At 63.5% G+C, this 50,989-nt stretch carries 42 protein-coding genes, 6 tRNA genes and 1 pseudogene (1 of these 49 cut by a window edge); 24 read left to right on the forward strand and 25 right to left on the reverse strand.

What is annotated here, in order from left to right; genetic code table 11:
- The 3 genes from N430_RS19170 to N430_RS19180 form a co-directional block, all read left to right on the forward strand.
- Positions 1-4,550 carry the 3' portion of an RHS repeat-associated core domain-containing protein gene (locus N430_RS19170; protein WP_116583654.1) on the forward strand. It extends 628 nt beyond the left edge of the window, so the window shows 4,550 of its 5,178 coding nt (coding positions 629-5,178); its start codon lies off the left edge, out of view; the stop codon is at positions 4,548-4,550.
- A gap of 342 nt (positions 4,551-4,892) precedes the next feature.
- On the forward strand, positions 4,893-7,289 hold the full coding sequence (locus tag N430_RS19175) for a fimbria/pilus outer membrane usher protein (RefSeq protein WP_256592153.1): 2,397 nt from the start codon (positions 4,893-4,895) through the stop codon (positions 7,287-7,289).
- 30 nt (positions 7,290-7,319) lie between these two features.
- Positions 7,320-8,396 (forward strand): fimbrial protein, encoded by a 1,077-nt coding sequence (locus tag N430_RS19180; RefSeq protein ID WP_110638302.1) that lies wholly within the window; start codon positions 7,320-7,322, stop codon positions 8,394-8,396.
- Positions 8,397-8,526: 130 nt separating this feature from the next.
- On the opposite strand, the gene N430_RS19185 is transcribed toward N430_RS19180, so the two are convergent.
- The 5 genes from N430_RS19185 to N430_RS19205 all read right to left on the reverse strand — a co-directional run bounded on the left by N430_RS19185 (position 8,527) and on the right by N430_RS19205 (position 9,091).
- Positions 8,527-8,602 (reverse strand) — tRNA-Gly (locus tag N430_RS19185).
- 86 nt (positions 8,603-8,688) lie between these two features.
- A tRNA-Gly gene (locus tag N430_RS19190) sits at positions 8,689-8,764 on the reverse strand.
- 3 nt (positions 8,765-8,767) lie between these two features.
- Positions 8,768-8,843: transfer RNA gene (locus N430_RS19195), tRNA-Glu, on the reverse strand.
- 92 nt (positions 8,844-8,935) lie between these two features.
- Positions 8,936-9,011 (reverse strand) — tRNA-Gly (locus N430_RS19200).
- A gap of 4 nt (positions 9,012-9,015) precedes the next feature.
- Positions 9,016-9,091: transfer RNA gene (locus N430_RS19205), tRNA-Glu, on the reverse strand.
- A gap of 342 nt (positions 9,092-9,433) precedes the next feature.
- Between N430_RS19205 and N430_RS19210 the strand changes: the two genes are divergently transcribed.
- On the forward strand, positions 9,434-10,201 hold the full coding sequence (locus N430_RS19210; RefSeq protein ID WP_110638301.1) for a hypothetical protein: 768 nt from the start codon (positions 9,434-9,436) through the stop codon (positions 10,199-10,201).
- A 127-nt stretch (positions 10,202-10,328) separates the two neighbouring features.
- On the opposite strand, the gene N430_RS19215 is transcribed toward N430_RS19210, so the two are convergent.
- Both N430_RS19215 and N430_RS19220 read right to left on the reverse strand, forming a co-directional pair.
- Positions 10,329-10,811 (reverse strand): GAF domain-containing protein, encoded by a 483-nt coding sequence (locus N430_RS19215; RefSeq protein WP_110638300.1) that lies wholly within the window; start codon positions 10,809-10,811, stop codon positions 10,329-10,331.
- Positions 10,812-10,813: 2 nt separating this feature from the next.
- Positions 10,814-11,701, reverse strand: coding sequence for an ATP-binding protein (locus tag N430_RS19220; RefSeq protein WP_110638299.1), 888 nt, complete (start codon positions 11,699-11,701; stop codon positions 10,814-10,816).
- A gap of 179 nt (positions 11,702-11,880) precedes the next feature.
- Here N430_RS19220 and N430_RS19225 point away from each other — a divergent pair, with 179 nt between their 5' ends.
- Positions 11,881-14,235: a response regulator gene (locus tag N430_RS19225; RefSeq protein ID WP_110638298.1), complete on the forward strand. Its 2,355-nt coding sequence runs from the start codon at positions 11,881-11,883 to the stop codon at positions 14,233-14,235.
- On the opposite strand, the gene N430_RS19230 is transcribed toward N430_RS19225, so the two are convergent.
- Positions 14,225-14,713, reverse strand: coding sequence for a glutathione peroxidase (locus N430_RS19230; protein WP_110638297.1), 489 nt, complete (start codon positions 14,711-14,713; stop codon positions 14,225-14,227). The genes N430_RS19225 and N430_RS19230 overlap by 11 nt on opposite strands.
- A gap of 2 nt (positions 14,714-14,715) precedes the next feature.
- Complete coding sequence (gene msrB / locus N430_RS19235; protein WP_110638296.1) at positions 14,716-15,117, reverse strand: peptide-methionine (R)-S-oxide reductase MsrB; 402 nt, start codon at positions 15,115-15,117, stop codon at positions 14,716-14,718.
- 165 nt (positions 15,118-15,282) lie between these two features.
- On the opposite strand from msrB, the gene N430_RS19240 reads away from it, so the two are divergent.
- Both N430_RS19240 and htpX read left to right on the forward strand, forming a co-directional pair.
- Positions 15,283-16,494 (forward strand): pyridoxal phosphate-dependent aminotransferase, encoded by a 1,212-nt coding sequence (locus N430_RS19240; protein WP_085675507.1) that lies wholly within the window; start codon positions 15,283-15,285, stop codon positions 16,492-16,494.
- 296 nt (positions 16,495-16,790) lie between these two features.
- Positions 16,791-17,678 carry a protease HtpX gene (gene htpX / locus N430_RS19245; protein WP_003259721.1) on the forward strand — a complete coding sequence of 296 codons (888 nt, stop codon included), beginning with the start codon at positions 16,791-16,793 and terminating at the stop codon, positions 17,676-17,678.
- Between the two features lie 46 nt (positions 17,679-17,724).
- Here htpX and N430_RS19250 read toward each other — a convergent pair whose 3' ends face one another.
- Entirely contained in the window at positions 17,725-18,375 is a 651-nt protein-coding gene (locus tag N430_RS19250; RefSeq protein ID WP_110638295.1) for a thiopurine S-methyltransferase, read from the reverse strand.
- A gap of 103 nt (positions 18,376-18,478) precedes the next feature.
- On the opposite strand from N430_RS19250, the gene N430_RS19255 reads away from it, so the two are divergent.
- On the forward strand, positions 18,479-19,231 hold the full coding sequence (locus N430_RS19255) for a class III extradiol ring-cleavage dioxygenase (RefSeq protein WP_110638294.1): 753 nt from the start codon (positions 18,479-18,481) through the stop codon (positions 19,229-19,231).
- A 190-nt stretch (positions 19,232-19,421) separates the two neighbouring features.
- On the opposite strand, the pseudogene N430_RS19260 reads toward N430_RS19255, so the two are convergent.
- Together N430_RS19260 and N430_RS19265 are read right to left on the reverse strand one after the other, a co-directional pair.
- Positions 19,422-21,147 (reverse strand): annotated as a pseudogene (locus tag N430_RS19260) (DEAD/DEAH box helicase).
- A gap of 398 nt (positions 21,148-21,545) precedes the next feature.
- Positions 21,546-22,301 (reverse strand): spermidine synthase, encoded by a 756-nt coding sequence (locus tag N430_RS19265; RefSeq protein WP_110638292.1) that lies wholly within the window; start codon positions 22,299-22,301, stop codon positions 21,546-21,548.
- A gap of 117 nt (positions 22,302-22,418) precedes the next feature.
- Here N430_RS19265 and N430_RS19270 point away from each other — a divergent pair, with 117 nt between their 5' ends.
- Positions 22,419-23,765, forward strand: coding sequence for a class II 3-deoxy-7-phosphoheptulonate synthase (locus N430_RS19270; RefSeq protein WP_079227016.1), 1,347 nt, complete (start codon positions 22,419-22,421; stop codon positions 23,763-23,765).
- On the opposite strand, the gene N430_RS19275 is transcribed toward N430_RS19270, so the two are convergent.
- The gene (locus N430_RS19275; protein WP_110638291.1) at positions 23,746-24,966 is read right to left on the reverse strand and encodes a winged helix-turn-helix domain-containing protein; all 1,221 of its coding nucleotides are present in this window, start codon (positions 24,964-24,966) and stop codon (positions 23,746-23,748) included. The two genes, N430_RS19270 and N430_RS19275, sit on opposite strands and share 20 nt — an antisense overlap.
- A gap of 117 nt (positions 24,967-25,083) precedes the next feature.
- Complete coding sequence (locus tag N430_RS19280) at positions 25,084-25,302, reverse strand: DUF1127 domain-containing protein (protein WP_027919490.1); 219 nt, start codon at positions 25,300-25,302, stop codon at positions 25,084-25,086.
- A gap of 96 nt (positions 25,303-25,398) precedes the next feature.
- Here N430_RS19280 and N430_RS19285 point away from each other — a divergent pair, with 96 nt between their 5' ends.
- Positions 25,399-26,250 carry a LysR substrate-binding domain-containing protein gene (locus tag N430_RS19285; RefSeq protein ID WP_110638381.1) on the forward strand — a complete coding sequence of 284 codons (852 nt, stop codon included), beginning with the start codon at positions 25,399-25,401 and terminating at the stop codon, positions 26,248-26,250.
- Positions 26,251-26,278: 28 nt separating this feature from the next.
- Here N430_RS19285 and N430_RS19290 read toward each other — a convergent pair whose 3' ends face one another.
- Positions 26,279-27,028: a sulfite exporter TauE/SafE family protein gene (locus N430_RS19290; RefSeq protein WP_110638290.1), complete on the reverse strand. Its 750-nt coding sequence runs from the start codon at positions 27,026-27,028 to the stop codon at positions 26,279-26,281.
- Between the two features lie 113 nt (positions 27,029-27,141).
- Here N430_RS19290 and N430_RS19295 point away from each other — a divergent pair, with 113 nt between their 5' ends.
- The 3 genes from N430_RS19295 to N430_RS19305 all read left to right on the forward strand — a co-directional run bounded on the left by N430_RS19295 (position 27,142) and on the right by N430_RS19305 (position 29,179).
- Positions 27,142-28,098, forward strand: coding sequence for a LysR family transcriptional regulator (locus N430_RS19295; protein WP_110638289.1), 957 nt, complete (start codon positions 27,142-27,144; stop codon positions 28,096-28,098).
- Positions 28,099-28,153: 55 nt separating this feature from the next.
- Positions 28,154-28,609 carry a MarR family winged helix-turn-helix transcriptional regulator gene (locus N430_RS19300; protein ID WP_060508817.1) on the forward strand — a complete coding sequence of 152 codons (456 nt, stop codon included), beginning with the start codon at positions 28,154-28,156 and terminating at the stop codon, positions 28,607-28,609.
- A 141-nt stretch (positions 28,610-28,750) separates the two neighbouring features.
- Positions 28,751-29,179 (forward strand): organic hydroperoxide resistance protein, encoded by a 429-nt coding sequence (locus tag N430_RS19305; protein ID WP_110638288.1) that lies wholly within the window; start codon positions 28,751-28,753, stop codon positions 29,177-29,179.
- Positions 29,180-29,395: 216 nt separating this feature from the next.
- On the opposite strand, the gene efp is transcribed toward N430_RS19305, so the two are convergent.
- A complete protein-coding gene (efp, locus tag N430_RS19310; RefSeq protein ID WP_027919495.1) occupies positions 29,396-29,965 on the reverse strand; it encodes an elongation factor P in 570 nt (189 codons plus the stop codon).
- A 48-nt stretch (positions 29,966-30,013) separates the two neighbouring features.
- Positions 30,014-31,147 carry an elongation factor P maturation arginine rhamnosyltransferase EarP gene (gene earP / locus N430_RS19315; RefSeq protein ID WP_110638287.1) on the reverse strand — a complete coding sequence of 378 codons (1,134 nt, stop codon included), beginning with the start codon at positions 31,145-31,147 and terminating at the stop codon, positions 30,014-30,016.
- A gap of 130 nt (positions 31,148-31,277) precedes the next feature.
- On the opposite strand from earP, the gene N430_RS19320 reads away from it, so the two are divergent.
- Positions 31,278-31,676: a hypothetical protein gene (locus N430_RS19320; protein ID WP_110638286.1), complete on the forward strand. Its 399-nt coding sequence runs from the start codon at positions 31,278-31,280 to the stop codon at positions 31,674-31,676.
- 2 nt (positions 31,677-31,678) lie between these two features.
- Positions 31,679-32,149: a GreA/GreB family elongation factor gene (locus N430_RS19325; protein ID WP_110638285.1), complete on the forward strand. Its 471-nt coding sequence runs from the start codon at positions 31,679-31,681 to the stop codon at positions 32,147-32,149.
- Positions 32,150-32,264: 115 nt separating this feature from the next.
- On the opposite strand, the gene N430_RS19330 is transcribed toward N430_RS19325, so the two are convergent.
- Entirely contained in the window at positions 32,265-33,203 is a 939-nt protein-coding gene (locus N430_RS19330) for a LysR family transcriptional regulator (protein ID WP_110638284.1), read from the reverse strand.
- A 117-nt stretch (positions 33,204-33,320) separates the two neighbouring features.
- On the opposite strand from N430_RS19330, the gene N430_RS19335 reads away from it, so the two are divergent.
- Complete coding sequence (locus N430_RS19335) at positions 33,321-34,070, forward strand: 3-oxoacyl-ACP reductase family protein (RefSeq protein ID WP_110638283.1); 750 nt, start codon at positions 33,321-33,323, stop codon at positions 34,068-34,070.
- A gap of 356 nt (positions 34,071-34,426) precedes the next feature.
- Entirely contained in the window at positions 34,427-35,611 is a 1,185-nt protein-coding gene (locus N430_RS19350) for an MFS transporter (protein WP_110638281.1), read from the forward strand.
- Positions 35,612-35,633: 22 nt separating this feature from the next.
- Here N430_RS19350 and N430_RS19355 read toward each other — a convergent pair whose 3' ends face one another.
- From N430_RS19355 to N430_RS19375, 5 genes are read right to left on the reverse strand one after another with little or no spacing between them, the layout of a single operon-like run.
- Positions 35,634-36,983: a TolC family outer membrane protein gene (locus N430_RS19355; protein WP_371922783.1), complete on the reverse strand. Its 1,350-nt coding sequence runs from the start codon at positions 36,981-36,983 to the stop codon at positions 35,634-35,636.
- Between the two features lie 10 nt (positions 36,984-36,993).
- Positions 36,994-38,286, reverse strand: coding sequence for an HlyD family type I secretion periplasmic adaptor subunit (locus N430_RS19360; RefSeq protein ID WP_110638280.1), 1,293 nt, complete (start codon positions 38,284-38,286; stop codon positions 36,994-36,996).
- Entirely contained in the window at positions 38,283-40,004 is a 1,722-nt protein-coding gene (locus N430_RS19365) for a type I secretion system permease/ATPase (protein ID WP_110638279.1), read from the reverse strand. Before N430_RS19365 ends, N430_RS19360 begins: the two co-directional genes overlap by 4 nt.
- Before the next feature lie 51 nt (positions 40,005-40,055).
- Positions 40,056-40,430: an AprI/Inh family metalloprotease inhibitor gene (locus N430_RS19370; RefSeq protein ID WP_110638278.1), complete on the reverse strand. Its 375-nt coding sequence runs from the start codon at positions 40,428-40,430 to the stop codon at positions 40,056-40,058.
- A 51-nt stretch (positions 40,431-40,481) separates the two neighbouring features.
- Positions 40,482-41,942 (reverse strand): serralysin family metalloprotease, encoded by a 1,461-nt coding sequence (locus tag N430_RS19375; protein WP_110638277.1) that lies wholly within the window; start codon positions 41,940-41,942, stop codon positions 40,482-40,484.
- Between the two features lie 396 nt (positions 41,943-42,338).
- Between N430_RS19375 and N430_RS19380 the strand changes: the two genes are divergently transcribed.
- Together N430_RS19380 and N430_RS19385 are read left to right on the forward strand one after the other, a co-directional pair.
- On the forward strand, positions 42,339-42,719 hold the full coding sequence (locus N430_RS19380; RefSeq protein ID WP_110638276.1) for a hypothetical protein: 381 nt from the start codon (positions 42,339-42,341) through the stop codon (positions 42,717-42,719).
- A 117-nt stretch (positions 42,720-42,836) separates the two neighbouring features.
- A complete protein-coding gene (locus N430_RS19385; protein WP_110638275.1) occupies positions 42,837-44,975 on the forward strand; it encodes a TonB-dependent siderophore receptor in 2,139 nt (712 codons plus the stop codon).
- A 197-nt stretch (positions 44,976-45,172) separates the two neighbouring features.
- On the opposite strand, the gene N430_RS19390 is transcribed toward N430_RS19385, so the two are convergent.
- A tRNA-Ser gene (locus tag N430_RS19390) sits at positions 45,173-45,262 on the reverse strand.
- 290 nt (positions 45,263-45,552) lie between these two features.
- Between N430_RS19390 and N430_RS19395 the strand changes: the two genes are divergently transcribed.
- The 3 genes from N430_RS19395 to N430_RS19405 all read left to right on the forward strand — a co-directional run bounded on the left by N430_RS19395 (position 45,553) and on the right by N430_RS19405 (position 48,078).
- Entirely contained in the window at positions 45,553-46,242 is a 690-nt protein-coding gene (locus tag N430_RS19395; RefSeq protein ID WP_110638274.1) for a crotonase/enoyl-CoA hydratase family protein, read from the forward strand.
- A gap of 81 nt (positions 46,243-46,323) precedes the next feature.
- Positions 46,324-47,043, forward strand: coding sequence for a 1-acyl-sn-glycerol-3-phosphate acyltransferase (locus N430_RS19400; protein ID WP_110638273.1), 720 nt, complete (start codon positions 46,324-46,326; stop codon positions 47,041-47,043).
- 63 nt (positions 47,044-47,106) lie between these two features.
- Complete coding sequence (locus tag N430_RS19405) at positions 47,107-48,078, forward strand: magnesium and cobalt transport protein CorA (protein WP_110638272.1); 972 nt, start codon at positions 47,107-47,109, stop codon at positions 48,076-48,078.
- 132 nt (positions 48,079-48,210) lie between these two features.
- Here the strand turns inward: N430_RS19405 and N430_RS19410 are convergent, their stop codons facing one another.
- Positions 48,211-48,945, reverse strand: a complete 735-nt coding sequence (locus tag N430_RS19410; RefSeq protein WP_110638271.1) for an amidotransferase — start codon at positions 48,943-48,945, stop codon at positions 48,211-48,213.
- A gap of 478 nt (positions 48,946-49,423) precedes the next feature.
- Between N430_RS19410 and N430_RS19415 the strand changes: the two genes are divergently transcribed.
- Positions 49,424-50,224: a cytochrome c gene (locus N430_RS19415; RefSeq protein ID WP_110638270.1), complete on the forward strand. Its 801-nt coding sequence runs from the start codon at positions 49,424-49,426 to the stop codon at positions 50,222-50,224.
- Between the two features lie 195 nt (positions 50,225-50,419).
- The coding region (locus N430_RS19420; protein ID WP_165837367.1) for a transposase at positions 50,420-50,989 on the forward strand (570 nt) is incomplete at its 3' end.

The following is a 50,989-nucleotide window of genomic DNA, read 5'->3' on the forward strand; positions in this document are numbered from 1 at the left end:
CCCTCGAGCTCGATAACCGGTTCACCCCGGCCGTACGCGTGCTCGAGTCCATCGTCCTGCCCAGCAATGACAGTTGGGGCCTCGACTACGACAAGGTACGTGAAGTGGTGTGCCTGACGGCCGTAGACACCCCGGTCAATGGCACCGAGCTCATCGAGTATGCCGATGAAGGCCATCGTTTCCCCGATGATGCCCACCCTGCCCTGCCGCGGGTGACCAAGCACACGATCAAACCTGGCCACAACCAGGCCGACATGGTCACCACCTACACCTACACCAGCGAAAACTTCCTCGGCTGGGGCAGTGGCGCCTCATGGGAGGACAATGGCGAGGACAACCTCTACAAGAGTACCGACCGCGCATTCCGCTATGGCTCGACCGCCACCGATCTGCTCGGCAACACGCCGCTGCGCAGCATCACCCGCCGCTTCGACCGTTTTCATTTGCTGAAGCTGCAACGCACCGAGCAGGCCCATGAGGTGTACTACCGGGGCGCCGAGCTACCCCGGCGCGAGACCTGCATCCAGGAAGCCGAGACCGTCTACCACGAAACCGACGCCATGTTCGAGTTTCAGCCGCCCTTCTTCCAGATGCCCAAGTACCAGATCAAGCGCTGGAAGATCCAGGAAGATGCCACCCGCTTGCGTGAGGAGGTGCTGATCACCGACTACGACGAGCATGGCAACCTGACCCTGGAATCCCGGGCGGCGCCCCCGGTCTACAAGGGCAACGAGATCGACCAGCAAGCGACCCTGGCCACCACGGTCCATACCCGTCATACCTATTATCCACAGACCGGTGAAGGTGACGATTGCCCGCCCGACCCACTACTGTTCACTCGCTGCCGCAAGACCAGCACGGTATACCCGGCCAAGATCGGCGAAGGCCAGGCAGCCACCTTGCGCACCCGTTACCGCTACCAAGCCGTGCCTGCCCTGAGCACGGCAGCGGCGGCCCAGGGCTTCCTCGATGCCCGCGAGGAAGCACTGTCACAGGTACTGGATGGCGACAACGAGCGGGTTCTGCAGTTCACCACCCGCAGCCTGTACAAGGAAAGCGAGCACAACGCCTTCCTGCATGGCCGCGTGGCCCAGCAGGCGGTGACACTCAAGCATGTGACCGACCCTGGCAAGGACAAGACCGCGACGTCGACATTCTTCCATTCGCTGATCGACGACGACAACCGGCAAAAGACCTTGCTGCAAGTGCGTGAGACGTTCAAGGCGCATGACCTGAGAGAACGCACAGTGGCCCGCGCGCATTCCATCCATAGCGGCCTGCTCATGCGCGACCAGGACGCCAACAAGGTCAACACCCACTATCAGTACGATGTGCTCGACCGTATGACGGCCGAGACGGTCTTGGGTGACGATGGCGCCAATGCCGCGAGCCGAACCTTCGCTTACGTGCTCGGTGCCAAGCCCTACGAAGAAGTCACGGATGTCAACGGCGTGGTCTCGCGCACCTGGTTCGACGGGTATAACCGGCCTATCCAGCATGACCGGGAAACCGAAGACAAAAGCACCGGGCAGCGCAACTGGCACGTCGTGCAGACGACGCAATACGACAGCGCAGGCCGCACCGCGTCGGAAACCACCTACGACTATCTGGACAACGACGAACCGCGCACGCTGACCAGCACCTATGGCTATGACGGCTGGGGCGAACGCGTGACCAGCCAGCAGCCCGATGGCGTCGTGGCGTGCATCCAACGCTCGCCCTTCGGCAAGGAAGGGTTCATCGTCGACACCTGGCAAGAACGTCACGGCGAGGCCAGGCCACGCAAGTGGCGCCAGTTTGCCAGCAGCGAGTACAACCGCTTCGACAAACCGATCAGCGACCGCCGTCTTGACACTGCAGAGCAGTTGGTGGGGCGCATGCAGTATTACTACGACGGTATCGGCCGTTGCGTGCGCCAGGTACAGCACCTGCGCGACCCCCTGGACCTGGAGGCGCCCCCACTGCAGGAGGAGACCAAGTTCGCCTACGACGTGTGGGGGCGCATGGACAGCAGCGAACGCCCCGATGGCAGCAAGCTGCTGCGCCGCTTCGCCAGCCACAGTACCGATGAACTGACCATCGAGCTGTCACTCGAGCCGGCAGAAGGCGGGCCAGGCAGCATCATCTGCGAGCGCACCTTCGACGGCCTCGACCGGCTGACCAGGCTGACCGTCGGCAAGCGGACCGAGCGCTTCAACTACCACGGCCAGACGAACTTGGTCGACGAACATACGAAGGCCTCCGGCCGCATCCTCAAATATGCCTACACACCGGAGCTGACCCAACAGCCCACCTCGGTCGCCCTGAAGGGGGCAACGGCAGCCAATGACGACGCCCTGTTCGATTACGCCAGGCCCGACGCAGAAATGACCGCGGCCGAAAACAACGCAGGCACGCGAAGCTACGACTACACCGACCAGGGCTATTTGCTTGAAGAAACCTGGACCGACAAGACCACCAACACGCTCGACTACAGGATCACGCACGACACATCGCTTCAGGGCCGCCCGCTCAAGCGCACCGCCAGCAACGGGCCGCAGACCGTTTACCAGTACGACGCCCCAGGGCGCCTGAAACGGACCAGGCAAGCGCGGCAGGAACAGGCTACGCAAGGTTACCTCGAAGCCACGTTCGTCTATGACGCTGACGGGCGCCTGTACCAGACCACCACGGTCGACACTGTCAGCACGCGACAGGTCACCAGCACCGTGCTGTATGACGACCAGGGGCGTGAATCCGAACGCAGCGTGGCGCTTGATGACGGCAGCACGCGAACGATGCAACTGGTATGGCAAGACAACGATCTGCTGCACAGCCGCGCCACGCTGCAAGACGGTCAGCAGCGCCTGCTGGAAACTTTCAGGTATGACAAGCTGAAACGGCTGACCAAGGTCAGCTACACGCTCGAGGACGAGGGCGACGCCGAGGCCTACTTGCCACGTAACCGCGCCGGTCGCTCCATCACGGCGCAGGTGTTCAAGTTCGACCTGTGGAACAACCTAACCCGCTGCGAGACCACTTTCAGCGACGGCAAGAGCGATGACGGGCGCTTCGAGTATGGCACCGAGAATGCGGACGATGTCTACGACCGGTTCCAGCTACGCGAGCTGAGCCACAGCTTGCACCTGCAAGACCCGGGTGCAGAGGATTATCCGAAGTTCCAGGCGTTTACCTATGACAAGGACGGCAACCAGTGCAATGACGAGTGGGGCAACGCCCTGACCTACGATGACTTCGGGCGCCTGCAGCAGGTGACCAGCAGCGATGGGCAACGCGTGCTGTGGCGTTATCGCTACGATGCGCACAATGATCTGGTGGGTGTAACCCAGCCAGATGGGGTCGAACAGCTGCGCCGCTACGAAGGTTACCGCCTGAGCGCGGTGAGCCAGGGCAATGAGCAGGTTCACTACCTGTACGGCGACACGCACCCGCTTGGTCTGCAGAACCTTGCCAAACCGCAGGACACACGCTTGCTGGTCACCGACCATGCCGCGTCGGTGACGGCCGAATACAGTGCCGAGGGCGTCAGCCAGGCGCACTTGAGCGTGTATGGAGAGCGTGGTGACGATGACAACCTCAAGGCCCTGCTGGCTTTCAATGGCGAGGTGCGCGAACTACTGCTCGACTGGTACTTGCTGGGGCGTGGCCTGCGCGCCTACAACCCTGGGCTGATGCGCTTCCACAGCCCTGACTCAGTTCCCCAGGAAGATGCAGGGGTCAACCCCTATATGTATGCCCTCGGTAACCCGGTGAACTGGGTCGACCCGACGGGCCACCGGTCCTCGCCGGTGCCAGGCCGGGATCCGAAGCCGCCTTATATCGATCCTTTGGAAGAGCCCAAGGGCGGCGGGTTCATGGCCATTCTCGGGCACATCGGAGCGCTTGCCGCAGGCATTATGGTGGGCGCCGTTTTGGCGAGCCTGGTGCCACCGGTGGGCGCAATGGTGATCGGCTTGGCGCTTACCGCAATAGGCGCAGGCATGTATTTCCTGGCAGATAAATTGACCAGCAATAGTCAGACACAGACGATTATCAAATATGCTGGCGCATTCATCGCAGGTGTCGGTTTAGGCATGCTAGGCAAGGGAGCGTTCAGGCACTTCAAGGGGGCGGGGGGGAAAGTTACAACTTCAGGGTCGAGTGCGGGTGCTGGCAGTCAAAGAGGAAGTCTAATTCCGAACGCCTCGTCTACGGGCCCAACAAATCCGTTGCCCCCGCCGGGGTCTCAACCTGCAGTCTCACCTTTGAACACAGCGAGTGCAGCACCACCACCAGCACCGCGTGCCCCCACGCCGCCAGTAGACTACCCACCACCGACGCCGACACCTTCACCAGCACCTTCACCAGCACCTTCACCAACACCTTCACCAACACCTTCACCGGCAGCTTCGCCGCAACCTTCACCAGTACCTCAACCGCGAATAACGGTGTCAGAACTTCAGGCAGCACTTGCCAGAAGAGGTCAGAGTAAGTTCGGTTTCCAGGACATTTCTAAACACGCTTTTAAGAGGGGGGCCTGGCGTTATCCTGCACCACGTAACCTTTACTAAGCCATATACAGCAGGGGCCCCAACTGGGCTCCTGCTTTCTTAGAGCAAAACCGGTCTTCTGATTTATCCCCCGCCTTGCCAAGAAGTGCCTTACATCCCCGCGCTCTCAATATCCCTATCGTGCCTCTATCTGAGCCCAGCTCATTGCCGCCATCTGCTCATGATTTGATTGCCGCACCCAGTATGACTGACGCGCATTCATCTCGAAGGCGGTATCCCGATAGGATCATGCCGATGTTTACCCCTTCAATTCGCAACCCGTCACGCCTTCTACTCCTTTCATGCTGTAGCTTCAGCCTGCTCATCACCTGCCAAAGCAGCGCATACGCCGAACTTCAAGCGATGCCGTTCGACGCCAGCTTCATGTACCAGGCCCCCGGCCAGCCCGCGGACGCCGGCGCCCTGGCCCTGCAGTCCCTGGCCGCCGAAACCCCGCTCGCCGCCGGCCGCTACCGCCTGCAAGTGTGGGTCAACCTAGTGCTCCTTGCCGAACACGAGGTAGCACTCAGCAATATCGACGGCCAGCGCGCCCTGCAGCCGTGCCTGGACGCCGCCCTGTTGCGCCAGGCCGGCCTGCGCGAGCAGAGCCTGGCGCAGCCGTTGCCCGACGACGACCGCTGCCTCGACCTCGAAGCCCTCGCCCCCGGCGCCACGGTCAAGCTCGACAGCCGCCAGCTGCGCCTGGACCTGTCCATCCCCCAGGCCTTCATGAACCGGGATTCGGCGCGCATGCCCAGTGCCGATCAATGGGACTATGGCATCAATGCCGCCTTCATCAACTACCAGGCCTCAGCGCAAATGCGCAGCCAGGCCCACGCCGGCAGCCAGAGCAACCAGGACCTTTACCTCAACGGCGGCCTTAACCTGGGCCCCTGGCGCTTGCGCAGCAGCCAGACGCTGCGCGAGAACCAAGACGGCAGTCGACGCTGGACCCACACCAACACCTACGCCCAGCGCGACCTGCCCGGCAGCTTCGGCACCCTCACCCTGGGCGAAACCTCCAGCAACGGCGAGGTGTTCCGCAGCCAGCCGTTCACAGGCCTGCAACTGGCTTCGGACATGGGCATGCTGCCCGATGTGATGCAGAACTACGCACCGATCATCCGCGGCGTTGCACAAACCCGTGCCAAGCTTGAAGTGCTGCATAACGGCTACCCCCTCTACAGCACTTACGTGGCACCGGGCCCCTATGAAATCGACGACCTCGCCGTAGGCAGCGGCAGCGGCGAGCTGGAAATCGTCCTCACCGAAGCCGACGGCCAGGTCAGGCGCTTCATCCAGCCCTATTCCAGCCTTAGCAACCTGCTGCGTGAAGGTATCTGGCGCTACAGCGCCACCCTGGGCCGCTACAAGGGTGCCGAAAACCTCGAGTCGCCACTGCTGTGGCAAGCGACCCTGGCCCGCGGTGGCAGCGCCAGCACCACCCTGTATGGCGGCGTGCAAGGCGGCGACTACTATCGCGCCGGCACCTTGGGCGCCGCGCGCGACCTGGGTAACATCGGCGCGCTGTCGTTCGATGTGACCCGTGCCGAGAGTGATTTGGGCAACGCCCTGGGCAATGTGCACGGGCACAGTTTCGCCGCGCGCTACGGCAAAGCGTTCGATACCGGCACCAACCTGCGCTTCGCCGGCTATCGCTATTCCACCGAAGGCTATCGCGACTACGACGAAGCGGTGCGTGAACGCAACGCCTACAGCGCTTACCACGGCAGCCGTCGTAGCCGCCTGGAAGCCTCGGCCCACCAGCGCCTGGGCATCCGCAGCGCCCTGAGCCTGACCATGACCCAGGACGACTACTGGCAAAGCAACCGGCAGTTGCGCCAGTACCAATTGCAATTTAGCTCCCGCCTGAAAGACCTCACCTTCACCCTCTACGCGTCACAGTCACTCAACGAGCGCAGCCAGAACGACCGCATGTTCGGCCTCAGCCTGTCGATGCCCCTGGACTTCGGTCGCGCCTCCAGCGCGAACCTCGACCTGACGTCCCGCAACGGCGCCCACGGCCAGCGCGCCAGCCTCTCCAGCAGCGCCCTGGACCACCGCCTGAACTACGTCGCCTCGGCCAGCCGCGACGAACGGCACAACCAGACATCCGCCCTCTCGGTCGGCTACCAGGGTGCCAACGCCAGCGTCGGCGCCGGCTACACGCAAAGCGACGATTACCGGTCGCTATCGGTCAACGCCAGCGGCAGCCTGTTGCTGCACGAAGACGGCCTGACCTTCGGCCGTTATCTGGGCGAAACCAATGCCTTGGTGCAGGTGCCGGACATCGCCGGGGTCGGCGTGAAAAACGCCCCTGGCAGCCGCAGCGACAGCAGCGGCCACCTGCTGGTGCCGTACCTGAGGCCCTACCGCAGTAATTTACTCGAACTCGACACCGACGACCTGGGCCCGCAGGTGCAGATCGACAACGGCGTCCAGCACCTGACTCCGCGCCGCGGGGCGATCGTGCAGGCCAGGTTCGACGCGCGCAAGGTCAGCCGGCTGATCCTCACCCTGCTGCATGCCGACGGCCAGCCCCTGCCGTTTGGCACCCAGGTCAACGATGACGCAGGCACGTCGCTGGGCGTGGTCGGCCAGGCCGGCCAGGCCTTGCTGGCGGTCGAAGACAAAGCCCAGGCGCTGCACCTGCGCTGGGGCGAAGACAGCCATGAGCAATGCCGTCTGCAGATCGAGCCCGCCACCATGGACCAAGCACAGGGCTACCACCAACAGACCTTGAATTGCCCCACGACCTGACCCCGCCTACCGGCATCGGAATCGATCACCATGACTGCTTCATTCACTCAACGCGCGATCCTGCCCCTGGCCCTGACGAGCCTGCTGGCCAGCAGCAATGCATTGGCCCTGTGCAAATGGGACGGCGGCCAGCCCAGCGGGCAACTGCTGTACAACATTGACCTGGGCACGCTGTGGGTGCCACGCGATGCACCGACGGGCACCGTCATCGCCACCACCGGCATGAAGAGGACCGCCAACGCCACGGGCGATGTGCTCCTGTGCCCGGTGGCTGTCGCCGGTGACTATGCCGAAGTCAACCTGCCTGTCACCCCACTGGTTGTCCGGCATCTACCGCCTGTCGCCGGCATCGACCCCGACCGCGTGCTGGAGACCAACATACCCGGCGTTGGTGTGCACATCGCCTTGGGCATACCGTATCAGGGAGGACGCGACAACCTCTGGGTCCCGATGGGCCCTGTCTCGATACCTTATAAAGGCTACCAGGACAAACCCAGCCCTGGAGCGATCCGCACGACCTATATGGAAACCGATATCACCGTGATCAAGACCGGTGACATACCGCAGGGCCCGAACGAGTTTGCCGGGAAGGAAGTGTTCAGCGGCACATTCACTGGCGTAGGCAGCGTGCTGAACGCCTACCTGCACGGCACGGTCATGCAGGCGCAATGCTCCCTGCGAGCCAACCCCGTCAGTGCCGACCCGGTCGAACTTGGCGAACACAAAAAGGACATATTCACGGGCGAAGGCACCGTAACAGCCTCGATCCCCTTCCAAATCTACCTGAACCAGTGCGATGACGACCCGGCCGGTGGCAAGGCACGGGTGCATGTCAAGCTGGACGTGACCAAGGGCGCCACCGTGATCGATGCCGGCAGGGGTTTGTTCAGCCTGATCCCGGGCCCTGACAGCGCGACCGGCCTGGGCGTGCAGGTATTGCGAGGCGACGGTGTGACCCCCGCCGAGCTTGGCCAGGAGCTGGACATGAGCGCGATCACCCCGGGCGATATGCGCATCGACTTCAACGCCCGCTACTATCAGGTGGACGCAGAGGTCACGCCCGGAATCGCCAAAAGCGCACTCAATTTCACGATCTATTACAAGTAGGGCGACACGCTGGATGGGCACAACGGGCGAGGCTGGCCCGTTGCGCCAACGACGAACCGCTGGTCGGGATAAAAAACGAACAGACAGAAACGAAGAAAGGGACTTGCGTCCCTTTCTTCGTTCAACGATTTGGAGCGGGAAACGAGACTCGAACTCGCGACCCCGACCTTGGCAAGGTCGTGCTCTACCAACTGAGCTATTCCCGCAATTTGAAGCTTTACCGCTAATCGGCGTGAAGCGCCTTTACGACCTTCACCACCACTGCACCGTGCGAACGCCACAGTATTTAAACTGGAGCGGGAAACGAGACTCGAACTCGCGACCCCGACCTTGGCAAGGTCGTGCTCTACCAACTGAGCTATTCCCGCATTTGGCGTCCCCTAGGGGACTCGAACCCCTGTTACCGCCGTGAAAGGGCGGTGTCCTAGGCCACTAGACGAAGGGGACACACAACACTTTTCAGTGCACCAGCACCTGAACCTCACGATCCAGACTGGATTTTTATTTCCTGCCCCGCCGTTAAGCGTTGCCGGAGAATTTGGAGCGGGAAACGAGACTCGAACTCGCGACCCCGACCTTGGCAAGGTCGTGCTCTACCAACTGAGCTATTCCCGCAATTTGGCGTCCCCTAGGGGACTCGAACCCCTGTTACCGCCGTGAAAGGGCGGTGTCCTAGGCCACTAGACGAAGGGGACACGCTGCTGGCATTACTGCCTGCTTTCACTCCCTGCCGCGTTTCGCTGTGTGCTTTACGCTGCAAGTGGCGCGCATTCTATGGATGCTTCGAACAGGCGTCAACCCCTTTGTAGAAATTTATTTAAATCAATGACTTCGGTCCATATGGAAGGTGCTGCCAGGGCGCGCCGATGGATTGGCGTTGATTTTCTGACAACACCTCGGGCAAGCTCAGCATCAATGTGCCAGCATGCAGCTATAAAGCGAATGGCCGATAGAACCAGAGATTTGCCTGCCAAGGCCTCCCGCGAGCACGCTCGCTCCTACACTCTATATGCAAACCTTTTGATGAGGCGTTAACGGTGACACCACTTCTGATCACTCTGCTCATCGTGGCGGGTATCGCGTTGCTGATCGTGATCGGCTACCTCAACAACGTGGTCGAAAACAGCAAGCTTGAACGCGCACGGCTGAAAGTCGAGCTCGCCGACCGGGTACGCCGCTGTGGCGAAATCACCGAGACCTTCCCGGGCCAGTTCATGACCCCGGCCCTCAAGCTGCTGCTGGCGCGCCTGGAGCTGAACCTCAACCAGCGGCAACTGGCGCTGGACAAGCAGAACGCGCAACTCAAGGCGCGCATCGCCGAGCTCGAAGGGCTGATCGCCCAAGGCGAACGCATTCCGGTGAACAACCCGCCCTGCCCGATCCAGACCGAGGTCAAGGCCAAGGATGTACGCTTCCTGCTCGAGGCGCTGCACAACCAGATCGTCAAGGGCAGCCAGGAGAACGTGCTGCAGACCAACGAGGCCAAGCAGTGGGTCAAGGAGATCCGCCACATCCTGGTGCTGCTGCATATCGAGTTCTTCAACAACCTCGGCCAGCAGGCGCTGCAGCAGGAACAGCCAGGCCAGGCGCGGCTGGCCTTCGAGCGCGGTGTGCAATACCTGCGCAAGCAGCCGGAACCGAAGGTGTATGAAGAGCAGCTGACCTATCTGGAGAAACTGCTGGCGCGGGCCAATGCCCAGGTGCTGGACAAGATGGAGCCGGCGGAGAACGAGCAGAACGAATTGACCGAGGGGCTCAAGACCGATGAGGACGAGACCTGGAAAAAGCGGGTGATCTACGACTGATATTTAACCTGTACCGGCCCCTTCGCGGGCGCGCCCGCTCCCACAGGGATTTCACCAGACCTGAGAGCAGTGCAATACCTGTGGGAGCGGGCATGCCCGCGAAGAGGCCGGTACAGGCAGCACAGCATCAGCAGTCGGTCAATTCAAGAAAGATCGCTGCCAACCTTTCCAGCCCCACCTGATCCGCCTCACTGAAACGCGCCAGCTTCGGGCTGTCCAGATCCAGCACACCAATCAACCGCCCGTCCTTCACCAGCGGAATCACCAGCTCGCTGTTGGACGCGCTGTCACAGGCGATATGCCCCGGAAAGGCATGCACATCTTCCACGCGCTGGGTCTGCCGGGTAGCCGCCGCCGCGCCGCACACGCCCTTGCTGAACGGAATGCGCACACAGGCCACCTGCCCCTGGAACGGGCCGAGCACCAGCTCTTCGTTGCGGTTGAGGTAAAAACCCGCCCAGTTCAGGTCGTCCACCTGGTTGTAGAGAAACGCCGAAAACTGCGCGGCATTGGCGATGAAGTCGCGCTCGTCGGCGAACAGCGCCTGTACTTGCGCGGCCAGCAGGTTGTAGCCGTCGAGGCCGGCGCCACTGGCATTGAGGTCGATCATGTTTACTTTTGCTCCAGCAATTGCAGCCCGACCCAGTAGCGGGCGAACTGATAGGCACAACGGCCATTACGGTTGCCGCGCCCGGTTGCCCAGCGCACGGCGAGAATTTCCAGGGCTTCGTCACGTTGCCAGGCCAGGCCTGCAGGGCGGGCCAGCTGGCCGATCCAGTGCTCGACCACGTCGAGGAAGTGTTCCTGGCTGAACGGGTAGAACGACAGCCACAGGCCGAAACGGTCGGACAGGGCGATCTTGTCTTCCACCGCTTCGTTGGGGTGCAGCTCGCCGTCGACCATCTTCCAGTTTTCGTTGTCGCTCTGTTTCTCCGGTACCAGGTGGCGGCGGTTGGACGTCGCGTACAGCAGCACGTTGTCCGGGGCCTGCTCCAGCGAGCCGTCGAGCACGCTCTTGAGCACCCGGTAGTCGCCCTCCCCGGCTTCGAACGAGAGGTCGTCGCAGAACAGGATGAAGCGTTGCGGCAGCTTCTGCAGCTGCTCGACGACACGCGGCAGGTCGGCCAGGTGGTCGCGCTCGATCTCGATCAGGCGCAGCCCGGCGCCGGCATGCTCGGCCAGCAGGGCGCGCACCAGCGACGACTTGCCGGTGCCACGCGAGCCCCACAGCAAGGCGTGGTTGGCCGGCATGCCACTGATGAACTGGTGAGTGTTGCGGCCCAGCTGGTCACGTTGCTTGTCGACACCGATCAGGTCGCTCAGGCGGATGTCCAGGCTGACTTCCAGCGGCATCAGGTAACCCGTGCGGCCATCGCGCTGCCAGCGCGCAGCCAGGGTGGTGCTCCAGTCGATGTGCGGGCGCGGCGCCGGCAACAAGGGTTCGAGACGCGCCAGCACCGATTCCGCGCGTTCCAGGAAAGCATTCAAGCGAGCGTCCATGACGACTCCTACAAATTTCAGTTTTTTGGGGCCGCTGCGCGCCCCTTCGCGGGCACGCCCGCTCCCACAGTTAAGCTCGTGCGATCCCTGTGGGAGCGGGCGGGCCCGCGAAGCGGCCCCCGCTTGGCGATCAACTGAAATGAACAGACAGACCCGCCAGCAGCCGTGGCTATTCGGCTATGCTTGCGCAGCGCAAGGGACGTGAAACCGGCTCGGGACTCATGGATATCAAGTTCACCAATCGCCTGTCATACAAGCAAGCCCGGTTGACAGTCCTGGTTGGCTTCATCCTGGGAACATTGCTCAGTCTCATCCAGATCGGCATCGATTATGCCAGCGAAGACGCATCCATCAACCGCGAAGTGCGGGCGTTGCTGCAAATCAGCCACAATCCGGCCTCGCGCATCGCCTACAACATCGATTCGGAGCTGGCCCTGGAGCTCACCCGCGGCCTGCTGCAATCGCCGGCGGTCATCCGTGCACGGCTGATCGACAACAACGAAACGGTGCTGGCCGATGTCGAACGGCCCCGGCTCGAGGACCGCTACCGGCCGCTGAGCGACTTCCTGTTCGGCGAGAAGCGCCAGTTCAAGGAACGCCTGTACCTGACCCACATGCCCGAGGAATACCTCGGTACGCTGTACCTGGACGTCGACACCTATACCTTCGGCAGCCGCTTCCTCGACCGTGCCGGGGTCACCCTGCTCAATGGCTTTGCCCGCAGCCTGGTGCTCACCGGCATTCTCCTGGCGCTGTTCCACCGGCTGCTGACCAAGCCGCTGGTGACGGTGATCGGCGCCCTCACCGGCCGCGACCCGCGCCAGCCTGGGCAAACCCGGGTGGACTGCCCGCCCGGCCACGAACTCGACGAAATCGGTGTGCTGGTCAAGGTGGCCAACCAGCAGTTCGTCAGCATGTCCACCGAGATCCAGCAGCGGCGCACTGCGGAAAACCGCCTGACCCAGTACCTCAACGAACTGGAAGACATCGTCTCGGCCCGTACCGAAGAGCTCAAGGGCAGCAACAACCGCCTCAGCCAATCCAACCAGGAGCTGGAAGAGGCCCGCCAGCGCGCCCTCGACATGGCCCAGGCGCGTGCCGCCTTCCTGGCCAACATGAGCCACGAGATCCGCACCCCGCTCAACGGCATGCTTGGCATGATCGCCCTGGCCCTGGACAGCCCGCTGGCCGGCGAACAGCGCCAGCAGCTGTCGATCGCCCATGACTCGGGCAAGGTGCTGGTGGAGTTGCTCAACGATATCCTCGACCTGTCCAAGTTCGATGCCGGGCAACTGGAGCTGGAGCGTATCCCCTTCGACATGGGTGCGATGGTCGAGGACACCGCCAACCTGCTGTCGCAGAATGCCGCGCAGAGCGTCGAGCTGACCTGCCTGATCGCCGACGACTTCCCCAGCTCGGTGCTCGGCGACCCCACGCGGGTGCGCCAGGTAGTCAGCAACCTGCTGTCCAACGCCCTCAAGTTCACCCGCTTCGGCCGCGTCGACGTACGCCTGGTGCGCATCGTCGGCGGTGTGCGCCTGGAAGTACGCGACACCGGCATCGGCATTCCCGAAGCGGCGCAGGCGCGGATCTTCCAGCCGTTCACCCAGGCCGGCGCCGGCATCACCCGCCAATACGGCGGTACCGGGCTGGGCCTGGCCCTGACCCGCAACCTGTGCAAGGCCATGCAGGGGCATCTGCACATTCAGTCCGAGCCTGGCTTTGGCAGCCGCTTCAGCGCCGAGCTGCCATTGACCACCCATACCGAGGCCATCGCACCGACCGCCCTGCAGGGCAAAGTCGTCGTCCTCAGCGACGCCGGCAGCGGCCTCAGCGAACTGCTGCAAGGCCTGCTGCCGGGCTGGGGGCTTGACTACCAACGACACGACAGCAGTGCAACCCTCGACGGCAGCATTGACCTGCTGATCACCGACGACCTGGAGCAGCTGTTCCAGCTACGCCCGGCGCTGAAGGCACCGATCCTGCTGGTGACCGCCTACGGCAACTTCCTGCCCGGCGAGCAATCGGCGCAACTGGCGCCACTGCACCAGCTGGCCCGGCCACTGGCACGCAACGCGCTGTATCAGACCTTGCGCCGTACCTTGCAAGGCCATGCCCCGGAGCACCCGCTAGCAACCCCGCTGCTCACGGCCGAAGAGGGCCGCGCACGCATCCTGCTGGTGGAAGACAACCCGGTGAACCAGCTGGTCGCCAAGGGCATGCTGGCCAAGCTCGGCTGCCAGGTGCAAGTCGCCACCCAAGGCGTCGAGGCCCTGGAATGGCTGGAGCGCGAAGACTTCGACCTGGTGCTGATGGACTGCAACATGCCGGTGATGGACGGCTACGAGGCCAGCCGGCGGATTCGCCAGAGTGGGCGCTGGCCGGAGCTGCCGATCGTCGCCCTGACTGCCAACGCCATGCCCGAAGAGCGCGAGCGCTGCCGCGCGGCGGGCATGAGCGATTACCTGGCCAAGCCGTTCCGCCGCGAGGAGCTACTGGCGCTGATCGACCACTGGGTGCCACTCAGCGGCTGAGCAGGCGCTCGATGTCGGTTTCCAGCGCCTGGGGCTTGGTGTTCGGCGCGTAGCGGGTGACCTTGCCGCTGGCCGGGTCGACCAGGAACTTGGTGAAGTTCCACTTGACCTTCTGTGTGCCGAACAGACCTGGCGCGCGCTGCTTGAGTTCGACGAACAGTGGGTGGGCGCCAGGACCATTGACCTCGATCTTGCGGAACAACGGGAAACTCACGCCGAAATTGGCTTCGCAGAACTGCGCAATTTCCCGCGCATCGCCCGGCTCCTGCTTGCCAAACTGGTTGCAAGGGAAGCCCAGCACCACCAGGCCGCGCTCGCGGTAGTCCCGCCACAGCTGCTCCAGGCCCTTGTACTGCGGGGTGAAGCCGCACTGGCTGGCGGTGTTGACCACCAGCAGCGCCTTGCCGGCAAAGTCGCCGAGCTTTTTCTGCTCGCCGCCGAGGGTCACGCAGGGGATATCCAGTATCGATCCGGCCATTTTCAGGCTCCGTCGCGGGGTTTGAAGTCCAGGCACACCGAGTTGATGCAGTAGCGCAAGCCGGTCGGTGGCGGGCCGTCGGGGAACACATGGCCCAGGTGGGCGTCGCACTGGGCGCAGGTGACCTCGGTGCGGATCATGCCGTGGGAGGTGTCGCGGACCTCGATCATCGCGCTCTCTTCGATCGGCGCATAGAAGCTCGGCCAGCCGCAGCCGGAGTCGAACTTGGTCTGCGCGTCGAACAGCGCCAGATCACAGCAGATGCAGTGGTACACGCCGGCACGGCGTTCGCTGTTGTACTTGCCGCTGAATGGCCGTTCGGTACCCTTGAGGCGGCACACCTGATACTGGGCGGGGTCGAGCATTTCGCGCCATTCTTCAAGTGTCTTGTCGATCTTTTGCATAAGTGAACCTCGGCAGGCTGAATTTCACCTCGCGCCGTCTTTTCCGTAACGCGGGTGGCACGTATATTAGTTGGCTTCGTGTGCAAGGCCTCCAGTCTGGCACCCGCTTCCTGCCCTTTCAAACCTTTCGAAATGGCAGTGCGTATTCTCAATCGGGATCACATCATGCAGTTCAGCAAATCGAACAAGCTCGCCAATGTCTGCTACGACATTCGCGGCCCGGTGCTCAAGCACGCCAAACGCCTGGAAGAGGAAGGCCACCGCATCCTCAAGCTGAACATCGGCAACCCGGCGCCGTTTGGCTTCGAGGCGCCGGACGAAATCCTCCAGGATGTGATCCGCAACCTGCCCACCGCCCAGGGCTACAGCGATTCCAAGGGCCTGTTCAGCGCGCGCAAGGCAGTGATGCAGTACTGCCAGCAGAAGGAGATCGAAGGCGTCACCATCGAGGACATCTACCTCGGCAACGGTGTCTCCGAACTGATCGTGATGTCGATGCAGGCGCTGCTGAATAACGGCGATGAAGTGCTGATCCCGGCCCCCGACTACCCGCTGTGGACCGCCGCGGTGAGCCTGGCCGGTGGCAAGCCGGTGCACTACCTGTGCGACGAGCAGGCCGACTGGTTCCCGGACCTGGAAGACATCAAGGCCAAGATCACCCCGAACACCAAGGCCCTGGTGATCATCAACCCGAACAACCCGACCGGTGCGGTGTACTCCAAGGAGCTGCTGCTGGGCATGCTGGAGCTGGCGCGCCAGCACAACCTGGTGGTGTTCTCCGACGAGATCTACGACAAGATCCTCTACGACGAAGCCGTGCACATCAGCACCGCCTCGCTGGCTCCGGACCTGCTGTGCCTAACCTTCAACGGCCTGTCCAAGTCGTACCGGGTGGCCGGCTTCCGTTCCGGCTGGCTGATCATCTCCGGGCCCAAGCACCACGCCCAGAGCTACATCGAAGGCATCGACATGCTGGCCAACATGCGCCTGTGCGCCAACGTGCCGGCCCAGCACGCCATCCAGACCGCCCTGGGCGGCTACCAGAGCATCAACGACCTGGTGCTGCCTCCGGGTCGCCTGCTGGAACAGCGCAACCGCACCTACGAGCTGCTCAACGAGATCCCCGGCGTCAGCTGCGTGAAGCCAATGGGTGCGCTGTATGCCTTCCCGCGGATCGACCCGAAGGTCTGCCCGATCCTCAACGACGAGAAGTTCGCCCTCGACCTGCTGTTGTCGGAGAAGCTGCTGATCGTTCAGGGCACGGCGTTCAACTGGCCGTGGCCGGACCACTTCCGTGTGGTGACCTTGCCGCGGGTGGATGACCTCGAAGCCGCGATTGGCCGGATCGGTAACTTCCTGCGGACTTATTCGCAGTAAGTGATGGCCTGAGGGGCTGCCTTGCAGCCCTTTCGCGACACAAGGCCGCTCCTACAGGAAGTACGCGCTCTCCTGTAGGAGCGGCCTTGTGTCGCGAAAGGGGCGCAAAGCGCCCCCGGCAATCTCGCAGGATGTTTCTTACATCCTGCAACGCTCTATCTCACAGCCCGCGCAAAATCCTCTGCCATACTCCGCCGTACACAGTTTGAAATAGTCGCCCGATTGAAACCGTGCGACCGGCACCTTATATACCCCGCAGTAAGCAACAACTCATCCGTCAGGAGAACGTAACAACCATGATGCGCATTCTGTTGTTTGTAGCCACCAACCTCGCGGTGGTGCTGGTTGCAAGCATTACCCTGAGCCTGTTCGGCTTCAACGGGTTCATGGCCGCCAACGGGGTTGACCTCAACCTCAGCAGCCTGCTGGTCTTCTGCGCCGTGTTCGGCTTCGCGGGTTCCCTGGTCTCGCTGTTCATCTCCAAGTGGATGGCGAAGATGACCACCGGCACCCAGATCATCAGCCAGCCGCGCACCCGCCACGAGCAGTGGCTGCTGCAAACGGTCGAAGAGCTGTCCCGCGAAGCGGGCATCAAGATGCCGGAGGTGGGCATTTTCCCGGCCTACGAGGCCAACGCCTTCGCCACTGGCTGGAACCGCAACGACGCGCTGGTAGCCGTATCCCAGGGCCTGCTGGAGCGTTTCTCGCCCGATGAAGTGCGCGCCGTGCTGGCCCACGAAATCGGCCACGTGGCCAACGGTGACATGGTCACCCTGGCACTGGTGCAGGGCGTGGTGAACACCTTCGTGATGTTCTTCGCCCGCATCATCGGCAACTTCGTCGACAAGGTGATCTTCAAGAACGAAGAAGGCCAAGGCATTGCCTACTACGTGGCGACCATCGTCGCCGAGCTGATCCTGGGCATCCTCGCCAGCATGATCGTCATGTGGTTCTCGCGCCGCCGCGAATACCGTGCCGACGAAGCCGGTGCGCAACTGGCCGGTACCGCTGCAATGATCGGCGCCCTGCAGCGCCTGCGCGTGGAGCAAGGCCTGCCGGTGCACATGCCCGACACCATGAAGGCCTTCGGCATCAATGGCGGCCTCAAGCACGGCCTGGCCGGCCTGCTGATGAGCCACCCGCCGCTGGAAGACCGCATCGAGGCCCTGCGCCGCCGCGGCTGATGCAAACGGTAAAGAAAAGGGCGACTTCGGTCGCCCTTTTTGCTGGTCAGAACGTTACCTGATACACCCGCTCCAGCACGCTCGCGACACCTGCCTGGAGGAATTTCGGGCTCTCTTCGATAACCTCCCGCTCATCCAGCACCTGCACCTTGCCTCCCGCATAGCCCTGGCGTACCTCGCCATCCGGCACCGAAAACGGCGGCCCGTCCAGCAGCTGCTGATCGTAATCCATGGTCAGGAGCAGCCCCTGGCAACCTGCGGGAAGCACCTTCGTCAGATGCGCCATGTAGCGCGCCCGCATCTGCGATGGCAAGGCAATCACCGCTGCACGATCGTAGAGCCCTCTGCAATCGGCCACATCCTGCGCCTGCAAGGCAAAGAAATCGCCACACCAGATTTCCACATCAGCACTGCGCCAGACTTCGAAAGCCCCCTGCGTCGAGACCTGCGGCGTCAGCCCCTGCTCACGGAAAAAGTCCTCGACCGCCCGCCGCGACAGCTCCACACCCAGTACCCGGTGCCCCTGCCCTGCCAGCCAGGCCATGTCCAGGCTCTTGCCGCACAGCGGCACCAGCACGCGCGCGCCCTCAGCTAGCGCCAGCCTCGGCCAGTGCGCCAGCAAGAAGGGGTTGACGTCCGTGCGGTGAAAACCGATCTGGTTATCGGCCCATCGCTTTTGCCAGAACGCTGGTTCCATGATCACTCCCGATTTTTAGATGGATAGAGGGTAAAACTTGGTTTGGATTTCGATCTGTACTTGATCGAAGATGATTGCATCTTAACCCCTCAGGACCCCCGTCATGTTGCCCAGCCTGTTCATTTCCCACGGTTCTCCCATGCTCGCCCTGCAACCCGGCGCCAGCGGGCCGTCACTGGCCGGGCTGGCCAACGCCCTGCCACGGCCAAAGGCGATCGTGGTGGTGTCGGCGCACTGGGAAAGCCGTGAGCTGCTGGTGACCAGCGGCGCGCAGCCAGAAACCTGGCATGACTTCTACGGTTTCCCGCCGGCGCTGTACGCGGTGCAGTATCCGGCACCTGGAGATCCGGCCCTGGCCAGCCGGGTTGCTGAACTGCTGCAGGCCCGGCTGGACCCGCAGCGACCGTTCGATCACGGCGCCTGGGTGCCGCTGTCGTTGATGTACCCGGATGCGAGCATTCCGGTGATTCAGGTTTCGTTGCCCAGCCAGATGGGGCCGGGGTTGCAGGTCAAGGTAGGCCAGGCGCTGGCTGGGTTGCGTGCTGAAGGCGTTTTGCTGGTGGGTTCCGGCAGCATCACGCACAACCTGGGTGAACTGGACTGGCATGCCGGGCCGGATGTGATCGAGCCCTGGGCCCTGGCGTTCCGGGACTGGGTGGTGGATCGGCTGAAGGCAGATGACCAGGCGGCGCTGCTGGATTACCGGAAACAGGCGCCGTTTGCAGCGCGTAACCATCCCAGTGATGAGCATTTGCTGCCGCTGTTCTTTGCCATGGGGGCTGGGGACAGGTTCGGGATCGTGCACCAGGGCTTCACCCTGGGGGCGCTAGGGATGGACATCTATCGGTTCGACTGAATAACGCCGGGGGCGCTTTGCGCCCCTTTCGCGACACAAGGCCGCTCCCACAGGTCGGCGCAGTATGTGAAATTTGCGCTGTACCTGTAGGAGCGGCCTTGCGTCGCGAAAGGGCTGCGCAGCAGCCCCAAAATGGCACAGGCAAAAAAAATCCCCGACCTAGGCCGGGGATTTTTTCATTGCATCAGGATCAATCTTCGCGATAACGGCGCAGCTTCAGCTGCTTGCCGGCTACACGAGTGTCCTTGAGCTTGGACAGCAGCTTCTCGAGGCCATCTTCCGGCAGCTCGATCAGGCTGAAGCTGTCGCGCACCTGGATGCGACCTATAGCATCACGGGCCAGGCCACCTTCGTTGAGGATCGCGCCCAGCAGGTTCTTGGCGGCGATGCCATCACGGGCACCCAGGGCGGTACGGCAACGCACGCGGCCTTCGGCCAGCGGCATTGGCGCACGACGCTCGCGGTCACCACCACGGTCGCCACGGTCACCACGATCGCTGCGCTCACCACGCTCGGTACGCTCGCCACGTGGGGCGAAGCTTGGTACCAGTGGCTGCTCGCGCTCGACGGTCGCCAGGTCCAGCGCCTGGCCGTTGGTGGCCTTGCGCAGCAGGGCCGAAGCCAGGGCACGGGCGCTGCAGCCGAGGTCGGCGGTCAGGCGGTCGAACAGCTCGCCATGGGTGGCTTCTGCTTCGGCAACCAGCGGCGCCAGGCTGTTGGTCAGCTTCTTGATGCGGGCGTCCAGCACAGCCTGGGCGTTAGGCAGGCGGGCTTCGGCAACCTTCTGACCGGTCACGCGCTCGATGACCTGCAGCATGCGGCGCTCACGCGGGGTGACCAGCAGCAGCGCACGGCCATCGCGACCGGCACGGCCGGTACGGCCGATACGGTGCACGTAGGATTCCGGGTCGTACGGCATGTCGACGTTGAACACGTGAGTGATGCGCGGTACGTCCAGACCACGGGCAGCGACGTCGGTGGCGACGACGATGTCCAGGCGGCCATCCTTCAGCGAGTCGATCACGCGCTCACGCTGGTTCTGGGCGATGTCGCCGTTCAGCGCGGCAGCCTTGTAGCCCTTGGCTTCCAGCGCGGCGGCCAGGTCCAGGGTGGCTTGCTTGGTGCGCACGAAAGCGATCAGCGCGTCGAATTCTTCGACTTCCAGCAGACGCAGAACAGCCGGGATCTTCTGGTCGGCGTGGACCATCAGGTGGGCCTGCTCGATCGCGGTGACGGTCTGGGTCTTGCTCTGGATCTTGACGTGCTTTGGCTCACGCAGGTGGCGTTCGGCGATCGAGCGGATCGACGACGGCAGGGTTGCGGAGAACAGTACGGTCTGGCGGCTGGCCGGGATGGCATCGAAGATCACTTCGAGGTCGTCCATGAAGCCCAGCTTGAGCATTTCGTCGGCTTCGTCCAGTACCAGGTACTGCACGGTGGACAGGACTTTCTCGTCACGACGCAGGTGGTCGCACAGACGGCCCGGGGTAGCGACGACGATTTGCGCGCCGTTGCGAATGGCACGCAGCTGTGGGCCCATCGGGGCACCACCGTAGACGGCCACTACATTTACGCCTGGCATCTGCTTGGCGTAGGTTTCGAAAGCGGTAGCAACTTGCAGCGCCAACTCACGGGTTGGCGCCAGGATCAGGGCTTGCGGTTCGCGCTTGCTCACATCGATCTTGTTGAGGATCGGCAGGGCGAAGGCAGCGGTCTTGCCGGTGCCAGTCTGCGCCTGGCCGATCATGTCGTGACCGGCGAGGATGATCGGGATCGATTGTTGCTGAATGGCAGACGGCTCTTCGTAGCCGGTAGCCAGAACGGCAGCAACAATGTTCGGATTAAGATCGAGAGCGGCGAAGCCGCCGGTTTCCTGGGTCATGGGTCTGCCTCTAAGTGCATCCGCAAAGACCCATGCTGCAAAGCTGCACATGCCTTGAAAGACCGGAACGGTCACCCAGGCAGCTTTGTCGGCGGGGATTTGCGAAAACGATTGAAAAAGAAAACTTTGGGAAGGTCCGCCTAGCGGACGTGCAGCCGAAGCTGGACTCGGAGGATTTGCACCACCTGATTTTGAGGTCCGCTAAAAGACCGGCGCGTACTATACCCGAAATAATACTGGGGAGTGAGTAAATTTTTCTGGCCGGTTAGCCAGTATCGGGCCATCAGCCTTGGCCTGCTGAATCGATTCCTTCTGATGGTTCCGAGTTGCCCTTTTCGCGGGCTCGCCCGCTCCCACAGGCACCCCGCAGATCCTGAGGGCAGCGGTATTCCTGTGGGAGCGGGCAAGCCCGCGAAGCAGGCGACGCGGTCTTCAGGTAGCCGGCCGGATCTCGCGAATCAGCCCTTCCAGGCTATACCCCAACCGCGGCGCCAAGGCCTCGGCTCGCGCCCGCAGGCCATCGAGGTCCAGTTGCTGGTCCAGGTCCGCCGGCACCAGCAGGATCACATTACCCTCCTTCACCGGCAGCTCCCAGTAATGCCGGTGGTACAGCCCGCGCAACAGCGCCGCGCCCAGTGGTTTGCCATCGTCGTTGGCCCACTGGTTGATCACCAGCCAGCCGCCAGGGTTCAGCTGCTTCTGGCAGTTCTCGAGGAAATTCCACGCCAGGTGCCCGACACCCGGCCCATGGTCGGTGTACAGGTCGACGAACAGCAGGTCGGCCTGCTCTGCCGTGGGCAGCAACTCCAGGGCGTCGCCAATGCGCACGTACAGCCGCGGGTCATCGTCCAGGCCCATGTATTCCATGGCCAGGCGCGGCACGTCCGCACGCAGCTCGATGGCCTCGATGTCTTCCAGCGGCAGGAACTTCATGCAGGCCTGGGTCAGGGTGCCGGCGCCCAGGCCAAGAAACAGCGCACTCTCCGGCTGTTCGTGGCACAGCGCACCGACCAGCATGGCGCGGGTGTAGTCGTACTCCAGCCAGCTGGGGTCGGCGGTGAACACGCAGCTCTGCTCGATGGCATCGCCAAACTCGAGGAAGCGGTAATCCTCCACCTCGTACACGCTGATGACGCCAAAGGCATCCTCGACCCGGGCCAGCAGCTTCTCTTCCCGCTCCGTCGCCATCTACCTGCCACCCGCCCGCGCAAAAACGCGTATTGTCCGTCAACGCCCCGGATGCAACAAGCTCGGCGCCGCTGTTACCATGGCAGGCAGCCTATAACAGACAAGACCGAGCCTGTGATGAACCGACCGTGGAGCCCCGACAGCTGGCGTGCCCTGCCGATCCAGCAGCAACCGACCTACCCCGACGCCGCGCACCTGCTCAAGGTCGAGCAGACCCTGGCCAGCTACCCGCCGCTGGTGTTCGCCGGCGAGGCGCGCGAGCTGCGCCGCCAGTTCGCCGAGGTCACCGAGGGCCGCGCCTTCCTGCTGCAGGGCGGCGACTGCGCCGAAAGCTTCGCCGAGTTCTCGGCGGCGAAGATCCGCGACACCTTTAAAGTGCTGCTGCAGATGGCCATCGTCATGACCTTCGCCGCCGGCTGCCCGGTGGTGAAGGTCGGGCGCATGGCCGGGCAGTTCGCCAAGCCGCGCTCCTCGGGCGACGAAACCATCGGCAACGTCACCCTGCCGGCCTACCGCGGTGACATCGTCAACGGCATCGGTTTCGACGAGAAGAGCCGCGTGCCGGACCCGGAGCGCCTGCTGCAGGCCTACCACCAGGCCACCGCCAGCCTCAACCTGCTGCGCGCCTTCGCCCAGGGCGGTTTCGCCGACCTGCACCAGGTGCACAAGTGGAACCTCGACTTCATCGCCAACTCGGCGCTGGCCGACAAGTACCACCAGTTGGCCAACCGCATCGACGAAACCCTCGCCTTCATGCGCGCCTGCGGCCTGGACAGTGCGCCACAGCTGCGCGAAACCAGCTTCTTCACGGCCCACGAGGCGCTGCTGCTCAACTATGAAGAAGCCTTCGTGCGCCAGGACAGCCTGACCGGCGACTACTACGACTGCTCGGCGCACATGCTGTGGATCGGCGACCGCACCCGCCAGCTCGACGGCGCCCATGTTGAGTTCCTGCGCGGCGTGCACAACCCGATCGGGGTCAAGGTCGGCCCGAGCATGAACCCCGAAGAGCTGATCCGCCTGATCGACACGCTCAACCCGGCCAACGACCCCGGCCGCCTCAACCTGATCGTGCGCATGGGCGCCGGCAAGGTCGGCGCGCACCTGCCAGGGCTGATCCGCACCGTCGAGCGCGAGGGGCGCAAGGTGCTGTGGAGCTCCGACCCGATGCACGGCAACACCATCAAGGCCAGCAGCGGCTACAAGACCCGCGACTTCGCGCAGATCCTCGACGAGGTGAAGCAGTTCTTCCAGGTGCACCAGGCCGAAGGCAGCCATGCCGGCGGTATCCATATCGAGATGACCGGGCAGAACGTCACCGAGTGCATCGGCGGCGCCCGGCCGATCACCGAGGATGCCCTGTCCGACCGCTACCACACCCACTGCGACCCACGGATGAACGCCGATCAGTCGCTGGAACTGGCCTTCCTGATCGCCGAAACCCTCAAGCAGGTGCGGCGCTGAGCAGAGCCTGACGCAACTGGCTGCCCTCTGCCCGAGGGCAGTTCAGTTGCACCCGCTCCAGGCCCAGCCACTGGGCCATGCGCAGCAGATTGCCCGCCAGGGCCTGATAACCCTCTGGGTCCAACGCTATCGATTCCGCGTGCACGGCATGCACCGCCAGTTGGCCCAGGGCGCGCTCGGCGCGCAGGTCCAGACGCGCGGCGATGCGTTCGCGGTGCAGAAACGGCAACACGTAGTAGCCGTATACCCGCTTGTGCGCCGGGGTATAGATCTCCAGCCGGTAGTGGAAATCGAACAACCGCTCGGTGCGGTTGCGCTCCCAGACCAGCGAATCGAACGGCGACAGTAACGCGCTGGCCTCGATGCGCCGGGGGATGCGCGGGGAGCCGGCGCAGTAGGCCGGTTGCTTCCAACCCTGTACCTCGACTGGCTGCAGGCGGCCATCGGCGAGCAGCTCGTGCAACGCCGCCCTGCCTTGGCCAGGCTCAAGGCGGAAGTAATCGCGCAAGTCGCGCTCGGTGGCCACGCCCAGCGCCGTGGCGGCATGCAGCATCAGGCCTTGGTGGGCTTCGGCTTCGCCCGGCAGCGCCTGGTCGAGGATGGCCTTGGGCAGGACCCTTTCCGGCACATCGTAAAGCCGCTCGAAACCGCGCCGCCCCGCCACCGTCACTTCACCGGCGGCGAATAGCCATTCCAGCGCGTGCTTTTCTTCGCTCCAGTCCCACCACGGGCCGGCCCGCTCCTGGCGGGTGGACAGGCTGCCCGCGCCCAGTGCGCCCTGTTCGCGCACGGCGGCCAAGACGCGGGCGATCACGTCCTGGCGTTCGCGGCCGAACTGCGCGAGTTGGCTGTAAATGCCGCGGCCATGGACGGCATGAGCCATGCGCCAGCGCAGCAGCGGATAGAGGTTCAGGGGTAATAGCGAGGCTTCGTGGCCCCAGTATTCGAACAGCTGGCGCTGGCGGCCACGGCCCCAAGCGAGTTGGTCGAGCATTTCTGGCGGGTAGTTGCCAAGGCGGGAGAACAGCGGCAGGTAATGGGAGCGGACCACGGCGTTGACCGAGTCGATCTGCACCACGCCCAGGCGTTGCAGCATGTGTTTCAGTGCGAGAAGGGTCGGTGGGGCGTCAGGCTGTTTGCCGAATCCCTGGGCTGACAGGGCCAGACGGCGGGCCTGGCTTATGGACAACTTGAGCGACAAGCCTGATCTCCTTTTATTGTCTGTTCCGGCCTCTTCGCGGGCACGCCCGCTCCCACAGGGATCGCACATAACCTGTGGGAGCGGGCGTGCCCGCGAAGAGGCCTTTACAGGTTTAGCCTATTTGCGCAACGGATCATCCCAGAAATGCCGCTCGGCCTCTTGCTGGATGTCCGCCCGGCTCAAGCCCAGGTCATGCAAAGTCGCATCACTCAGGCTGGCCAGTTCCTGGCGCTGGCGGTACAGCTGCAGCCACCGGGCCGGGCGGTCCAGGGCCACATGCCACAGGTGGTTCAAGGAAAAGGCAGGTTGCTGGATGCTGCTGACATGACCTTTCATCGTGAAGCCCTCCGTGTTGATGGCTCCAGTCTCTGCCCAGGCTTAAGATCAATCCAACGAATGTTTCTGATGCCATGCATCTCGGAGATTGATGCAATGTCCCAGTACCAGAGCCTCGATGCCGACGTGCTGCGCACCTTCGTCGCCATCGCCGAGCAAGGCGGCTTCACCCGCGCCGGGGAAGTGGTCAACCGCACCCAGTCGGCGGTGAGCATGCAGATGAAACGCCTGGAAGAAGACATCCTGCAGCGCCAGCTGTTCGAGCGCGACGGCCGCCAGGTGCGGCTTACCGCCGAGGGCCAGGTGCTGCTGGGCTACGCCCGGCGCATCCTCAAGCTGCATGGTGAAGTGTTCAATACCCTGCGCATGCCGCACATGGTCGGGCTGGTGCGCATCGGCACGCCGGATGACTACGCCATGCGCTTTCTGCCGTCCATCCTCTCCAGCTTCGCCCAGGCCTACCCGCTGGTGCAGGTGGAGGTGCATTGCGACTCGTCCAAGCAGCTGATGCTGCGCCAGGACCTGGACCTGACCATCGTCACCCGCGAGCCGGGCAACGAAGTTGGCCAGCTGCTGCGCCAGGAGCGCCTGGTGTGGGCGGCTGCTGAAGGTTTCTGCCCGCAGGAACAACGGCCAATGCCGTTGGCGTTATTCAATACCGACTGCTTCTGCCGCGCCTGGACCTGCAACGCACTGGAGGCCCAGGGCATCGACTACCGCATCGCCTACACCAGCCCCAGCCTGGCGGCGATCTTTGCCATCGTCACCGCGGGGCTTGCAGTGACGGCGCAATTGCAGAGCCTAGTCGGTGGCAACATCCGTATTCTCGGCGAGAACGATGGGTTGCCGCAGCTACCACTGGCAAACGTGATGCTGCTGCGCAACAGCCAGGGCCAGTCGCCGATCACCGACTGCATGGCCGATTACATCGTTGAAGGGTTCCTATAATCGGTCCTGCTTTGCAGCCCCGGCGATCTCACAGTTCAAACCCCAGCATCACCGCACACACCACCAGGAACACACAGAACATCGCCCGCAGTACTTTCTCTGGCAGCGCATGGGCCAGTTTCACCCCCCAGCTGATGCTCAGCAGCCCACCGACCGCCAGGGGAATACCCACGCTCCAGTCAACGCTGTGGTGCAGCCCATACGTCACCAGGGTGACCAAGGTACTCGGCGCCGCCAGCGCCAGCGACAGCCCCTGCGCCACCACTTGGGTGGTGCCAAACACACTGGTCAGGATCGGCGTGGCCACCACCGCCCCGCCGACACCGAACAGGCCGCCCATGGTCCCGGCAAAGCTGCCCAGCACGCCCAGCCACGGCCAGGCATAGCGCAGCTCGGCGCTGGGTGGCGAGACCTTGAGGAACATCCGCGCCACGTTCCAGATCGCCAGTGCGACCAGGAAGCCGACGAAGCCCAGGCGCATCGAGTGGGCGTCAATACCCACCGCCCAGATCGACCCGAGCCAGGCGAACAGGAAGCTGCACAGCGACAGCGGCACGGCATGACGCAGCTCGATGCGGTTGCGCTGGTGATAGCGCCACAGCGCCAGCAAAACGTTCGGCACCACCATCACCAACGCGGTGCCCTGGGCCAACTGCTGATCAAGGCCGAACAGCACGCCCAGTGCCGGGATGGCAATCAGGCCGCCGCCAATACCGAACAACCCACCCATGGTGCCCAGGCCGGCACCCAGCACGATATACAACAACCACTCGATCATCAGGGCCTCATCCGCCTGTGTTTGGAATGCGAGCATGCTAACGATTGCGCTCTGGCGGGGAAACGCATAGCAACGCACAATGGCTTTGCGTTTCTCGCACAAGCGGAATGACCATGAGCCCCGATACCCTGACCGACCAGTTGAGCCTGTTTCTCGATGTGCTGGAGAGCGGAAGCTTCTCTGCCGCCGCACGCCGCCACCCACTGACCCCGTCCGCCGTGGCCCGGCGCATCGACAACCTGGAAAGCGCCGTGGGCAGCCGCCTGTTCACCCGCAGCACCCATGCCGTACGCGCCACCCCGGCGGGCAATGCCTTCGCCGAGCGTGCCCGGCGCATCATCGAGGAACTGCGCCTGGCCCGTGCCGAGGCAGTATCGCTGAGCAATGCCCCCGAGGGCCTGATCCGCATCGACGCCCCGGCCGCCTTCGGCCGCCGTCACCTGGCGCCGGCAATCGCCGACTTCCTGGTGGCCTACCCAGGCCTGGATGTGCAATTGCGCTTGATCGACAGTTTCGTCGACCTGCATGGCAGCCATCTGGGCGAGGTCGACCTGGTACTGCGCGCCGGCCCCCTGGCCGACACCCGCCTGGTCGCCACCAAGCTGGCGCACATGGTGCGCATCGCCTGCGCCAGCCCTGCCTACCTGGCCAACCGCGGCATGCCCAGCTGCCCCAGCGAATTGCCCAGCCACGACGGCCTCGACTGGGACGGCCTGGCACCGCCGTTCGCCTGGCGCTTCGCGGTCGACGGGCAGATGCGCCTGTACCGCCCGGCACGCATGCGCATGGCCGCCAACAACGCCGAGACCCTGCTGTTCGGCGCCCTCGCCGGCCTCGGCGTCGCCCACCTGCCGACCTGGCTGATCAGCGACTACCTGCTGCGCGGCGAACTGCTGCCGCTGTTCTGCGACAACGGCCTGCCCGAAGCCGAAACCAGTGGCATTTATGCACTGCGCCTTGAACATGAAACGAACTCTCGCAGCCGTTTGCTGCTCGAATTCCTCAAGAGCCGCTTCAGCCCAGTGCCACCCTGGGACCTGGCGCTGCGCAGTGAACTGCGCTGGCAGTAAGCGCCCCAACCTTGAGCGTGCTAGATTTCTCCATTGATGACATTCAAGGACCTGCATGAACGCCAACACCCAAGCTTCCTGTGACGAGCTGCTGCTGGACAACCAGGTCTGTTTCGCCCTGCACTCCACCTCGTTGCTGATGACCAAGGTCTACAAGCCCCTGCTGCAAGCACTGGGCCTGACCTACCCGCAGTACCTGGCCATGCTCGTGCTGTGGGAGCAGGACGGCCTGACCGTAGGCGAAATCAGCCAGCACCTGCTGACCGACCCCGGCTCGCTCACACCGCTGCTCAAGCGCCTGGAGAGCGAAGGCCTGCTGCAGCGCAACCGCAGCCGCGAGGATGAGCGGGTGGTGCTGGTGCAACTGACCGACAAGGGCCGGGCCTTGCAGCAGCAGGCCCGGGAAGTACCGCACTGCATCCTCAAGGCCAGCGGCCGCAGCCTCGAACGCCTGCAGCAGCTGCAGGCCGACCTGCTGGAGCTGCGCGACAGCCTGCAAAAAAACCTCTGACGGCTACGCTGTGTGATGCCCGTTCGGATGAGCGGTGAAGATTTATCTTGCGCACTAACTAATTGCGCGCTAATTTAAATCCCGTACCCACCCGACGCCACCTGATCACCAGGGGCGCACAGCACACTAGCGAGGCTCAAGATGCAAAAGGTCACTCCGCTGTACATCGCAGAAGCCACCTCCACCGGCGGTCGCGACGGCAAATCCCGCTCCAGCGACGGCAAGCTGGAAGTCAAGCTGAGCACCCCCAAGGAACTCGGCGGCGCCGGTGGTGAAGGCACCAACCCTGAGCAGATGTTCGCCGCCGGCTACTCGGCCTGCTTCATCGGCGCCCTGAAGTTCGTGGCCGGCCAGGAGAAGAAAGCCCTGCCTGCGGATGCCTTGATCACCGCCAACGTCGGTATCGGCCAGATCCCTGGTGGTTTCGGCCTGGACATCGACCTGCACATCAACCTGCCGGGCCTGGCCCAGGCCGATGCCGAAGGGCTGGTTGAAAAGGCCCACAAGGTCTGCCCTTACTCCAACGCCACCCGCGGTAATGTCGATGTACGCCTGCACGTAACCGTCTGAAGCACGCGGTCCATGTGGGAGCGGCCTTGCGTCGCGAAAGGGCCGCAGAGCGGCCCCGGCAATAGATGCATCTGGCCGGATATCCTGGGACCGCTTTGCGGTCCTCTCGCGACGCAAGGCCGCTCCCACAAAAGCAAGAGCATGCCGATAGCTGCAGAAATCACAGGCATGAAAAAACCCGGCCAAGGCCGGGTTTTTTGCGTTTCGCAAGAAGGATTACTTCTTGGAGCGGCCTTTGAAGCTGTTGTCGCGAGTGTCGATGTCGATCCACTCGTCGATAGCGATGAAGTCGGCAACCTGGATCTCGGTACCGTTTGCCAGCTTGGCAGGCTTCATGACTTTACCGGAAGTATCGCCACGAGCAGCGTTCTCGGTGTAGACGACCTTACGGCTGATGGTGGTCGGCAGTTCAACCGATACCAGGCGGCCTTCGAAGAACACGGCTTCGCAGACGTCTTCCATGCCTTCTTCGATGTACGGCAGAACGGCTTCGATGTCCTCGGCGTTCAGCTCGTACATGGTGTAGTCGGTGGTGTCCATGAAGGTGTATTCGTCACCGTTGATGAACGACAGGGTCGCTTCTTTGCGATCCAGGATCACGTCGTCCAGCTTGTCGTCCGCACCGTACACGGTTTCGGTCTTGTAGCCGGTCAGCAGGTTCTTCAGCTTGGTCTTCATGATCGCGCTGTTACGGCCCGACTTGGTGAATTCAGCTTTCTGAACCAGCCACGGATCGTTATCGATGCGCAGAACGGTACCGGGTTTGATTTCTTTACCAGTTTTCATTGCAAAATATCCGAATCTGGATGGATTTATAAAAATCGAGGCCGCGTATCATAGCGAATTTCGGTAAAAGTGTACTAGCGCTGCGGCAAGGTCCGGCCGAGCGGCCTGACTCACGGCCCAATCAGCGGCATGCTGCTGCAGTTCCGCCCAGTGTTTGCGGGCGCCTTGCCAGGCCGCGTGCATGTCGCGGTCCATGTTCCAGGCACGCCACAATGCCATCAGCGCCTCGTCGGCAGCGTCCGACAAGCCCTGTCGATAATGCGCAAGGAAGGCTTCGAGTTTTTCCCAGTGGGCATTTTCGTCCTGCACATAGATGTGCCACAACATCGGCCGGCCGGCCCACTGGGCGCGCACGAACGAATCTTCCCCCCGCACCGCGTTGAAATCGCAGCTCCACAGCAGGCGGTCATAATCGTCCTGGCTGACGAACGGCAGAACCTGCACGGTCAACGTGCCGCGCTGGTGCACATCGCCAGGCTGCAACTGTTGCTCACCCAGCCAGGCGCCCAGATCGCCGAGAATGCGCCCTTGCGGGACCAGCAGGTGAACCGGCTCGGCATCTTCGGCCAGCGCATCGAGCCAACGGCCCAGCTGCCCGTTTTCATAGGCGAACAGCGACATCAGCAGTGCACCGGGCTGCACCTGCACGCCCAGGCCCTGAAGGAATGCCGCACGCGCTTTGGCCGACTGCTCGAAGGCCTGCCGGCGCGGCAGCAGGCTGGCCTCGCGCAACAGCCCGCCGGTCTTGTCGGTGAAGCCCGGGAAAAAGAACACTTTGCGCAGGCCATTGGGTTGTGGCGATGGCAAGCCATGGCAGCCTTCGACCCAATCCTCGGCGCTGAGGTATTCGAGGTTCAGCCACAGTACCGGCGCCGTGCGTGCGCGCATCGCTTCGACGTAAGCTGGCGGCAACTGGCAGGCAAACGCACCGATCACCACGTCGGCAGGCTCTGCAGGCTGCCAGTCAGCAGGCCAGGCTCGCACCTCGACGCCTTGCTGCCATTGCTGCGCGGCACTGGCATCGGCACCGGGGCACAGCGGCACGAAGGCATTCAGGTCGTCCACCCACAGGCGCACCGCCAAGTCGTGCTCGGCCACCAGCTGCCGGGCCAGGCGCCAGGTCACCCCGATATCGCCATAGTTGTCGACGACGCTGCAGAAAATGTCCCAGGTGGTTTTCATGTGCCCTGCCTCGCCCTGCGCAAAAACCGCGAATTCTGCGGATAAATTGTCGCTGACAAAAGCACCGCACGGAAAAAACTCCAGCGCCATGCGACAATGGCCCCTTCGCCCGCCCTGCCAGGAGGCCGCCATGCCCCGCCACCGTGAACTGAAGATCACCCTCAAACCGTTGCAACTGATTTTCTGCGTGGCCTTTGGCCTGTGGCTCGGCGCCGTGGCGATCGCCCTGAGTCTGTGGCTGGCCCTGCAACTGTGGCCCGACCAGGTGCAGCCCGTGGTCCAGGCAGTGGCACCGGTCTACAGCAAGCCGGCACCGACGACTGCACCCGCTCAGCCGGTGGACGCGCAGAGCGAGATGTTCGAGCGCTACAAGGACATCCTGCACAAGCAGGAAGTGCAGCAGGCCGCCGAGGCTGCCCAAGGCAACCCGCGCAACCTCAACAGCCCCAAGTGCCAGTTCTGGCTGTCGCAGAACCGCACCGCGCCGACTGACAAGAGCCAGGCCAACGTACTGGAGTTCTGCTACTGACCATGGACAAGGCCACCCTGCTCACGCGCATCGTCGCGGCCCTAGAAGCCGACATGGAGGTGTTGCGTCGCGCAGCCCAGACCGCCTATGAAGCGGCCACCGCCGAAGAGAACATCGCCGAGAACAAGTACGACACCCTGGGGCTGGAGGCGTCGTACCTGGCCACCGGGCAGGCACGGCGCACGGCCGAGATTCGCCAGGCGCTGCTGACTTACCAGCAATTGCTGCTGCGCGAGTATGAACCGGCGCGCGGGGTGCAGGTGAGCAATCTGGTGACGCTGGAAGATGAAGATGGCGGGCGGCGGTTGCTGTTTCTCGGGCCTGAGGCGGCCGGGTTGAAGATTGGCGAGGGGGATGAGCTGGTGACTGTGATCACCCCGCGTTCGCCGCTGGGGCAGCAACTGGTGGGCAAGAAGATTGATGACGAGGTGAAGCTTGGGACCCAGCTTTTCTACATCATCGATGTTGCCTGACCTGGCCTCTTCGCGGGCACGCCCGCTCCCACAGGATAAGCACAAGATCTGAAAGCTGTGCAGTACCTGTGGGAGCGGGCGTGCCCGCGAAGAAGCCAGCACAAGCAATCCATTTCTAAGCCCCTGAGAGCGCATCGAACCGCCCCGCCAACCCCCGCTCGGCAAACTGCTCCACCACAAAGTCGATGAACGCCCGGGTCTTGCCCGGCAACAGCTTGTGCTCGGCGTAATACAAGCTGATATGCCCATCATCCACATACCAGTCCGGCAACACCCGCTGTAGCTGCCCGGCCTCCAGGTAAGGCACGGCAAACGGCAAGCTGACCAGGGCGACCCCCAACCCCTGCTGCGCCACCGCGCAGGCTGCGTCCGAATCACTCATGGTCATCGCCTGGCGCAACAGCAACGGCTGCTGCTCCTGCAAACGGCTGGTCAAAGGCCAGGAACGTACCCGTCCGGTCTGTGGGGAACGGATCAGAATCCCGTCGTGGCGCTTCAGTTCCTCGGGGCTGTCGATAGCGGCATGCCGGTTCAAGTACTCAGGCGCCGCCACCAGCACCCGATGCGCGGGGGTCAGCTTGCGCGCCACGACGCCCAACGGCAGCTCGAAACCACCGCCAATGGCCGCATCGAAGCCCTGGCCGATCAGGTCGACCTGGCGGTTGTCGAAATGCCAGTCCGGGGTGATCGCCGGGTAGCGGCGCAGAAACTCACCCAGCAGCGGCAGCACGTACAGGCGGCCGAACACCGTGCCCATGCTCACCCGCAGCAGCCCGGCCGGCTGGCCCTCGGCGCTGGCCAGGTTGGCCACGGCGTACTGGATGGTGCGAAAGCTGTCGCTCACCTCGCCCAGAAATCGCTGCCCGGCTTCGGTCAAAGTCAGCTTGCGCGTACTACGCTGGAACAGCCGCACCCCGAGGCGCGCCTCCAGCTGGGCAACGTGCTTGCCGACCGCCGCCGGGGTGATGCTCAGGCGCCGGGCCGCTTCGGCGAAACTGCCCACCTCGGCGCTTCGAATGAAGCACTCGAGGGCGTTGAAAGACTCCATGGCCATGATTACCAACCAAAGGTTTACTCTGCTGATAGTGATTGCCATCTTATCAGCAGGTAATCATCGGTCGATACTGCGTCCATCCAAGGCATCCGGCCTTGCTTCCAGCAGGAGATCAGCATGTCCAAGCAACTTACCCTCGAAGGCAAAGTCGCCTTCGTCCAAGGCGGCTCGCGCGGTATCGGCGCAGCCATCGTGCGGCGCCTGGCCCACGAAGGTGCACACGTCGCCTTCACCTACGTCAGCTCCGCCGGCCCGGCCGAAGCCCTGGCCGACGAAATCAAGGCCGCGGGCGGCCAGGCCCTGGCCCTGCGCGCCGACAGCGCCGACGCCGCCGCCTTGCAGCTGGCGGTGGACGACGCCTTCAAGGCCTTCGGCCGCCTCGATATCCTGGTCAACAACGCCGGCGTGCTGGCAGTTGCGCCGCTGGCCGAGTTCGACCTGGCGGACTTCGACCGCACCCTCGCGGTCAACGTGCGCAGCGTGTTCGTCGCCAGCCAGGCCGCTGCCCGCTACATGGGCCAGGGTGGGCGCATCATCAACATCGGCAGCACCAATGCCGAACGCATGCCGTTTGCCGGTGGCGCCCCGTATGCCATGAGCAAGTCAGCGCTGGTCGGCCTGACCAAGGGCATGGCCCGTGACCTGGGGCCGCAGGGGATTACCGTGAACAACGTGCAGCCAGGGCCGGTGGATACCGACATGAACCCGGCCAGCGGCGAGTTTGCCGAAAGCCTGATTCCGCTGATGGCCATCGGGCGGTACGGACAGGCGGACGAGATTGCCAGCTTTGTGGCGTATCTGGCGGGGCCTGAGGCGGGTTACATCACCGGGGCCAGCTTGTTGGCCGATGGTGGGTTTGCGGCTTGAGGGTTGTATAAAGACGGCAACGTGCACGGCTTGAGTTGTATGCTGGTGCAAAGATCGAGCGCCGCCCGCGCGGCGCATCGCGGGCAAGCCCGCTCCCACATCTGTTTCAGGCCAGTCTCTCCTGTGCCGCCAACAGGGCCCGCCTTGGTGCATGACCTTAGACCGATGGAAAGCAGTTGCGCCCACCTCGATATCGAAGGGAACAAACAAGGCGGTTCCTGTTGGCTTCACAGGAGTGACTGGCCCGAAACAGATGTGGGAGCGGGCTTGCCCGCGATGCGCCGCGCGGGCGGCGCTCGATCTCACAGGCGCCACAAAATCACCGACGAACACCCCCAGCACCAAACGAGAATCCCATGAAATCCCCCTCCCTGAGCCGTGCCCTGATCCTGCTGATGGCCACCGCCACCGGCCTGGCCGTGGCCAGCAACTACTACGCCCAACCGCTGCTGCACAGCATTGCGCAACAGTTCGGCCTGAGTACCGCAAGCGCCGGCAGCATCGTCATCGCCGCGCAACTGAGCTATGGCGCCGGCCTGTTGCTGCTGGCGCCGCTGGGCGACCTGTTCGAACAGCGCCGGCTGATCGTGGTGATGACGGCCATCTCCACCCTGGGCCTGGTCATCAGCGCCTGTGCCCCGAGCCTGCCCTGGTTGCTGCTCGGCACCGCGCTCACCGGCCTGTTCTCGGTGGTAGCGCAGATCCTAGTGCCGATGGCCGCCACCCTGAGCGAGCCGCATCAGCGTGGTCGCGCCGTGGGCACCTTGATGAGCGGGCTGCTGCTGGGCATCCTGCTGGCGCGTACCGCCGCCGGTTTCATGGCCGAGCTGGGCGGCTGGCGCAGCATCTATGTGCTGGCCGCCGTGCTGATGGCGCTCACGGCGCTGGCGCTGTACCGCAACCTGCCCGAACACAACAGCCATGCCGGCCTGAAGTACCCGGCGCTGATCGGCTCGGTGTTCCGCCTGTTCATCGAAGAGCCAGTGCTGCGCCTGCGCTCGCTGCTCGGCCTGCTGGCGTTCAGCCTGTTCGCACTGTTCTGGACACCGCTGGCATTCCTGCTGGCCATCGAGCCGTACCACTACTCCGACGCGGCCATCGGCCTGTTCGGCCTGGCCGGTGCGGCCGGTGCGTTGGCGGCCAACTGGGCCGGGCGCCTGGCCGACCGCGGCAAAGGCTCGCTGGGCACAACGGTGGGCCTGGTGGCGCTGCTGTTGTCATGGATCCCGCTGGGCTTTGCCGAAAGCTCGCTGCTGGCGTTGCTGGTAGGCGTGCTGGCCCTGGACCTGGCCGTGCAGCTGGTGCACGTGAGCAACCAGAATGCGGTGATCGCCCTGCGCCCCGAAGCTCGCACCCGCCTCAATGCCGGCTACATCACCTGCTACTTCATCGGCGGTGCGCTAGGCTCGTTGCTGGGCACGCAACTGTTCCAGCACCACGGCTGGATGGGGATCGTCACGGCGGGCCTGGCGATCGGTACGCTGGCGCTGCTGGTGTGGGCCTGGGCGCTGCGCAAGCGGGCGGTTGCGCAGGCAGCCTGATACGGGAGCACTCCCACGATGATCAAGAGCCTCCAGCAGCAAACGCCTCATCCACCTGCGCCAGTTGTGCTTCGCTCAGCACGCCTGCCTGGTAGTGCAGCTTGATCCACGCCAGCAGGTAGTCATACCGCGCCTGGGCCAGATCGCGCCGGGTGCTGGCCAATTGCTGCTCGGCGTTGAGCACGTCGAGGTTGACCCGCTCGCCGCCCAGTACGCTCTTGCGAGTCGACACCACCAGTGCCTCGGCTGCCACCAGGGCCCGCTGGTAGGCACGCAGGCGGCTGGCGCCGGACTGGCAGGCGTTGTACTGCTTGCGCAGCTCGATCAGGGCGCCACGGGTCTGCCCGTCAAGCTCGTACTCGGCCTGCTCCAGATGACGGCTGGCCTGCCGGGTCGAGGCCGACACACCGCCACCGGCAAACAACGGCACGCTGACTTCGATACCCACGGTGTTGGTGTCATAGCGCTGGTTATAGGTGTTGCCGCTGTCCGACTCCTGGCGCCGCGAGGTGGCGAAGGCCGTGACCTTGGGCAGGTGCCCGGCACGGTTGCGTTCGACCTCGTAACGCGCCACGTCCAGGGCCTGGCGCGACGACGCCAGTTGCGGATTGCTGGCCAAGGCCCGCGCCTGCCAGGCGTCATAGCCGCTCGGTTCAACGCTGGGCAAGGCAAAACCCGCACGCAACGGCGCCAGCTCCTCGACACGCACTGCGGGCTCGCCGATCAGCGCGCCGAGTTCGCGCAGGGCCGCGTCCTGATCGTTGCGGGCCTGGATTTCCTCGGCATCGGCCAGCTCGAAACGCGCCTGGGCTTCGAGCACATCGGTACGCGTGCCTTCACCGGCGTCGAACAACCGCCGGTTCTGCTGGAACTGCTGGCGGTAGGCTTGCTTGCTGGCCACGCTGATGGCGATCTGATCTTCGGCGAACAGGGCCTGGGTGTAGCTGCTCATTACGCGCACCAGCAACTGCTGGCTCTGGTCGCGGAACGCCTCGTCGGCAAACAGCGCCTGGGCCACACCCTTGCGGTAAGCGGCATAGGCTTCGTAGTCGAACAACGGCTGCTGGAGGATGAAGCTCGAACCCATGCTGTTGTAATGCCGGTCCTCTTGCTGGCGGCGCGAATCCCCCAGGTATTTCACCTCGGAATCGTTGCGGCCCTTGTTGTAGTTGTACGACAGGCTCGGCAGCAGCCCGGCGCGGCCGATGGCGCGGTACTCCTGGCCGGCCTCGCGGGCCTTGAACGCGGCCAGGTAGGTCGGATCGCGGCGCAGGGCCTGCTCGTACACCTGGAACGGCCCCATGGCCGCCAGAGAGATGCCAGGCAGCCAGGCGCAGGCCGCCAGCAGCCCGATCAACGGGAAGTTCTTCACGGGGCGGTCCTTATTGTTCGGTCAGGGCAGTGCCTGCGCGGTCTAGCAGGGGCTTGAACAGGTAGTTGAGCAGCGAGCGCTCGCCGGTCCGCACGAACAGCTCCGCCGGCATCCCCGGGCGAATCGTCAGGCCATCCAGGCGCGCCAGCGCCTCGTCGCTGACGGTACTGCGCAGTACGTAATACGGTTGGCCACTGCGCTCGTCGATCAGTTGGTCGGCCGACAACAGCGTCACTTCGCCGCTGACCCGTGGCGTGCGGTTCTGGTTGAAGGCGGTGAACAGGATGTCCACCGGCAATTGCAGGGCCACCTTGTCCACCAGGTTCACCGGCAGGCGCCCTTCCACTTCCAGCGCGGCGCCCTGGGGGACAATCTCCAGCAACGTATCGCCGGCCCGCACCACCGCGCCTTCGGTATGCACGCCAAGGTTGACGGCGATACCGTCGGCCGGCGCAAGGATCTCGCTGTGCTGCAAGGCAAAACCTGCGGCGTTGAGCTGCTGCTCCAGGGTCGCTACCTTGACCTGGGCGTCGGCCAGCTGGCTGCGCACCTCTTTCTGATACTCCTCGCGGCGCTGCTGCAGGTTGAGCCGGGCTTCGACGATCACTTGCCCCAGGCGAGCGCTGTCACCGGCATTCTGCGCCAGGTCGCGCTGCACCTGGGACAGCTGGCGCTGATACTCGAGCACGCGGTTGCGCGGAATGTAGCCATCACCGGCCAGTGGCCGCAGGTTGTCCAGTTGCTCACGCAGAGAGTCGGCCTGGGCTTGCAGGTCACCTCGGGCCCGGCGCATGCCGCTCAGCTGGGCCTGTGAACCCTCGATACTGGCCGCCAGCGCGCTTTGCTCGCGGGCCTGGGCCTGGCGGCGGCTGTCGAACAACTGGCGCTGGCCTTCGAGCATCAGCCCAAGCCCGGCATCGTTCTGTGCCAGCAGGTCGGCAGGAAACACCACCTGGCCCAGGTTGTCGCGCTCGCCCTGCCAGCGTGCCAGGCTGGCGCGCGCCATCCTGTACTGGGCCTGCAACGCATCGACATCAGCCCGCACCTGGGTGGGGTCGAGCCGGAACAGCGGCTCGCCCCGATGAACCTGCTGGCCTTCGCCAACCAGGATCCGGCTGACCACGCCAGCGGCCATCGACTGCACAGCCTTGCGTTTGCCCGACACCACCACCGTGCCCTGCACCGGCACACCCTGGTCGAGCGGAGCCAGGCTGGCCCAGGCCATGAAGCCACCGAAACCGACCAGGGTCAGCACCCAGCCCAAGCGCACGTGGAAGCGCGCATCGCGCTCATGCCGGCTCATGCGCCACCCCCGGCCTGCAACGGGCGCTGGGCCGGGGCTTGCCCCATGGCATGGAGGATGTCGCGGGCCGGGCCGAAGCCCTGCATGCGCCCTTCGTGCAGCACCAGCAATTTGTCGGCCTGGGCCAGCGCGGCGCTGCGGTGGGTCACCAGTACCACGGTGCGGCCCAAGGCCTTGAGCTGGGCCAGGGCATTGGCCAGCGCGGTCTCGCCGTGGCTGTCGAGGTTGGAATTGGGTTCGTCGAGCACGATCAGGCAAGGATTGCCATATAGCGCGCGGGCCAAGGCGATACGTTGCTTCTGGCCACCAGAAAGGTCGAGCCCCGCCTCGCCCAGGCGTGTGTCGTAACCCTGGGGCAGGCGCAGAATCAATTCGTGCACGCCAGCCAGGCGTGCGGCCTCGACCACCTGCTGGCCATCCAGCTCACCGAAGCGGGCGATGTTCTCGGCGATACTGCCGCGCAGCAGTTCGATGGTCTGTGGCAGGTAGCCAATATGCGGGCCAAGGGCTTCAGGGTCCCACTGGCCAAGCTCGGCGCCATCCAGGCGGACATGGCCGCTGCGGGTCGGCCACACGCCCACCAGCAGCTTGGCCAGGGTCGACTTGCCCGAGCCTGAAGCCCCCAGCACACCCAACAGTTCACCGGCGGCCAGGGTGAAGTCGACCTGCTGCAAGGTGGCCAGGCCACGCCCGGGCGGCCCGGCACTGACCTGCTGCACCGACAGGTGTCCGTCGGGCACCGGCAGGGGCATCGGCGCCGGCGATTCCGGGTGTTCGCGCAGCAGGCTGTCCAGGCGCTGATAGGCCAGCTTCGCCCCGCTCCACTGCTTCCAAACGGCAAGCAACTGGTCTATCGGCGCCAGCACCCGGCCCATGAGGATGGAGCCGGCGATCATCATCCCCGGGGTCATCTGCCCGTTGATCACCAGCAGGGCGCCAAGCCCCAATACCAGCGATTGCAGGCACAGGCGCAAGCCCTTGCTGGTGGCCGTGATCACCGCCGAGGTGTCACTGGCCTGGTTCTGCAGGTCGAGGAAGCGCCCGTGCTGGGCAAACCAGCGGCGGCGCAGCGCACCGAGCATGCCCATGGCCTGGATGCTCTCGGCACTGTGCAACTGGCTGCCGGCCAACAGCGTCGATTGCTGCTGCACGGCGCTGGCCTCAGTCAGCGTGGCGTGTGTCAGGCGTTCATTGAGCACGGCCAGGGCAATCAACAGCAAGGCACCGCCGCTGGCCATCAGCCCCAGCCAGGGGTTGAAGGCAAAGATTACCGCCAGATAAATCGGGAACCACGGGGCATCGAAGAAGGCGAACAGAGCCGGGCCGGTAACGAATTGACGCAATTGCGTCAGGTCATTCAAGGCCTGCCCAGCGGCGCCGTCGCGCTGACGCAAGTTGCGCTCGAAGGCCGCGCGGTACACCTGCAAGTTGAAACTTTTTTCCAACTGGTTGCCCACGCGAATGACAATGAAACTGCGCACTGCCTCCAACGCGCCTATATAGATGAAGAAACCGACCACCATGATGGTCAATAACCACAAAGTTGTAGTGTTCTGTGAACTCAGTACACGGTCGTACACTTGCAACATGTAAATAGACGGCACCAGCATGAGCAGGTTGATCAATGCCGTGAAACAGCCAACGCTGACCAGCGCCGACTTGTAGTTGCCGAGTGCCGCCCACAAGGGCGCCCCGGGCTGTTTGCTCGGTAGTTTCATGGGTCGCCCTTGTTCACCTGGAACTTGCGTGAAGTTCCAGGCCGGGATTTATTAGTCCTGGCGGTCGAGCACCAAGTGTGTGCCGTTCGCCGTGATCAACGCATAGTGCCCGGCGCCCTGGCGGCTGAAATGCACCGCCTGGCTGCCGTCGGCACCGACCAGGGCCAGGGTGTCCGGTGTCACCAGCCAGCTGCCGGGGCGCAAGCCCAGCAAGCGTTCGGCGCACGCCAGGTCACCGCTCAGCTCACCTCCACTGGCGCCAAGGCGCAACTCACAGGCCTGCGCGGGCTGGTACTCGGGATACAGTTGCCAACGGCCGGCCAGTTGCGCGGCATTGGGTAGAAGCAGGCTGCTCGCCATACAGACCTCAGTGATCACCATCAGGGGGACCGCGCCCAGCGCGATCATTCGCTCGAACCTTTGCATGCCTTGACCTCGTCGGCAAAAGGGGCGGCGCAAGCGCCACCCCCTGGTGCATCAGACCACGATGTCGGTGACAGCGGCCTGGCCAACGGTGCTCACCAGGAATTCAGCCTGGCTGTTGCCGGTGAAGTCGATGGCCAGGCTACCCAGGTTGGTGGCCTGGTCGTAGCTCAGCAGCGCCTCGCCGGCATGGCCGGTAAAGGCGTTGACGAACTGCAGCGGCAGCTTGTCCACGGCGAACGCGGCGATGGCCGACAGGTCAATCTTGTCCTGACCGGATGTGAAGTCCATGATCCGGTCCGGCGCCGCCCGGGTGGAGTCGCTGACCGCCGCGAACACGAAGGTGTCCGCGCCGGAGCCGCCCCAGAGCTGGTCGCCGCCACCGGCGCCGTAGATGATGTCGTTGCCAGCACCGCCCTTGAGCACGTTGGCCACGCCATTGCCGATCAGCAGGTCGTTGCCGGCACCGCCAAAGGCGTTCTCGACGGTGACACCCTTGGCGATGGACACGTTGCCGACCATGCCGCCGACGTCGGAGAACGAGGCTTCGTTGAGGTTGATCTTCTGGTTCTGGGTGAACCCGGAGAAGTCCAGGGTATCGTTGCCGCCACCGTCCCACACGGCAAACACCACTTTCGACGAGGCCGAGGTGGCCGAGTAGAAATCGCGGTCGGCGGTGGCGTTGAAGCCATACACAGTGTCGCCCGAACGGGTTGCATGGTTGGCACCATAGAGCTTCTGGATCGCCGCGATGTCGTCCATCAGCGGCGCCGAGGCGTAGTACTGCCCGCCGGCCTTGATGAAGTTCTGCCCGGTGTTGCTCTCGCTCCAGTAGCTCATGACGCTGTAGCCGCGGGTGTCCTGGGCGTACGAGGCGTCCTTGTAGGTCGGGTAACCCTCGCCGGCGTTGTAGTCGCCGGGGTGGGACAGGCCAAGCACATGGCCGATTTCGTGGGTCAGGGTCTGGCGCCCGTAGTTGCCGGTGTCAGGGTTGACGTTGACCTGGTAGTCACGGCTGATCAGGTACCAGGATTCGCCCTTGTGCGAACCCGGCTGATTGAACGGCAGGTAGGCGAAGGCAGCGCCACCGCTGCTGCCGTCGCTGTAGTTGCCGAAGGTCATGTGACCGTCGCCTCCCGACGCGGCCTCGGTGAAGGTCACCTTGGCCACGTCCGCCCACGACTGCATGGCCAGCTTGGCCTGGGCTTTCTGCTGCGCCGAGAAGGCGCTGAAACTGCCCAGGTCGCGGCTGTAGAAGTCCGCCGGTGCGCGGTTGAGGAAGGTGTAGCTGAGGCTGATGGTGCCGTCCTTGTTCAGATCCTGCCAGGCCGCGCCATCGCGCAGCAGCTGGGTGGCGGCCTGGTCGACCGTGAACGAGGATTTGCCATTGACGTCCGCGCCACCGCGATCGTACTGATGGCCAAAACCATTGATCAGCCCGAAGGCGCTGCTGGGCCCTTGCGGTTGCACGGCGGCAGCTGCAGAAACAATGGCGCTTGCTTTGACTTTCGACATACAGACACTTCCTTGTTTACAAAAAAGCAGTAGATGTCCGACAGGATTCCCTTACCTTGGCGAGAGCATCCTGTCACTCGCCCTTATGAGGCGCAAAAAAACTGACACATATTGAAAGTTCATGTCCAGCGTTTTTGAAGGCTTTTCTTCGAAAACGAAAACAAATGCACGGTTTTATTGTTTGCGCAAACGAAAGAGAACTAAATTAAATGCCGCCATACGAAGAGTGACCGGCAAGTTTTATTCAACAAGTGGAAGTTTGATTATAAAAAAGCGACACATCGGCAAAGTGCGACAGAACACCTCATGACCCTCCGTCGCCTGACCGTTGACTTGCCCGCTGATGGGGCGCTCAGTAGGCGCTGGTCAAAGACCTTTCACTGACAGGACGAATCAATGACAAGACTCACGGTGCAATCCGGCGATTTCTTGCAAGGTGAAGGCGAGTTTCGCAATGGATCGCTCACACTCAAGACCCCACGCAGCCCTTCACCCGGCGAGCGCATTTCACTAGCCCGCATCGCTGACCTGCGCCTGGCCAGCCTGGAGTCCAGCCGCAGCCTGGGTACTGCCCTCGGCTGGGGCGTGGCCGGGGCGCTGGTGGCCGGCCCGGTGGGCCTGCTGGCCGGGCTCTGGCTGGGCGGCAAAGAAGAAGAAGCCACCTTCCTGGCCACCTTCAAGGATGGCCGCAAACTGATGGCCATCACTGACGGCAAAACCTGGTCGAAAATCGACGACACCTGGCGCCAGCATCGCCACCCGGCAACTGCTGACTGAAGACCCGCAGGGCTTGGGCCTGATAACATAGCGCCCCTTTTTTCGCCTGTTCCGGCCTCTTCGCGGGCGCGCCCGCGAAGAAGCCTGCGCGGTCTTCGCCCCAAGGACGCCCCCTGCATGCCCCTGCTTCGCCCTCACCTGCCCCTGAGCCTGCTCAGCCTGGGCCTGGCCCTGCACAGCCCTCATGGCCTGGCCGAAGACAGCCTGGAATTGGCCCCGGTGCAGGTGTCCGACACTTACGGCGATGAGGGTTACCAGGTACGCGAGGCCTCGGTCGGCGGCTTCCAGCCTGCCCCCTTGCTCGACACCCCGGCCTCGGTCAGCGTGTTCAGCCAGCAACTGCTGGAAGACCGCCAGGTTCGCCTGCTCAGCGAAGTGCTGCAAAGCGACGCCTCGGTGGGCGAAAGCTATGCCCCGATCGGTTACTACGAAAACTTCAACGTGCGCGGTTTCGAGCTCAACGCCGCCAGCAGTTACCGCATCAACGGCCAGACCATCGCCGGCGAGCAGAACGTGGCACTGGAGAACAAGCAGCAGGTCGAGCTGCTCAAGGGCCTTTCCGGGCTGCAGAGCGGCGTGTCGGAGCCGGGCGGGCTGATCAACTATGTGACCAAACGCGCCGCCGACGTGCGCAGCGTGACGGTTTCGACCAACGCCCAAGGCGAGCGCTACCTCGCCACCGACATCGGCGGCTGGTTCGGCAATGAGCGGCAGTTCGGCCTGCGCGCCAATCTCGCCCACGAGGACATCCGTTCTTACGTCGACCATGCCGACGGCAAGCGCGACTTTGCCTCGCTGGCCTTCGACTGGCAGATCAACCCCGATGCCACCTTGCAGCTCGATGCCGAGTACCAGCACCGCGAACAGCGGTCGGTACCGGGCTATCAGTTGTTGGGCGGCAGCGAATTGCCCCATGGCATCGACCCGAGCGACCGCCTGGCCTACCAGCAGTGGGCGAAGCCTGTGCAGAACGATTCGCTGAACCTGGGCGGCCGCTTCGAATACCGCTTCAACGAGGCCTGGACCGGCACCCTGAGTGCATCGCGCAGCAAGGTGGTGATCGACGACTACAGTGCGTTCGCCTGGGGCAGCGAAGGTGGCTGGCAGTCGCATTTCAGCCCCGAGGGCGACTATGACATCTATGACTTCCGCAGCCCCGACGATACCCGCCGCACCGATGAAGCCCAGGCCATGCTCAATGGCCATTTCGACGCGCTGGGTGTGCAGCACGACCTGACCGTGGGCAGCAGCGCCCAACGTCGCACGCTCGATCAGCGCCCCTATTACAACGAGCTGGTCGGCAGCGGCAACATCTATACCGGCGCGCCGGCCGTGGCGCCGTCGGACAAGCCGATCGGCGCCAGCGAAAAGCGCCTGGACAGCCGCCAGTACGGCCTGTTCGTCAGCGACCGCATCAGTTTCAACGAGCAATGGCAGACCGTACTGGGCGCCCGCGAAGTGCGCCTGGATGAGAAAACCTGGGACGAGAACGGCGTGGCCGGGCGGCATACCCGGCAATACCAGCTGCTGCCCAATGCCGCGTTGATCTACAAACCACGCCCCGATACCACGGTGTATGCCAGCTACGCCAAGGGGTTGTCGGCGGGCGGCACAGCCCCCTGGTACGCCAGCAACGCGGCCGAGATTCTTGCCCCTACCCTCTCCCACCAATTGGAGCTAGGTATCAAGCGTGACTGGCGAGGCATGAGCTTCAGCGCTGCGCTGTTCCAGATCCGCCAGGCGTACCAGTACGCACGCCCGGAAGGAGACGGCAGCTTCACCTATGTGCAGCAGGGCCAGCAGAAGAACATCGGCCTGGAACTGGGCGCCAGCGGCTGTGCAACTTCGAACCTGCAGCTTCAGGCCAGCGCCGCAGCGATTCGCGCCCGGGTGCAGGACAGCGGCACCGACGCCTACGAGGGCCACCAGGCGATCAACGTGCCGCGGCTGCGCGCCGCCCTGCATGCCGAGTACAGCCTGCCAGTACCCGGCCTGGCCTTGCTCGGCGGGGCGCGCTACAGCGCCAGCAAGTATGCGAGCCAGGCGGGTAATGTGGAGGTTGGCGGGTATACCGTGTTCGATATCGGCAGCCGCTACCGCATGCAGATCGACGGGTATGACACGACGCTGCGGCTGACGGTGGATAACGTCTTCGACAAACGCTACTGGCGTGATGTGGGGGACTACTTGGGCGACAACTACCTGTTCCAGGGGGCGCCGCGGACGGCGCGCGTGTCTGCCTCAGTGAACTTTTGAGTCTCTGGAGCGAGTGACGGCCTTGTAGGAGCGGCCTTGTGTCGCGAAAGGGCTGCGAAGCAGCCCCAGCAATTTGTGCGTCTGCGCTGAAACCCTGGGGCTGCTTCGCAGCCCTTTCGCGACACAAGGCCGCTCCTACAAGGCCCCAGAATGCAAAAAGCCCCCGAACTTTTCAGCTCGGGGGCTTTCGCAGAATGTGGCGGTGAAGAAGGGATTTGAACCCTTGATACGATTTCTCGTATACACACTTTCCAGGCGTGCTCCTTCGACCACTCGGACACTTCACCGTTTTCTCTTCAAGGCTTTCACCCCGTCGAGGCGCGCTAATTTAGTAGAAGAGCTTTTCTTTGGCAAGCATTTTTTTCAAATTTTTCATGCATTTAAGCCAACCCACTGAAAAACCGAGGTTGCCAGGGCATTGCTGCCAATCTCGCCAGCGCTTTTACCCGCTGCAAACGCGCCGCCCTCGCCACGCAAGGCATGGCGCCCCGACACTGACTGGCCGGTCAGCCTTGCTGCTTTACCTGGCCCGCCGTGCTGGGTAACGTCGTCGCCACGTCACCCTAAGGATTGCGCCATGAGCGAGCTGATTACCTACCACGCCGAAGACGGCATCGCCACCCTGACCCTGAACAACGGCAAGGTCAACGCCATCTCGCCGGACGTCATCGCGGCCTTCAATGCCGCCCTCGACCGCGCCACGCAGGAGCGTGCCGTGGTGATCATTACCGGCCAGCCGGGCATCCTCTCCGGGGGTTACGACCTCAAGGTGATGACCTCCGGCCCTAAAGAAGCCGTCGCCCTGGTCACCGCTGGCTCCACCCTGGCCCGCCGCCTGCTGTCGCACCCGTTCCCGGTGATCGTCGCCTGCCCCGGCCATGCCGTGGCCAAGGGCGCCTTCCTGCTGCTGTCGGCGGATTACCGCATTGGCGTCGAAGGCCCGTACAAGATCGGCCTGAACGAAGTGCAGATCGGCATGACCATGCACCACGCCGGCATCGAACTGGCCCGCGACCGCCTGAGTCGCTCAGCCTTCCACCGCTCGGTGATCAACGCCGAGATGTTCGAGCCCAAGGATGCACTGGATGCCGGCTTCCTCGACAAAGTGGTGCCGGCCGAGCAGTTGCTTGACGTCGCCCAAGGCGCTGCCCGCGAGCTGAAGAAGCTGAACATGCTGGCGCACAAGAACACCAAGCTGAAAGTGCGCAAGGGGCTGCTGGATACCCTGGACGAGGCGATTCTGCTCGATCAGGGCCACATGGGCTGATCGCAGCGGCTCACACCAGGGTTTGCCCCGGCCAGTGCACAGCCGTACACTGCGCCGCGACTGTCTGGTGTGAGTCGTACCATGCTTTACTCGCTTCGCATGCTCCTGCTGGGGCTGCACTTCGTGCTGGCGGGCTCCCTCGGCCTGCTGATCGGCCTGCTGCGCCCCTTCAACCGCGACAACAGCCGCCTCTTCGCCCGCCTCTACAGCGTGCCGGCCACCTGGCTGATGCGCATCAGGGTCAAGGCCGAAGTCGGCCCGCTGTGGGACCAGCCGCCCGGCTGCGTGATCGTGGCCAATCACCAGTCCAACTACGACCTGTTCATCCTCGGCCATGTCGTGCCGCAACGCACGGTCGCCATCGGCAAGAAGAGCCTCGGCTGGATTCCGCTGTTCGGCCAGCTGTTCTGGCTGGGTGGCAACGTGCTGATCGACCGCAAGAACGCCTATCAGGCGCGCAAGGCCATGCAGACCACCACGCGCATCCTGCGCGACGACACCTCGATATGGATTTTCCCGGAAGGTACGCGCAACCCCGAAGAACAGCTGCTGGCGTTCAAGAAAGGTGCGTTCCACATGGCCGTGGAAGCCGGTGTGCCGATCGTGCCAGTGTGCGTCAGCCGTTATGCCCGGCGCCTGAGCCTGAACAGCTGGCGGCGGCGGACAGTGATCGTGCGCTCACTGCCACCGATCGCCACCAACGGCCTCAGCCAGCAGGACCTGCCAGCGTTGATCGAACAGTGCCGCACCCAGATGCAGCATTGCATCGACCACATGGAAGATGAACTCGCCCACCTCTAGGTTGCTCTACGGCCAACTACAGCCCAAGCTGTAACCCGTGTGCAACCGAACAAGTGGATAACCATGGGTCGAGTCGTGGCATCGGCGGTGTATGCCGCCGGCAGAAAGGTCACCAACATCAATATCGACGAAGGCAGCGAGTGGGCGCGCAAGCCGGGGCACTTCGTGTGGATCGGCCTGGAAGAGCCCAACGCCGAGGAACTGGCCAACCTGCAATGCCAGTTCAACCTGCACGAACTGGCCATCGAGGATGCGCTGGAAAAGCACAGCCGGCCCAAGCTCGAAACCTTTGGCGATGCGCTGTTCATCGTCACCTACTCGCCGGTCCGCCACGAAGGCAAGCTGGAGTTCATCGAAACCCACATCTTTGCCGGCAACGGCTACATCATCACCTGCCGCAACGGCCACTCGAAATCCTACGCCCTGGTGCGCCAGCGCTGCGAGGCGCGCCCGCTACTGCTCGAACATGGCGAAGACTTCGTGTTGTATGCCCTGCTCGACTTCGTCACCGAGAACTACCAGCCGGTCAGCGAGGCCATTCATGGCGAGATCGAAGAGCTGGAGCAGAGTGTGCTGAGCACCACGTTGCAGGAAGAGGACATCCAGCGCCTGCACAGCCTGCGCCGCGACATCCTGCGCCTGCGCCGCTACGTGGCGCCGATGGTGGAAGTCAGCGAGGAACTGCAGCGTCTGAGCTTCCCGTTCATCGACAAGAACATGCGCCCGTACTTCCGTGACGTGCAGATCCACGTGACGCGGCAGATGGAGGACCTGGCCGGGATCCGCGATATCGCCAGCCAGACCATCGAGATCGGCATGCTGCTGGAATCGTCGCGGCAGAGCATCGTGCAGCGCAAGTTTGCGGCGTGGGCGGCGATATTGGCGTTCCCCACGGCGATTGCCGGGATCTACGGGATGAACTTCCAGAACATGCCGGAGCTGGGGTGGCACTACGGCTACTTCGGGGTATTGGGCGTGATCGTGCTGGGGTGTACGGGGTTGTTTGCCAGCTTCAAGAAATCTGGCTGGCTTTAGATTGCCGGGGGCGCTTTGCGCCCCTTTCCGACCGGTCCGGCGCCCCGGCAAGGCCGCTCCTACAGGAGATCGCGTACCCCTGTAGGAGCGGCCTTGTGTCGCGAAAGGGCTGCAAAGCAGCCCCAGGCTTGATCAGGCGGCGCTGTCGCTTGCCTTGGCCGGCTGCTGGATGAAACGCATCATCCACTCGCCCACCAGATCACCCTGGTGCTCGGTGGCCAAACTGGCAATGGCCTTGTGGTACACCTCGTCCCCCAGGTACTCCTGACGCGCATCGAGCAGCGCCCGGGAGTAGTCATGGACGAACTCCGGGTGCCCCTGGAAGCACAGCACCTGGTCACGAATGTGGTACGCCGCATTCGGGCAGAAGTCGCTGGAAGCAATCACCGTGGCGCCTTCCGGCAGCTCGGTGACTTGGTCCTGGTGGCTGATCAGCAAAGTCAGCTCGGACACTTCCGGGTCCATCCACGGCGCATGCGCCGCCAGCGAGTAGCGGTGAACGCCTACGCCCCAGCCCTTGTCGGCGCGCTCGGCCTTGCCGCCCAGGGTCAGTGCCAGCAGTTGATGGCCGAAACACACGCCGAGCAGCTTCTCGCCACGCTCGTAGAGCTTGAGCAGGTAGGCCTTGAGCGTCTGGATCCAGGGATCGCTACCGAACGAGTCGGCCTTGCTGCCCGTTACCAGGTAGGCATCGAAGCGATCGCCGTCGGGCGGGTAGTCGCCGTTCATCACGTTGTACACACGAAACTCGGCTGCGATCGGCTGACGCGAGAAGAGCTGCTCGAACATCCTTCCGTAGCCCTGGTACTGCGCGGTCAACTCCGGTCGCAGGACATCGGTTTCAAGGATGCAGATGCGTAACGACATAGGGATAGTCCTGAACGACATGGGTGGGAATCTGTTGTAGAGACTGACGCGAAAGCCACGTACAAGCAAGTAGGCTGCACTGACGAACGGTCACATTTTGTCGGGGAACCATGGGTGGATACGCCGCTGTCTAGGCAGAGCTCGCCAGCGATATGGCCAGTGGCCTCATAGCCAATGGGTATCGAACGTTACCCACTTAGAACAAAGGGTTCTCGACGATGGATGACGCTCGCCCTGCGGGTGGTTTATATCCAGATACATGAGGCAAGCAGACCCGACAAGGAAGCCACCGGGTATTCAGGAATAACAACAAGAAGGCGGTCCGCCATGTTCAGACAATCGAAACTTCGCCAAGCCGGGCTCATTTTATTCGCCACGACTTTGCTGCTCATTCTCCCCAACCTCACGCGGTTGTTCGGCTGACAGCGCCAATGCTGCGCTTGGGTTAATCTTCCGGCTTTCTGGTCGGAGATTGTCCATGCGCCATTGCCTTGCCATGCTGGCCCTGTTGTTGAGCCTGCCGCTGTCGGCGGCGCAGTTGCACCTGGAACTGGGCGACAGTGCCCGGCAGTGGTCCAGTGAAGAACTGCTCAAGCACCCTCAGGCCCGCGACATCGACATCGTTCAGGACGTTTCCTATAAGCGGCCCATGCATTATCGCGCCGTGCCCCTGGCAACGCTGCTGCAAGGGGTAAAGCCCGATGACCATCTGCAGGCGGTAGCACTGGACGGCTTTGCCGCAGAAATGCCAGCCGGGCCCTTGCTGCAGGAAGGCCCGGCGCGTGCCTGGCTGGCCGTCGAGGACCCAGCCAGGCCTTGGCCAGCGCTGGCCGATGGCAAGCCGAGCGCAGGGCCGTTCTACCTGGTGTGGAGCAACCCGCAGGCAAGTGGCATCCGCCCCGAGCAATGGCCCTTCCAGGTCGCCACGATTCGCCGACTGGCGCCGGTCGAACAGCGTTTTCCGGCGTTGCTGCCCGACCCCGGGCTGCCGGCCAATGACCCGGTGCGCCAGGGCTTTGCCTTGTTCCAGCAGAACTGCCTGGCCTGCCATCGGCTCAATGGTGCGGGGGATGCGCAATTCGGGCCGGACCTGAACGTGCCGCACAACCCGACCGAGTACTTCCGGCCTGAGTACCTGCGCCTGTACATTCGTGACCCGCAGGGCTTGCGGCAATGGCCGCAGGCGCGGATGCCAGGGTTTGCCGAGAATGTGCTGAGTGAGCAGGAGCTGGATGCGCTATTGGCTTATCTGGGGCACATGGCTGGGCGCAGGCCTTGAGATTGCCGGGGGCGCTTTGCGCCCCTTTCGCGACACAAGGCCGCTCCTACAGGGGTATGCGATCTCCTGTAATCGATGGACTCGCCCCCGCCGAGGCATCACAGTGCCACGGTGGCGTTCGAAGAAGCCAACGGCAGCGAGGGCGAGACCATGAAAAAGCATAGTTCGAAGCAAGGTTCCCTGTCTTCCACTGATGTGGAGCTTTGCACAACCATCTGCGTAGACCTGGCCAAACAGGTCTTTCAGTTAGCGGGCGAAGACGCAACCGGTCGAGTGATCTACGAACATCGCATCAAATCCCGACAAGCCTTCCATGATTTCCTGCTCAAGTTGCCAGCGACAGTGAGCGTCTTGATGGAGTGTGGTCCAGGTGCACAAGCCTGGGCCAGGCTACTGCAGGCCAAAGGTAATCTGGTTCGCATCCTGCCGGCGCAGCGTGTCGCCGAACACCGCAGCGGTGCAAAGAACGATCGTAACGACTGCCATGCCATTTTGCGTGCCGGTCGCGATACGAGTATCGCCTCGATACCGATCAAGAGCACCACAGCACTGGCTATCCAGGCGCTGCACCGTATTCGGCGCGGCAACATCAAGCGACATACCGCGCTGGGTAATCAGATCCGTGGTTTGTTACTTGAGCATGGCGTATCCATGCCCCAAGGCGATGCCGCGATCAATAAGCATGTGCCTCAGGCGCTTGAGGATGCTTCCCTGCCTCTGCCCGACCTGTTGCGCGAGTTGCTCGATGAGTTGCTGATGGACTGG

The organism is Pseudomonas sp. CC120222-01a, assembly GCF_003097235.1.
In the GTDB taxonomy this organism is placed as follows: Bacteria; Pseudomonadota; Gammaproteobacteria; order Pseudomonadales; family Pseudomonadaceae; genus Aquipseudomonas.

What these genes read in the sequence shown, in the direction of transcription:
- N430_RS19240 (WP_085675507.1), top strand. Translation starts at nt 15,283, where the DNA reads ATGCAGTTCAGCAAATCGAACAAGCTCGCCAATGTCTGCTACGACATT.
- N430_RS19175 (WP_256592153.1), top strand. Translation starts at nt 4,893, where the DNA reads ATGCCGTTCGACGCCAGCTTCATGTACCAGGCCCCCGGCCAGCCCGCG.
- N430_RS19415 (WP_110638270.1), top strand. Translation starts at nt 49,424, where the DNA reads ATGCGCCATTGCCTTGCCATGCTGGCCCTGTTGTTGAGCCTGCCGCTG.
- N430_RS19330 (WP_110638284.1), bottom strand. Translation starts at nt 33,203, where the DNA reads ATGGCCATGGAGTCTTTCAACGCCCTCGAGTGCTTCATTCGAAGCGCC.
- N430_RS19380 (WP_110638276.1), top strand. Translation starts at nt 42,339, where the DNA reads ATGACAAGACTCACGGTGCAATCCGGCGATTTCTTGCAAGGTGAAGGC.
- N430_RS19375 (WP_110638277.1), bottom strand. Translation starts at nt 41,942, where the DNA reads ATGTCGAAAGTCAAAGCAAGCGCCATTGTTTCTGCAGCTGCCGCCGTG.
- N430_RS19395 (WP_110638274.1), top strand. Translation starts at nt 45,553, where the DNA reads ATGAGCGAGCTGATTACCTACCACGCCGAAGACGGCATCGCCACCCTG.
- htpX (WP_003259721.1), top strand. Translation starts at nt 16,791, where the DNA reads ATGATGCGCATTCTGTTGTTTGTAGCCACCAACCTCGCGGTGGTGCTG.
- N430_RS19400 (WP_110638273.1), top strand. Translation starts at nt 46,324, where the DNA reads ATGCTTTACTCGCTTCGCATGCTCCTGCTGGGGCTGCACTTCGTGCTG.
- N430_RS19225 (WP_110638298.1), top strand. Translation starts at nt 11,881, where the DNA reads ATGCTTGCGCAGCGCAAGGGACGTGAAACCGGCTCGGGACTCATGGAT.
- N430_RS19220 (WP_110638299.1), bottom strand. Translation starts at nt 11,701, where the DNA reads ATGGACGCTCGCTTGAATGCTTTCCTGGAACGCGCGGAATCGGTGCTG.
- N430_RS19180 (WP_110638302.1), top strand. Translation starts at nt 7,320, where the DNA reads ATGACTGCTTCATTCACTCAACGCGCGATCCTGCCCCTGGCCCTGACG.
- N430_RS19325 (WP_110638285.1), top strand. Translation starts at nt 31,679, where the DNA reads ATGGACAAGGCCACCCTGCTCACGCGCATCGTCGCGGCCCTAGAAGCC.
- N430_RS19295 (WP_110638289.1), top strand. Translation starts at nt 27,142, where the DNA reads ATGAGCCCCGATACCCTGACCGACCAGTTGAGCCTGTTTCTCGATGTG.
- N430_RS19300 (WP_060508817.1), top strand. Translation starts at nt 28,154, where the DNA reads ATGAACGCCAACACCCAAGCTTCCTGTGACGAGCTGCTGCTGGACAAC.
- N430_RS19320 (WP_110638286.1), top strand. Translation starts at nt 31,278, where the DNA reads ATGCCCCGCCACCGTGAACTGAAGATCACCCTCAAACCGTTGCAACTG.
- N430_RS19350 (WP_110638281.1), top strand. Translation starts at nt 34,427, where the DNA reads ATGAAATCCCCCTCCCTGAGCCGTGCCCTGATCCTGCTGATGGCCACC.
- N430_RS19335 (WP_110638283.1), top strand. Translation starts at nt 33,321, where the DNA reads ATGTCCAAGCAACTTACCCTCGAAGGCAAAGTCGCCTTCGTCCAAGGC.
- N430_RS19290 (WP_110638290.1), bottom strand. Translation starts at nt 27,028, where the DNA reads ATGATCGAGTGGTTGTTGTATATCGTGCTGGGTGCCGGCCTGGGCACC.
- N430_RS19385 (WP_110638275.1), top strand. Translation starts at nt 42,837, where the DNA reads ATGCCCCTGCTTCGCCCTCACCTGCCCCTGAGCCTGCTCAGCCTGGGC.
- N430_RS19410 (WP_110638271.1), bottom strand. Translation starts at nt 48,945, where the DNA reads ATGTCGTTACGCATCTGCATCCTTGAAACCGATGTCCTGCGACCGGAG.
- N430_RS19230 (WP_110638297.1), bottom strand. Translation starts at nt 14,713, where the DNA reads ATGGCCGGATCGATACTGGATATCCCCTGCGTGACCCTCGGCGGCGAG.
- N430_RS19255 (WP_110638294.1), top strand. Translation starts at nt 18,479, where the DNA reads ATGTTGCCCAGCCTGTTCATTTCCCACGGTTCTCCCATGCTCGCCCTG.
- N430_RS19365 (WP_110638279.1), bottom strand. Translation starts at nt 40,004, where the DNA reads ATGAAACTACCGAGCAAACAGCCCGGGGCGCCCTTGTGGGCGGCACTC.
- N430_RS19405 (WP_110638272.1), top strand. Translation starts at nt 47,107, where the DNA reads ATGGGTCGAGTCGTGGCATCGGCGGTGTATGCCGCCGGCAGAAAGGTC.
- N430_RS19305 (WP_110638288.1), top strand. Translation starts at nt 28,751, where the DNA reads ATGCAAAAGGTCACTCCGCTGTACATCGCAGAAGCCACCTCCACCGGC.
- N430_RS19270 (WP_079227016.1), top strand. Translation starts at nt 22,419, where the DNA reads ATGAACCGACCGTGGAGCCCCGACAGCTGGCGTGCCCTGCCGATCCAG.
- efp (WP_027919495.1), bottom strand. Translation starts at nt 29,965, where the DNA reads ATGAAAACTGGTAAAGAAATCAAACCCGGTACCGTTCTGCGCATCGAT.
- N430_RS19370 (WP_110638278.1), bottom strand. Translation starts at nt 40,430, where the DNA reads ATGCAAAGGTTCGAGCGAATGATCGCGCTGGGCGCGGTCCCCCTGATG.
- N430_RS19285 (WP_110638381.1), top strand. Translation starts at nt 25,399, where the DNA reads ATGTCCCAGTACCAGAGCCTCGATGCCGACGTGCTGCGCACCTTCGTC.
- N430_RS19265 (WP_110638292.1), bottom strand. Translation starts at nt 22,301, where the DNA reads ATGGCGACGGAGCGGGAAGAGAAGCTGCTGGCCCGGGTCGAGGATGCC.
- msrB (WP_110638296.1), bottom strand. Translation starts at nt 15,117, where the DNA reads ATGCAAAAGATCGACAAGACACTTGAAGAATGGCGCGAAATGCTCGAC.
- earP (WP_110638287.1), bottom strand. Translation starts at nt 31,147, where the DNA reads ATGAAAACCACCTGGGACATTTTCTGCAGCGTCGTCGACAACTATGGC.
- N430_RS19250 (WP_110638295.1), bottom strand. Translation starts at nt 18,375, where the DNA reads ATGGAACCAGCGTTCTGGCAAAAGCGATGGGCCGATAACCAGATCGGT.
- N430_RS19215 (WP_110638300.1), bottom strand. Translation starts at nt 10,811, where the DNA reads ATGATCGACCTCAATGCCAGTGGCGCCGGCCTCGACGGCTACAACCTG.
- N430_RS19360 (WP_110638280.1), bottom strand. Translation starts at nt 38,286, where the DNA reads ATGAGCCGGCATGAGCGCGATGCGCGCTTCCACGTGCGCTTGGGCTGG.
- N430_RS19280 (WP_027919490.1), bottom strand. Translation starts at nt 25,302, where the DNA reads ATGAAAGGTCATGTCAGCAGCATCCAGCAACCTGCCTTTTCCTTGAAC.